The 57,671-nt window shown below is 59.2% G+C and carries 44 protein-coding genes (1 of these 44 running past the window's edge); 21 read left to right on the forward strand and 23 right to left on the reverse strand.

Annotation, left to right across the window (positions count from 1 at the left end; all coding sequences use genetic code 11):
* From ACWUI2_RS12645 to ACWUI2_RS12675, 7 genes are all read left to right on the forward strand, one after another.
* On the forward strand, positions 1–6,292 hold the 3' portion of the coding sequence (locus tag ACWUI2_RS12645) for a LamG-like jellyroll fold domain-containing protein (protein ID WP_486983211.1). It extends 5,252 nt beyond the left edge of the window; the window shows 6,292 of its 11,544 coding nt (coding positions 5,253–11,544); its start codon lies off the left edge, out of view; it ends in the stop codon at positions 6,290–6,292.
* A gap of 105 nt (positions 6,293–6,397) precedes the next feature.
* The gene (locus ACWUI2_RS12650) at positions 6,398–7,840 is read left to right on the forward strand and encodes an oligosaccharide flippase family protein (RefSeq protein ID WP_486983212.1); all 1,443 of its coding nucleotides are present in this window, start codon (positions 6,398–6,400) and stop codon (positions 7,838–7,840) included.
* On the forward strand, positions 7,837–8,922 hold the full coding sequence (locus ACWUI2_RS12655) for a glycosyltransferase family 4 protein (RefSeq protein ID WP_486983213.1): 1,086 nt from the start codon (positions 7,837–7,839) through the stop codon (positions 8,920–8,922). The genes ACWUI2_RS12650 and ACWUI2_RS12655 overlap by 4 nt, the downstream gene beginning before the upstream one ends.
* 86 nt (positions 8,923–9,008) lie before the next feature.
* Positions 9,009–10,925, forward strand: a complete 1,917-nt coding sequence (locus tag ACWUI2_RS12660; RefSeq protein WP_486983214.1) for a hypothetical protein — start codon at positions 9,009–9,011, stop codon at positions 10,923–10,925.
* Positions 10,922–11,674: a class I SAM-dependent methyltransferase gene (locus tag ACWUI2_RS12665; RefSeq protein ID WP_486983215.1), complete on the forward strand. Its 753-nt coding sequence runs from the start codon at positions 10,922–10,924 to the stop codon at positions 11,672–11,674. The genes ACWUI2_RS12660 and ACWUI2_RS12665 overlap by 4 nt, the downstream gene beginning before the upstream one ends.
* Before the next feature lie 15 nt (positions 11,675–11,689).
* Positions 11,690–12,658: a glycosyltransferase family 2 protein gene (locus ACWUI2_RS12670; protein ID WP_486983216.1), complete on the forward strand. Its 969-nt coding sequence runs from the start codon at positions 11,690–11,692 to the stop codon at positions 12,656–12,658.
* A gap of 56 nt (positions 12,659–12,714) precedes the next feature.
* Positions 12,715–13,887, forward strand: coding sequence for a glycosyltransferase family 4 protein (locus ACWUI2_RS12675; protein WP_486983217.1), 1,173 nt, complete (start codon positions 12,715–12,717; stop codon positions 13,885–13,887).
* Positions 13,888–14,217: 330 nt separating this feature from the next.
* Here ACWUI2_RS12675 and ACWUI2_RS12680 read toward each other — a convergent pair whose 3' ends face one another.
* Positions 14,218–15,633, reverse strand: coding sequence for a right-handed parallel beta-helix repeat-containing protein (locus ACWUI2_RS12680; protein ID WP_486983218.1), 1,416 nt, complete (start codon positions 15,631–15,633; stop codon positions 14,218–14,220).
* Positions 15,634–15,947: 314 nt separating this feature from the next.
* Here ACWUI2_RS12680 and ACWUI2_RS12685 point away from each other — a divergent pair, with 314 nt between their 5' ends.
* The 3 genes from ACWUI2_RS12685 to ACWUI2_RS12695 all read left to right on the forward strand — a co-directional run bounded on the left by ACWUI2_RS12685 (position 15,948) and on the right by ACWUI2_RS12695 (position 19,551).
* Positions 15,948–17,537 (forward strand): ArnT family glycosyltransferase, encoded by a 1,590-nt coding sequence (locus tag ACWUI2_RS12685; RefSeq protein ID WP_486983219.1) that lies wholly within the window; start codon positions 15,948–15,950, stop codon positions 17,535–17,537.
* The gene (locus ACWUI2_RS12690; RefSeq protein WP_486983220.1) at positions 17,534–18,739 is read left to right on the forward strand and encodes a glycosyltransferase family 2 protein; all 1,206 of its coding nucleotides are present in this window, start codon (positions 17,534–17,536) and stop codon (positions 18,737–18,739) included. Before ACWUI2_RS12685 ends, ACWUI2_RS12690 begins: the two co-directional genes overlap by 4 nt.
* A 104-nt stretch (positions 18,740–18,843) precedes the next feature.
* Complete coding sequence (locus ACWUI2_RS12695; RefSeq protein WP_486983221.1) at positions 18,844–19,551, forward strand: class I SAM-dependent methyltransferase; 708 nt, start codon at positions 18,844–18,846, stop codon at positions 19,549–19,551.
* A gap of 205 nt (positions 19,552–19,756) precedes the next feature.
* Here the strand turns inward: ACWUI2_RS12695 and ACWUI2_RS12700 are convergent, their stop codons facing one another.
* Both ACWUI2_RS12700 and ACWUI2_RS12705 read right to left on the reverse strand, forming a co-directional pair.
* Complete coding sequence (locus tag ACWUI2_RS12700) at positions 19,757–20,182, reverse strand: GtrA family protein (RefSeq protein WP_486983222.1); 426 nt, start codon at positions 20,180–20,182, stop codon at positions 19,757–19,759.
* 40 nt (positions 20,183–20,222) lie between these two features.
* Complete coding sequence (locus ACWUI2_RS12705; protein ID WP_486983223.1) at positions 20,223–21,341, reverse strand: glycosyltransferase family 4 protein; 1,119 nt, start codon at positions 21,339–21,341, stop codon at positions 20,223–20,225.
* Positions 21,342–21,674: 333 nt separating this feature from the next.
* Here ACWUI2_RS12705 and ACWUI2_RS12710 point away from each other — a divergent pair, with 333 nt between their 5' ends.
* Positions 21,675–22,361: an FkbM family methyltransferase gene (locus tag ACWUI2_RS12710; RefSeq protein ID WP_486983224.1), complete on the forward strand. Its 687-nt coding sequence runs from the start codon at positions 21,675–21,677 to the stop codon at positions 22,359–22,361.
* Positions 22,362–22,396: 35 nt separating this feature from the next.
* Here the strand turns inward: ACWUI2_RS12710 and ACWUI2_RS12715 are convergent, their stop codons facing one another.
* The 5 genes from ACWUI2_RS12715 to ACWUI2_RS12735 form a co-directional block, all read right to left on the reverse strand.
* Positions 22,397–23,578, reverse strand: coding sequence for a glycosyltransferase family 4 protein (locus ACWUI2_RS12715; RefSeq protein ID WP_486983225.1), 1,182 nt, complete (start codon positions 23,576–23,578; stop codon positions 22,397–22,399).
* Positions 23,579–23,636: 58 nt separating this feature from the next.
* Positions 23,637–24,470, reverse strand: a complete 834-nt coding sequence (locus ACWUI2_RS12720) for a polysaccharide pyruvyl transferase family protein (RefSeq protein ID WP_486983226.1) — start codon at positions 24,468–24,470, stop codon at positions 23,637–23,639.
* Positions 24,471–24,489: 19 nt separating this feature from the next.
* Positions 24,490–26,343 (reverse strand): ABC transporter ATP-binding protein, encoded by a 1,854-nt coding sequence (locus tag ACWUI2_RS12725; protein ID WP_486983227.1) that lies wholly within the window; start codon positions 26,341–26,343, stop codon positions 24,490–24,492.
* 148 nt (positions 26,344–26,491) lie between these two features.
* Complete coding sequence (locus ACWUI2_RS12730) at positions 26,492–27,304, reverse strand: class I SAM-dependent methyltransferase (RefSeq protein ID WP_486983228.1); 813 nt, start codon at positions 27,302–27,304, stop codon at positions 26,492–26,494.
* Positions 27,305–27,400: 96 nt separating this feature from the next.
* A complete protein-coding gene (locus ACWUI2_RS12735) occupies positions 27,401–28,903 on the reverse strand; it encodes an exopolysaccharide biosynthesis polyprenyl glycosylphosphotransferase (RefSeq protein WP_486983229.1) in 1,503 nt (500 codons plus the stop codon).
* Between the two features lie 303 nt (positions 28,904–29,206).
* On the opposite strand from ACWUI2_RS12735, the gene ACWUI2_RS12740 reads away from it, so the two are divergent.
* From ACWUI2_RS12740 to ACWUI2_RS12785, 10 genes are all read left to right on the forward strand, one after another.
* The gene (locus tag ACWUI2_RS12740; protein ID WP_486983230.1) at positions 29,207–29,485 is read left to right on the forward strand and encodes a hypothetical protein; all 279 of its coding nucleotides are present in this window, start codon (positions 29,207–29,209) and stop codon (positions 29,483–29,485) included.
* Positions 29,486–29,488: 3 nt separating this feature from the next.
* Positions 29,489–31,108 (forward strand): hypothetical protein, encoded by a 1,620-nt coding sequence (locus tag ACWUI2_RS12745; protein WP_486983231.1) that lies wholly within the window; start codon positions 29,489–29,491, stop codon positions 31,106–31,108.
* Positions 31,109–31,199: 91 nt separating this feature from the next.
* Entirely contained in the window at positions 31,200–32,555 is a 1,356-nt protein-coding gene (locus tag ACWUI2_RS12750; RefSeq protein ID WP_486983232.1) for a polysaccharide biosynthesis/export family protein, read from the forward strand.
* Between the two features lie 14 nt (positions 32,556–32,569).
* A complete protein-coding gene (locus ACWUI2_RS12755) occupies positions 32,570–34,717 on the forward strand; it encodes a polysaccharide biosynthesis tyrosine autokinase (RefSeq protein ID WP_486983233.1) in 2,148 nt (715 codons plus the stop codon).
* Positions 34,717–35,754, forward strand: a complete 1,038-nt coding sequence (locus ACWUI2_RS12760) for a glycosyltransferase family 2 protein (protein WP_486983234.1) — start codon at positions 34,717–34,719, stop codon at positions 35,752–35,754. The genes ACWUI2_RS12755 and ACWUI2_RS12760 overlap by 1 nt, the downstream gene beginning before the upstream one ends.
* Before the next feature lie 73 nt (positions 35,755–35,827).
* Entirely contained in the window at positions 35,828–36,919 is a 1,092-nt protein-coding gene (locus tag ACWUI2_RS12765; RefSeq protein ID WP_486983235.1) for a glycosyltransferase, read from the forward strand.
* Entirely contained in the window at positions 36,919–38,355 is a 1,437-nt protein-coding gene (locus ACWUI2_RS12770) for an O-antigen ligase family protein (protein WP_486983236.1), read from the forward strand. The genes ACWUI2_RS12765 and ACWUI2_RS12770 overlap by 1 nt, the downstream gene beginning before the upstream one ends.
* A gap of 16 nt (positions 38,356–38,371) precedes the next feature.
* Positions 38,372–39,733 carry a glycosyltransferase family 2 protein gene (locus tag ACWUI2_RS12775; protein ID WP_486983237.1) on the forward strand — a complete coding sequence of 454 codons (1,362 nt, stop codon included), beginning with the start codon at positions 38,372–38,374 and terminating at the stop codon, positions 39,731–39,733.
* Positions 39,730–40,875 (forward strand): hypothetical protein, encoded by a 1,146-nt coding sequence (locus tag ACWUI2_RS12780; RefSeq protein WP_486983238.1) that lies wholly within the window; start codon positions 39,730–39,732, stop codon positions 40,873–40,875. Before ACWUI2_RS12775 ends, ACWUI2_RS12780 begins: the two co-directional genes overlap by 4 nt.
* Before the next feature lie 7 nt (positions 40,876–40,882).
* Positions 40,883–42,049 (forward strand): glycosyltransferase, encoded by a 1,167-nt coding sequence (locus tag ACWUI2_RS12785; protein ID WP_486983239.1) that lies wholly within the window; start codon positions 40,883–40,885, stop codon positions 42,047–42,049.
* A gap of 293 nt (positions 42,050–42,342) precedes the next feature.
* Here the strand turns inward: ACWUI2_RS12785 and ACWUI2_RS12790 are convergent, their stop codons facing one another.
* The 15 genes from ACWUI2_RS12790 to ACWUI2_RS12860 all read right to left on the reverse strand — a co-directional run bounded on the left by ACWUI2_RS12790 (position 42,343) and on the right by ACWUI2_RS12860 (position 57,652).
* Positions 42,343–42,807: a universal stress protein gene (locus ACWUI2_RS12790; protein ID WP_486983240.1), complete on the reverse strand. Its 465-nt coding sequence runs from the start codon at positions 42,805–42,807 to the stop codon at positions 42,343–42,345.
* Positions 42,808–42,925: 118 nt separating this feature from the next.
* Complete coding sequence (locus tag ACWUI2_RS12795; protein WP_486983241.1) at positions 42,926–43,444, reverse strand: plastocyanin/azurin family copper-binding protein; 519 nt, start codon at positions 43,442–43,444, stop codon at positions 42,926–42,928.
* A gap of 183 nt (positions 43,445–43,627) precedes the next feature.
* Entirely contained in the window at positions 43,628–46,075 is a 2,448-nt protein-coding gene (locus ACWUI2_RS12800; protein WP_486983242.1) for a heavy metal translocating P-type ATPase metal-binding domain-containing protein, read from the reverse strand.
* A gap of 48 nt (positions 46,076–46,123) precedes the next feature.
* A complete protein-coding gene (locus ACWUI2_RS12805) occupies positions 46,124–46,828 on the reverse strand; it encodes a sulfite exporter TauE/SafE family protein (RefSeq protein ID WP_486983243.1) in 705 nt (234 codons plus the stop codon).
* Positions 46,829–47,066: 238 nt separating this feature from the next.
* The gene (locus ACWUI2_RS12810) at positions 47,067–47,198 is read right to left on the reverse strand and encodes a hypothetical protein (protein ID WP_486983244.1); all 132 of its coding nucleotides are present in this window, start codon (positions 47,196–47,198) and stop codon (positions 47,067–47,069) included.
* 4 nt (positions 47,199–47,202) lie between these two features.
* Entirely contained in the window at positions 47,203–48,579 is a 1,377-nt protein-coding gene (ccoG, locus tag ACWUI2_RS12815) for a cytochrome c oxidase accessory protein CcoG (RefSeq protein ID WP_486983245.1), read from the reverse strand.
* Between the two features lies 1 nt (position 48,580).
* On the reverse strand, positions 48,581–49,180 hold the full coding sequence (locus ACWUI2_RS12820) for a cbb3-type cytochrome c oxidase N-terminal domain-containing protein (RefSeq protein ID WP_486983246.1): 600 nt from the start codon (positions 49,178–49,180) through the stop codon (positions 48,581–48,583).
* A complete protein-coding gene (locus tag ACWUI2_RS12825) occupies positions 49,170–49,364 on the reverse strand; it encodes a hypothetical protein (RefSeq protein WP_486983247.1) in 195 nt (64 codons plus the stop codon). Before ACWUI2_RS12825 ends, ACWUI2_RS12820 begins: the two co-directional genes overlap by 11 nt.
* Before the next feature lie 37 nt (positions 49,365–49,401).
* A complete protein-coding gene (gene ccoN, locus ACWUI2_RS12830; protein WP_486983248.1) occupies positions 49,402–51,837 on the reverse strand; it encodes a cytochrome-c oxidase, cbb3-type subunit I in 2,436 nt (811 codons plus the stop codon).
* Entirely contained in the window at positions 51,818–51,997 is a 180-nt protein-coding gene (locus ACWUI2_RS12835) for a cytochrome oxidase (protein WP_486983249.1), read from the reverse strand. Before ACWUI2_RS12835 ends, ccoN begins: the two co-directional genes overlap by 20 nt.
* A gap of 6 nt (positions 51,998–52,003) precedes the next feature.
* Positions 52,004–52,960: a universal stress protein gene (locus tag ACWUI2_RS12840; protein WP_486983250.1), complete on the reverse strand. Its 957-nt coding sequence runs from the start codon at positions 52,958–52,960 to the stop codon at positions 52,004–52,006.
* 560 nt (positions 52,961–53,520) lie between these two features.
* Positions 53,521–54,324: an ABC transporter ATP-binding protein gene (locus ACWUI2_RS12845; RefSeq protein WP_486983251.1), complete on the reverse strand. Its 804-nt coding sequence runs from the start codon at positions 54,322–54,324 to the stop codon at positions 53,521–53,523.
* 4 nt (positions 54,325–54,328) lie between these two features.
* Positions 54,329–55,345 carry a FecCD family ABC transporter permease gene (locus ACWUI2_RS12850; protein ID WP_486983252.1) on the reverse strand — a complete coding sequence of 339 codons (1,017 nt, stop codon included), beginning with the start codon at positions 55,343–55,345 and terminating at the stop codon, positions 54,329–54,331.
* A complete protein-coding gene (locus ACWUI2_RS12855) occupies positions 55,342–56,238 on the reverse strand; it encodes an ABC transporter substrate-binding protein (RefSeq protein WP_486983253.1) in 897 nt (298 codons plus the stop codon). The genes ACWUI2_RS12850 and ACWUI2_RS12855 overlap by 4 nt, the downstream gene beginning before the upstream one ends.
* 76 nt (positions 56,239–56,314) lie before the next feature.
* Positions 56,315–57,652 (reverse strand): DUF2254 domain-containing protein, encoded by a 1,338-nt coding sequence (locus ACWUI2_RS12860; protein WP_486983254.1) that lies wholly within the window; start codon positions 57,650–57,652, stop codon positions 56,315–56,317.
* Positions 57,653–57,671: the final 19 nt, after the last annotated feature.

Consider the following 57,671-nt stretch of genomic DNA (forward strand, 5'->3'; position numbering starts at 1 on the left):
CGCGGAAGTAACCAACGCCAATACCGTCGTATTCCGTGTGACCTTCAGCGAAGCGGTGACAGGAGTGACGACCGACAGTTTCGACCTTGTCGCGGCGGGGGGCGGAGGAACTCCGGTGATTTCATCCGTGACGGGCGTATTGGGAACCGAAGGGTCGGGAGGATCGTTCCTTCAATTCGATGTGACGGTCGATGGCCTGGCCGGATACGACGGGCCGCTGGCGATCGGGGTTGGCGAATCGCATGGCATTTTGGATACGGCGACCATTCCCAACCCCTTGGTCGATCGGATCCCGAACGAGACTGAAGGGTATCTGATCGACACCACTCCGCCGGTGGTCGACAGCGGCAGTGGGACGTTGAGCGGCAGCACCGTCAGTTTCGCGCTGATTGAAACCGGGTCCGGCCTTGCTTCCGATACCCCTTCTCCGGGAAGTTTCTGGGTGACCGTGACACCCGCGGATCCGGAAGCGGATCCATTCGTTCTCGCGGTCGCATCGGTTTCGGTAATACCGGGCACCAACACCGTGAGTCTCGCCCTGATTTCCAGTGTCGCCTATGACGATCAACTACAATTGACCTACGCTCCGCCGGGGACAAACGCGTTACGCGACGTCGCTGGAAATCTCGCGGATGGTTTCACGATCCCGCTGGCCAACCACACGCCGGTTCCGGACACCACGCCGCCGATGATCGATCTCGATCCCTCCTCCGGGGGGAGCGATTACGCCGCGACCAGCCCGGGCGGTGCCGCCGTATTGCTGAGCAATCCCGATCCCGCCAATCGAGCCACCCTGGTTGAGGATTCGGGTTGGGTCACCGATTTGTTCATCACCGTGGGCGGATTGCTTGACGGGGGCGACGAGCAGTTGCTATTCGACGGAGAACCGATGGCTGCCGATGGGAGCTCGACCTTTCTCTTCGATGTGTTGATCGGAGGAGTCCGGGTCAACGTCACCCACCAGGCGGGGGCTTTTGTCATCCAGAAATTCGATTTCTCGCCGATGACCGATTCCGAAGCCCAAGCCGTGCTCCGGACGATCGAATACCGGAACCTTGCGGGTCCGGCGACTCCGGGGCTCCGGACCTTCGTCTTCCAGGCCGAAGATCCCGCGGGCAACCGTTCCGCGGGCGCGGAAGCCGCCATTACGATTCCGAGTGCCTCCGCCGACGCGGCCGCCTCGACGCTACTGCCGCTCGCCTCGAGTATCGGCGTGGGTGGATACACCCAAGTCTTGATTGTCACCGCGAATGACGGAGGCGGTTCTCCGATGGGGACGGGTGGGGCAATTGTTACGATTACGCTTGCCTCCGGCAGCGGAAGCATCGGGACGGTTACGGATCATGGCGACGGAACCTACAGCGCGACCGTTACGTCTCCGGATCTTATCGGCAGCGGGGTTTTCGAGGCGACTCTCGATGGCCAACCGGTGCAGAACGGCGGTGCCAGTCAAACCGAAGCGGTGGTCACTTACGTGGCCGGACCGGCGGCTCAACTGGTTTTTATCAACGATCCGTTCAGCGGGGGCGACAGCATCGCCGCCGGAACAACCACACCCGGGAACCTGGTGCTGCAACTTCAGGACCAGTTTGGGAACCCGGTGATCGTGACGGATCCGGCGGGTCTGACCATTACGCTCGGAACCGGCAGTCCGTTGGGCGAATTCCGCGACGAATTCGGTCTTTCGATTTTTCCGGCGGAAGTGGTGATTATAGAAAACAGCAGCACAGTTACCTTCCGTTATTACGACGAGCGGGCGGGGACCCACACCCTGACCGCGAGCAGCGCGGGATTGACCGACGGAACCCAGCCGGTGGAAGTGACCCCGGCGGCTTTGGCCGGGTTGGTGCTGACGCTCCCGGGAGAAACCTTCGGGGTGGGGACCGGTAATTCCGGGAACCCGACGGCGCGGACGGCGGGCGAAGCCTTTGACCTCGAAATCCGCGCGGTCGATGCGTTCGGCAACATCGTGACCAGTTACGACGGGGAAAAGACGCTTCAATTTTCCGGAGCTTCGGCCAGCCCGAATGGCGGCCAACCGCAATACCCAGCAACGGTCACTTTCACCAACGGCGTAGCTGCCGGTCCCGCCAGTGCGGAAACCATCTTGTATCTCGCGGAAACGCTGCAACTGACCGCCACCGAGTTTGACGGTCCCGATCCGGTCGTCTCCGGAACCTCCTCGGAATTCGATGTCGTTCACGGAACGGTCGCCGGTTTCCTGGTGGAAGCCGACGGCGGCGGGCCGATCGGCACGCAAACTTCCGGGGAGGGGTTTGCGCTGCAAATCACCGCCAGGGATGCGTATGGCAATACAGTCACCGACTTCACCGGGACCGTCGATCTGACGCTGAACCAAGGCGGGTTCGTCAGTGGCGGAGGGACGACGCCCACGTTTGTGAACGGAGTGTTGACTGGCCATGCCGTGGCGATCGAGCCTCCGGATACGGGATATGTCATCACGGTCACTCGGACTGGACAAAGCGAAACCGGCGATTCCAATGCGTTCGACGTTGTCACGGTCGGCGACCCGATCGCCAGTTTGTCGGGCAGCTCGGTCCGTTTCGATCCGACGGGTAACGGAACCGGCATGGTCCCCTTCAACGCGGGCCTCAATCCGGAACGATTCACTCTCGAGGCCTGGGTGAAGGTGCGCGACGGGGCCGGAACCCGCCGGGATATTGTCGGGTCGCTCGGTTCGAACCGTGGGTTTATGTTGGTTGCCGGCGCGAATGACCAGTGGCAGTTTTGGATCGGCAACGGATTCGGTTACGCGGTGGTCGACAGCGGAGTTCCGATTGTCATGGATTCTTGGACACACTTGGCCGGGACGTTCGAAGGCATGACCGCGCGCCTTTACGTCGATGGCGAATTGGCGGCGTCGGTGGTCACCGCCCTGTGGGCAAATACGAGCGAACCGTTCGCGGCCGCTCCTGGTGCCGGATTCGACGGCGATATCAATGACGTCCGTTTTTGGAACGTAGCGCGGACCGCCGAACAAGTGGATCTGCTCCATCGGACCCGTTTGAACGGCCATGAGTTCGGATTGGTTGGTCACTGGCGTTTTGACGAAGGTTCGGGGACAACGGTGGTCAATTCCGCCGTCGCCGCTCCGGCCAACACCGGGATGACCTTGACCGGGACGATCGAATGGCTTCGTCCGTTGGATATACCGCTGGTTCGGGTCTTGGCGCTGGACGGCTTGGAAACGGAGATCGTTTTGACGGGATATGATCCGGCGGGGAATCAGGTCGATGCTTACATCACGGCGCCTCCCGCGGCGGAGAAGGGAAAACTTTTCCGGATGTTGGCCAATGGCGACCGGGGCGAAGAGATCGAATTGGTCGGCGGGACTCCGGTGTTGATCCCGGAAGGCCGGGTCCTTTACCTCCCGCTGGTTGGACCGAATCCGGATCCCGGCGAGGACATCCAGGAAGGGTTTGATGCCTTTGAGTATTACGTGGAAAGTCTCGGAATCCAGTCGAACGTCGAAACGGTGACGGTCGATCTTTTGGCACGAAGCATCCTGGGAGGGACCGCGTTGCATATCAATTCGTCCCCGGGTTCGAACCAGTATGTGCGCACTCCGAATGTGAGCGGTCTTTTTCAAGGTAACACGGCGGTGACGATCGAAATCTGGTTCCGCGCGGACGGTCCGGGAGTTTTGGTGACGGAGCTCGGACAGGAAACGATCGACCGAGGCTGGCAGAACAGTCAGTTGGAGGTGGTCGACATCGGAGGCGGGCAGGCGGAAGTTCGCGCTCGAGTTTGGAATCTTCCCGAAGCCGATGCCAACACCCTGGTCAATGGGATCACTCTCGGGTCGATCACCTATGGCGAGTGGAATCATGCCGCCGTCCGCTACAATCCGTTGGCCCGCCGGGTGGACGGATCCTTGAACGGCGTGATTTCAGGGAGTGTCTCGGGCGATCGATTGGCCCCATGGGAAGTGATCATCGTCGACAACTTCAACCAGGCGCACCGGCCCGGTTTATTCTATGCGTTCGGCGCGGAAGACCGGCAACATCTTGGCAGCGGCCAGGCAAACGTCGGTCAGTTTCCCGCGGACAATTTTTTCCAGGGAGTGATCGACGAGGTGCGGATTTGGCACAAGGCGGTGGCCGATGACCGGCTCCAGCAGGGACGGTTCCTCTACTTGAACGGCACCGAAGAAAAGTTGGCTCTCCTTTATCGTTTCGACGAGGCATCGGGAGCGACGGTCCGGAATTCCGCGGTCGCCAATCCCGAAACTCCCACGGACGCGACGATCTTTCATGGCGGGGAGCGGGTCGAGTCGTTCGCCGACCTGAACATGGCCGACACCATCCGGTCGGCGCCGGTCGTGGTGGAGTTGCCGGGGTTCCATGAAGGAGCTTCGCTCAGCAACGCATTCATCACGGAACTCCCGCTCTTTGGCGCATTGTATCAGTATGGTCATGACGGAGCGACCGGGGCTCGGATTGCCACGGTACCGGCTGAGGTGACGGATAGCCGTCGCCGGGTGATCTTCGTTCCGGCCGGAGGCGGGTATTTTGACCGTCTTGGTTACGAGACCCGGTTTTCGGGTGAAGTCTTCGGTCCGCGGCACCTTCGGTTCCGGGTGAAGCGGGTTAATGAGCGCCCCAACGTAGTCGATGGCCTCCTCGATATCGCCGCGGTGGAAGGGACTCCGTTGGAGATCCGGCACGCCGATCTCCTGGCCGCGGTCGGGGAACCGGGGAGCCCGCTCACGTTCCGGATCGAGCGGATTTTGCTTGGAGAACTCACCAAGGACGGCACCCCTGTGGTATCGTCGGTCACCATGGTCGGTCCCGGCGAATCGGTTTTCTTCACGCCGCCGCCTTATGTGAACAATAGCAACAACGGCGAGAACGGGGGCGAACCGCTTGCCGCGTTTCGGGTGGTGGCTTTCGACGGGCGCGATTACTCGGAAAACAGCGCGGTTGTCCGAGTGAACGTCGATCCGGCGCCGAGCGATCCGGTGGCAACCTTCCCCGGAACCGTGTTGCGTTTGAACGGAAACAATCAGTTTGTCTTCACTCGAAATGTCCGACCGCTTTTCCGGCAGGACGACCTGACGATCGAGGTATGGTTCCGGGTGGAAGCTGGCGGGGGCGGTGTGTTGATCAGCGAGCGGACCGCGGCCAACCTGTCGGGCTGGAGCAACAGTCAGTTGGAGGTTGCCGCCAACGGCCAGGTGCGGGCGCGCATCCCCGGTCTATATTCGATGACTCCGGTGGTCCTGGGGACGGTCGAATTTGGAACGTGGAATCATGCGGTGGTGCGTTACGATCGAGCCAACGAAATATTCGATGGTTTCCTGAATGGGGTGCGCGCTCAGGAGATTCGTGCGGGAAAACGTCTGACACCATGGAGTTCCGGGAATTTCACCGGTCTCTTTTACGGAATCGGGTTGCGCGATTCTTCCCATCTCGGGAACGGCGAAGCGTTCCAAGGTGAGATCCGCGAGGTGCGGATGTGGAACATCGCCCGGAACACCGGTTCGATCCGGACATCGTATCCGGGAAGTCTGACAGGAAATGAAATCGGACTGGCCGGATGGTTCCGTTTCGATGAAGGCGAAGGGATTGAGGTGGTCGATCATGGTCCCTTCGAATTGAATGCGTCGCTCGTCAACGGGCCGGAGTGGATGACGGGCGTTCGGGTGGATCCGAATTACCTCAAGGAGATCCGTCTCGAAGGATTCCATCCGGATGGCCGGACGATCGAATTTGTCATCACCGAATTGCCGAAGAACGGGTTTCTTTACCAATCGGACGGCCAGTCGTTGATTCAGCAAGGCGGAGTGGTAAACGGCTCGACTTTGTATTATTCGCCGGACGTGGCGGCGGGGGCCGATTCCTTCGTTTACCGGGTCCACGATGTCGACGAAACCTCGCGCATGTCGGCCGAGGAAACGGTGCATCTCGTTATCCAAGCGGTGAACGGGCCGACCGGACTATCGATGATGACCGACGAGGAACGGGCCGATGTGGTCCGGGTCGGATCGGTCGGCGTGGTGAAATCGCAACGCGACCTGATGACCCGACAGATCGCCTACGGAGATTCGTTCAGCATGTGGCAGGAACCGGTCGAGGCTTTGCAGATCGAGTTTTCGGTCGAAGCCGGCCGCCGTTTCGTGGTGGAGTATTCGGAAGACCTGGTGCATTGGCGCCAGGTGGACGAGGTATATTCGGTGCGGTCGCGACTGGATCCAAAACGGATCGACGGTGTGGCGGAAATCGAGACGGGCGCCGTTCGCGGCTTCATGCGGATCCGGGTGACGGAATAAACGCGCGATCCACGAGGCTGCGGGCGTTTCGGACGGAAAAATTTCATCGGCAGGCCCCGGGTTTTCTTTTCTGCTGGGTGTTTCCGTCAGCGACGTCGCACCACAATGAGAACATCCACCGAACGGCCGGAATTGTCATCCGGATTGCCCCGCAAGCTTCTTTTCGGGGGAGCGGCGGCGGGGATCGCCGGGTTCGCGCGGTTTGCGGCCCTCTTTTTGTTGGCCCGGGAATTGGGGCCGACGGCCTTCGGGGAATTCGTGTGGTTTTTGTGGGTAGCGGAATTGGCGGCGGTGATTGTTACGGCCGGGTGGAGTCAAGCCGTGACCCGTTACGTGGCGGAATACCGGGCCGGCGGCCGGCAGGAAGAGGCGGAGGCGATGGCGAGCCATCTGATTCGACGGGGCGTTCTCTGGGGGATGACCGGTCTGCCGGTGTTCGCGGGAGTCTTGTTCTGGGCGCCCGCTACCGGGGCGGCGACGTTTTTTTTGGCGGGCGGTTTGTATTTGGCGGGGGTTGTCGGAGCGTTTGCCCCGGCGTGGTTGCAAGGGAACCAATGGTTCGGACGGCACGCCGGGTTAAGTGTGGCGATGGGGTTTTTGGTGGTGGCCGGTGGTTGGGCGGGAGTGCGATACGCCGGGGTGGCGGGTGGATTGGCCGGTTTCCTGGTTGCGGCGGTTCCGGCGGTGGCGATCGTCGTCGCGGTGGGAAGCCGGAGGTCCAGGGGAGAACCGGCCGAGGAGGAACTCCGGCGGGTGAAGCGGTTCGTGGCGGCGACCTGGGGGGCGTCGGCGGTTTCGGCGATTGTTTGGATGCGGACGGAGATCGTCTTTCTCGAACGATTGGCGGGGGCGGAGGCGGCTGGGTTGTATGCGTCGGCGCTGGTTTTTGCGACGGCTTTGACGCAAGTGGTGCTGTTGTTTCGCGGGATTTTTCTGCCGCATTTTTCCGGATTGATCGGGAGGAAAGAACCAGCCGGGGAAGGGCGGTTGAAGTCTGCCTACGAGCGGTCGACTCTGCTGTTCGCGGTTGTTCTGTTTCCGGTTTGCTTCTTCGGGGCGGCGGTAGCTCCCGTGGTTGCGCGGGCGTTCGGCGAGGGATTTGCGGGAGCCTGGCCGTTGTTCGCGGTGTTGGCGGCGGGCGGGGCGGTTCATCTGTTCGCGGCGGGCGGGGCGTTGGCGTCGAGTTTGGAACGGAACCGGTTTGTGTTCGGATGCGCCTGCGCCGGGGCGGTCGGGTTTGCCCTTTTGTGCATTGGATTGATTCCGGTTTGGGGAATCTGGGGAGCGGCGACCGCCCGGTTGTGCGGGCAATGGGGGATGGGGATCGCCGGTGCGATCTACTTGAGCAGGCGGGCGGGGGTGCGGCTGCCGATCGGGGCGTTGGTCTGGACGGCGGGCGCGGCGGCGGCGGGGGCCGGAATCTGCGGCTGGCGGGTCGGAGCCGGTGAAAGTTGGCTCGACGTGGCAGTTGGATTGGCGGCGGGGAGCATTCTTTACGTGACCCTGATGTTGCTCCAACCAGTGGTTCGGGAGAGCCTTCGCCGGTGAGATTCGCGTTCATCAGTCCGGATTATTTGCAACCGGCTCCGTCGAGCATCGGGCTGGCGACTTCGCAACTCGGCCGGGAGTTGGTCCGGTTGGGGCATGACGTGGTGGTAGTGGCGTTGGCGGAGGAAGGTCGAGCGGCCGAGCGGATCGTCGGACAGGATGGAGTAGTGGTGTTGACGGTTCCGTGCGGGAAAGGAGGGCGGTGGAGCGAGATCGTGACGCGGTGGCGGATTCGTCGTCGATTGATCGAGGAAGATCGGGCGATGGGACTGGATCTGGTCGAGGTGCCCGATTTCCAGGGTTGGTTGCCTTGGGGAGCGGGGAAAATCCCGGTTCGGGTCCGGTTGCACAATAGCGTCGCTTCGCTCTGTCGATTCCGGGGAGCGAGGGAAGGGCTCATGATGCGGTGGTTCGAACGAAGCACCCTCGGGCGGGCCCGGGAATGGGCCGGAGCGAGCCGGTTCGCTTTTTCCCGGACGGAAGAAGTCTTTGGGTTTGTGCCGCCGCGCCGGGTGTTGGTCCCGTGTCCGGTGGATCTGGGCTCGCCGGATGGAGAGCGACCGGCGGGGCTGGGTGAGGGAAACCGGTTCGTATTTTGCGGTCCGTTGACCTGGTTGAAAGGAGGGGACCTATTCGGTCGAATTGCCAGGTTAGCCGGGGAAAGAGGCATCGATGGGAAGTTTGTGGCGATCGGAGAGGACCCGGACGGGAGGTCGGAAAAGGAATGCGGATCCATCGAGTGCCTGGGGCATCTCGCCCACCCTCGGGCGCTCGACGTGATCGGCGCGGCCACCGCGGTGTTGGTCCCGTCGCGCTTGGAGTTCCAGGGAATCGCGGTGGCCGAGGCGATGGCTCGAGGAGTACCGGTGTTGGTTCCCCGGAGGGCTCCATTCGACGAGTTTTTCACCAACGAGGAGGTCTTTTTTGTCGATGGGGATGAGGCGGAGGATTGGGTCGGTCAACTGGAGTTATTGCTAGCCAATGAGTTGGGAGCACGACGCGTTGCGGATTCCGGGCAGGCGAAAGTCCAGAAAAAGTTTTCAGCCCGGACCGTCGCACAATTGTGGTTGCAAGATGTCTGACCGGAGGGTGGGGCGGATGGCTTCGGATTTTCACCATTGGCGATTGCGTCAGGCGTCGTCCCCCATCAAATAGAAGGACTTAAAAAATGAGATGCGCTTTCTTGAGTATCCTGGCTTGGGGAATTCAGGCGGTTTTCGCGGTGGCGGCGATTGAGCCGATCGGGGAGGCGCGCGTGTTTCGCTACAACGGGCCCGGAAACGGATTGGATCAAGGGGCGGCGATCGCCGCGATGCCCGACGGTGGCGCGGTGGTCGTTGGGGCTTCCCGGGGCGCGACCAATGTTTCCGACATCGTGGTGGTGCGGATGGGGCCGAACGGGGCTCCATCGTCGGCCTGGCCCGACGTCGGATTCGGAACGGGAGTCCGGCGCTACGACGGGGGAATCAACCGGGATGACCGGGCCACTTCGGTCGCCGTGGGGCCGGACGGCTCGGTGTATGTCGCCGGGTATTCGGAAGGACTGAACACGTTCGACGATTACATAGTCTTGAAATTTGATTCGTCGGGAGCGTTATGCTCCACCTGGCCGAATACCGGGGCCGGAGTGGGGATCCGTCGTTACAACCGCTTGAGTGGCTACGACCAGGCCTTGGCGGTCGCGGTGGGATCCGATGGGAGTGTCTTCGTGACCGGTCGGTCGACCGGGGTGCAACAGCCCGCGATGATAGTCACGGTCAAGTATTCGCCGACCGGGGTGCAGCAATGGGCCGCCGTTTACAATGGCACGGGAAACGCCGAGGACCGCGGAATGGCCCTTCTGCCCACCTCCGACGGCGGCGTGATCGTCGGGGGGAACACCACCCGGCAGAACGGCCGGTTTGCGTATGTGCTCTTGCGATACAATAGCAACGGGACCCTTTCCAGTGCCTGGCCGACGCAGAGTCCGAATCCTGCCGGAGTCCGGGTGTTCACCGGTGTGAACGGAGAAACGGCGGAACTGGCCGGAATCGCTTGGTTGCCTGGGGGAGGAATCGTGGCCACCGGTCGGACTGATGTGGGAAGCGGCGATTCCGCGGTCTCCACCGTCGCCTGGTCGGCGGCGGGCCAGCAACTCTGGCACCAGCGCCGCCGGGCGGCGACCGTCGCCAGCGACCAAGGGATGGCCTTGGTGACCAATGCCGACGGCGACATCTTCGTGGCCAGTCGGTCGGAGCGAAAAGGAACCCCCGCCGAAATCGAAGTGTTGCGCTATCGCTCCGATGGCAGCTTCGACACGGAGTGGCCCGACACCGGCGAGGGCGCCGGAATCCGCCGTTGGAAGGGGGCCGGGGATTGGATCGCTTTTCCCACCCACCTCGGGTTGGATCGCCTGGGGAATTTGTTCGTGGCCGGGCGCGCGGTGACCGGCGGCGGTATCAGCGAAATTGTGACACTTAAATTTTCGTCCGATGGACGCTTGATCTGGAAAGACCGTTACAACGGGCCGGGGAACGACCTGGATGAACCGACGCGTCTCGCGATCGGGGGCGACGACACGGTCTGGGTGACCGGGCGATCCGACGGCGCCGGAACGAACGGCGACCTGGTCGCGCTCTCCTGGCCGCAGGTGTTGCCCTGGATCGACTCGGCTCCGGAAGTCGTTTTGGCGACCGTCGGGGGCTCATTGATCTTCCAGGCTGAAGGGGGAGGAAGGCCCGGAGCCGAGTTCACGTATCAATGGATCCAGGACGGAACGCCGGTCGGCACCGGTGCGACGTTTTCGCCCGGAGTTTTCCATCCTTCCCGGGCCGGCTTCTGGGAGTTGGAAATCACCGACGGCTTCAATCTCTTGCGGACTCGTTTCGCCGTGGCGGGAATGACGATCGGCAAGCAAAACGGAAACGTCGCCTTGAGTCTTTACGGACCGCCCGGGATACCCTTGGTGGTGCAATCCTCGACCAATCTCCAGGCTTGGGCTCCCTGGCAAACGTTGACCCATCCGGGAGGGGAAGTGCAATTGACCGTTCCGGGGGCGGAACGGATGTTTTTCCGCCTGGCGTTCCCGGGCTTCGACGGGCCGTGAAGGTGGACAATGAGTTGCCGGAGAGGACCGGAAGCGACGATTACGTCCGGCATTACGCCGCGATGGGGAACGCGATTCCGGATTGGGCGCGGGCGGAGCCGTTCGATGGAAGGGACGCCTGGCTGCCGAAGGATCGCGCGGGACTGGTGCTTGATTTGGGCTGCGGATTCGGCTGGCATCTGAGCCGACTTCACGCCGCGGGATTCCGGGATATCGAAGGAGTGGATACATGTGGAGAGTCGGTGGAGATCGCCTCCGCCGCCGCGGGAGGAAGGGCGCGGATCTTCGAACGGGACGGACGGGAGTGGTTGCGGGAAAACCGGGGACGATATCGCCTAATCCTCCTGTTTGACATCGTGGAGCATTTCCCCGCGGAGGAAGCGGTCGGGCTGTTGCGGGAGGCGCGCGAGGCGTTGGCTGTTGGAGGACGGTTGGTGGTGCGGACGCCGAACATGCAGGCATTGACGGCGGCCTTCAGTCGGTATGTCGATTTGACCCACCGCTGCGGATTTACCGAAACCAGTCTGCGGCAGGCGATGGTGTCGGCCGGTTTCGCGGGTCCGGTTATCCTGCCGGATCGGTCGGAGTGGGCTCCGGGAAAATGGCGGCCGTGGGCGCCTTGGCGAGGTTTGGCTCTGCGAGCAGGATTGAATCGCCTCTTGCACCGGGGAGTATACTTTTTGCGCGGACGGGGTGAAATTCCGAGCCGCTTTGCCATGAACCTTGAAGCGTTCGCGGACAACGACTAAGGATAGAACGAAAGAATGGGTAAGAATGAGAAGAACAGGCACAACGGAGTGGACGATGCGGGAATCCCCTTCACGGTCGCCGTGCCGACTTACCGTCGGGGCGCCTGTCTTCTGCGGACGTTGGAAGATGTCTTCGAGCAGCGGCCTCGTCCGAAAACCGTTCTTCTCTTGGATCAGACCGAAGTCCACGAGTCCGAAGTGGAGGAACAGCTCCGGGAATGGGAGGGCGAAGGGAAGTTGACCCGCTTGCGGTTGGCCGAGCCGAATCTTCCGGCGGCCCGCAACGAGGCGATCCGCCAAACTCAAACGCCGGTGCTTCTCTTTCTCGATGACGACGTGCGCCTGGTCGCCGGTTTTTTCGCGGCTCATTTGCGCCATCATGCCAACGGCGTCAAAGCGGTCACCGGGCGGGTCCGTCAACGCGACCATTGGGAGCCATATCGGCGGAAAGCTTCTCCCGGAACCCCTGAGTCGTATTTGGATTTCGACTACCAGGCGAAGGAGTTCCGGAGCGGCGTGGCCCGGATCTCCGGGTGCAATCATTCGATCAACGTCGAGTTTCTTCGGAAGATCGGTGGATACGACGCCCGTTTTTCCGGGTGTGCGATCTTCGAAGATGTCGATGCCGGATTGCGGATCTGGAAGGCCGGCGGCGAGATCGTGTTCGAGCCGGAGGCCTGCCTCGATCACCTGATCGAGCGGAGCGGCGGTTGCCGTGCGGAGACGAGTGGGAAAGGGACCCGACTCGATGAGGAAGTTTACCTCGCGAATTACTTTTTGTTTAAGCACTTCTTTCCGCGTTCTCATTTTTGGCAGCAGTATTTCGGACGCAATCTGCGGCGTTTTCTTTTCAATGCCCGCTACGTGAAACGCCCTTGGCTGTTGCCTCGCGGGGTTGCTGTGTTGGCGGCGTCAACCTGGAGGGCATGGCGCAACCGGAACGATCCGCGGTATCTCGGGCAGGGAAGGGGCGAGACGGAATGACGAGCGCTGAGTCAGAAAGGGTTGGATCCGAGCCGGCGTCGCAAGGTGATCGGACGGTGGCGCGGACGGGGGACGAGATATTGTTTCACTTCCGGACCCAGGGGACCGGGGCCGAGGCGGTCCATATCGCCGGGATGGCCCGGGCATTTGAAACGTTGGGACACCCCGTGGTGTTCTCCAGTCCGTCGGGGAACGATCCGAGGGAAACCGCCGGGTCCAGTCCGTTTCGGGCAGGGCGCTTTGCCAAGTTGCTGCGGTATTGTCCGGCGGTGGCGTTCGAGTTCCTGGAGTTGGCTTACAACGGAGCGGCGTATTTTCGCAATCGTCGCCTTCTGGCAGGGCGAAAGGTGGCCTTCATTTACGAGCGACATGCGTTCTTTCTTTTTTCGACCGCTCTTTTGGCCCGCAAGCTGAATATTCCTCTGGTGGTGGAGGTGAACGAGTTGGCCGGTGACGAACGGATTCGTCCTCAGCCCTGGCTTTCCCTTCTGGCGAGGTGGTCGGATCGATTTGTATTTTCCCGGGCGACTTTGGTGGCAGTGGTGTCGCCGCATTTGAAGCGGCGGGTGACGCAAATGGGAATCGCGCCGGACAAAGTTCTGGTTTTGCCGAATGCGGTTCACCGGGAGGATGTCCGGGAATTGGCGGATGGAAGTGAGGTCCGTCGGAAGTATGGTTTGGAGGGAAAAACGGTAATCGGATTCGTCGGGTGGTTCGTCTCCTGGCACCGATTGGGGAATCTGATGGCGACCTTCGCGTTTTTGTCGCGGCGGAACCCGGAGTTGCGTTTGGTGTTGGTTGGGGAAGGGCCAGAGGAAGCTGAGCTTCGGGAACGGGCCCGGCGGTTGGGAGTGGGTGATCAAGTTGTCTTCACCGGCGCGGTGCCGCATGTCGACGTGAGGCGTCACATCGCGGCGTTCGATGTGGCGGTGGTTCCGCACAGCAACGAGTTTCGGTCACCGATCAAGCTTTTTGAATACATGGCCCAGGCGAAAGCCACCGTGGCCCCGGCGACCGAGCCGGTCGCGACGGTGGTGACCCACGGTGAGGACGGCCTCCTTTTCGATCCGGATTCGACGGAGGCCCTGCGGGACGCCCTGCGCTCGGCGTTGACCGACCCGGTTGGCCGGACCCGGCTGGGCGAAAAAGCGCGGCAGACGGTTCTTTGCCATCACACCTGGGAGCGGAATGCTGAATCTATTCTGGAGCGGATGAATCGTCGGACGTAGCGTCGGGCTTTCGCCCGATGACCGGTGTTTTCGACGTCTCTGGGCCAGATGGGGGCCGGCGAAAGCCGGGATGCTACGGGAGGGATCGCGTGTAGCGTCGAGGGACTGTGTGTAGCGTCGGGCTTTCGCCCGATGACCGGTGTTTTCGACGTCTCTGGGCCAGATGGGGGGACATCCGGCGAAAGCCGGGATGCTACGGGAGGGATCGCGTGTATCGTAGAAGGATCGCGTGTAGCGTCGGGCTTTCGCCCGATGACCGGTGTTTTCGACGTCCCTGGGCCGGACGGGGGGACATCCGGCGAAAGCCGGGATGCTACGGGAGCCGGGATGTTACGGTCTTTGCCTGTCGATGCCGAAGGCGCCGGGGGCGAGGGGGCAGTCGAGGCGGCGGGTTGATTGCTGCGGGTGGATGTATTCGTATTCGACGGGATGGGTGACGGCCAAGGGAGGTGGGAGAGGTTTCGCGGCCGGGAGCGCGAAAGAGTCGGGGCGAAGACGGAAATCGTCGTCGGCGGGTGAGGCGAACCGGGGGTCGGGAATGGGGCGGATCGGTCCGCTACGGTGAAAGCCGTTGCCCGCGCCGTGACGGGGAGTCCAGTTTTCGAATACAGTCGAATGACCGAACAAGAGGGAACCGGGACCGGTGGTCAAGGCCAAGCGGGAGTGCCGGGGATCACCCGCGATGTGGATGATGTTGTTGAAGGCGTCGACCAGGCCGTTGGGGGAGGTGAGGCGGAAGAGGAGGGTGGTGCCCCGTTGCCGCGATAGGACGGTGTTGTGGTAGAAATAGAGGACGCCGGACCGGTAGCGTTCCAGTTGACCGCTGTCGCCTCCGAAATGAACCACGTGATAAAACGGCTGTCCGGAGGCGATGAGCAGATTTCCGTAGACGAAGGTGGATTGGTATTCGGGAGCGTCGCGGAGGGAGGCATGGGGACTGTCGACCAAGTCGAGTTGGCGGCCGCCTCCTTCGATGCGGTTGTAACGAATGACGGTTCCGGCGGAACGATCCTTGAGATTGACGCCGCGGGAGCCTTCGCGGGGAGGGCCAAACCAATTGAACTGGAATGTGACGCGGCGGGACATCGTGTAGGCGTTGTGCTCGTATTGCCCCCCTTCGGTCCCGTTGTCGGCGATGTGGCAATGTTCGATCAACAGATCGGAGGCTTGATGGGACGAAAGAATGCCGTGGCCCGATTGAATAAGAATGCAGTTGCGGATGGTGATGAACGAGCCGGCCTCGACGTGGATGGCGGCGGCCATGGGGCGGTAGGTTTGTTTGGCGCCGTTGGAGTCGGTAAAGGTGAACGGAGGGCGTCCGTTTCGGATTTCGAGGTTTTCGACGAGAATGTGGGCGGGGGCGGTGTCGGCGGGGATGTTGGAACCGCCGATTTTGAGGACGCCTCGGTCCTGGTTCCAGAAATCGAGTTCGCGGCGGGTGACGGCCTGATCGCCGTCAATCACCGGAAGTTGCCCGTCCGGGCCGGGAACTCCGCGGACGGTGATCGGCGCGTCGGCCGTGCCGGAGCGGGCGATCACCCACTTCTCCCGGTAAGGCTCCGGTCGCCAGTCGATCAACACGGTGTCGCCGGGACGGAGGGATTCCCAGGGAACGTCGCCGATGGCCACGAAAGGGGCGTCGGGCCCGACATGGTAGGTCGACTCTTCGCCCGCCGAGGAGATGGCGACGGCCTTGCTCAGGAAGATCAAAGCAAGCGCCAGCAGTTCCGGGAGCGATCGAATCATGCGAAGGTTCTGAAACGGGCGAACGACGACGGCAATGTTCGATTTCTCTGGGGACTCGCCACAGGAACCCGGACATTCCTGTCCGGGGATGAACGGAGAATGAACGGACAGGAATGTCCGTTCTCCTTTGGTGCATTGTCGTGGGTCGATTCCGGACTAGACAGGGGAATAGGGAGGGCCTATTAAGGACGGAAAATGAAGATCGGTTTCCCCATGGGCCCGGGCCCAAAGGAGCCCGGACATTCCTGTCCGGGTCTGAACGGACAGGAATGTCCGTTCTCCTTTGCCGTGTGCTCGATTCCGGAGGTCGGAAAATGAAGAGCGGTTTCCCCATGGGCCCGGGCTGGAGCGCGGGGCTTGTTTGCTTTCTGTTCCTTCTGGTGTTGGCTTTGACCGGGCAATATCGGGCGGGGGCGTTTGTGAGCGAATTCGGGTCGCATCCGGACGAAGCGGCCCATTACGTGACCGGATTGATGGTCCGGGATTACTTGGCGGGGGGATTTCCGGAGCATCCGTTGCGGTTTGCGGAACGGTATTACGAGCACTATCCCAAGGTGGCGATCGGCCATTGGCCGCCGGGGTTTTACGTGATGCAGTCGGCATGGACCCTTCCGTTCACTCCCCATCGGATTTCGGTGATGGGATTGATGGCGGTGATCTCGGCGGCGACGGCTTGGCTGGTTTTCTGGATATTGCGGCGGGAGTTTCATCCGGCGAAGGCGGTCTGGGGCGCGGTGATTTTCCTTTGTTTACCGCTGATCCAGCAGTCGACCTCCAGTCTGATGGCGGAAATGCCGGTCGCTTTTCTCATATTGGCGGCCGCGCTTTGCTTCGCCCGGTTCGCGGAACGGGAGCGGGCGGTTTGGGCGATCGGCTTCGGAGTGATGGCGGCGGCGGCGATCTTGACCAAAATGAACGCGATTTTGTTGGCCTTGGTGCCGTTGGCGGTGCTCGGTTGGACGGGGCGGTTCGAGTGGCTGAGGCGGGGTGCGTTTTGGGCGCCGGCGGTGATTGTGGTGGCGGTCGCCGGACCGTGGGCGGCGATGACCTATTCGATCACCAGCGGCGGATTCGTGGAGGACGGCTGGGGGTGGGGATATTCGGGGCGGGCGATTCCGTATTATTTGGGAAGGCTTTATGAGGCGGTCGGTTTCGGGTTGTTGGCGGCCGGAGTGGTCGGGATCGGGGTGACGTTGGTCGGACGTTGGCGGACGGGTGGGGCGATCTGGCCGGCCGTTGGCGCGGTGATGCTTGGGGTGTTGGCGCTGCATTTCGTGGTGCCGTCGAGTTACGAACCGCGGTATCTGGTTCCGGCGTTGCCGGCGGTGGTGTTGTTCGCGGTGGCCGGGGCGGATTGGCTGGCGGGGTGGTTGGAACGATACGGACTGAAGCGGAGGCTGGCGGAAATCGGGATTTATGGCGCGTTGACGGCGGCGTTTTTGGGTCAGACCTTTTTCGTGCCCGCGAAGGATTTCGGGGGATTCGGGGCGGCGGCGGAACTGTTGTTGACGGAAGATCCGGGCGGCGCGGGGGAGTTTTTGATCGTTTCGGACGCCCGGGGGGAAGGGATGTTTATCGCGGAAGTCGCCATGCGGGAGAGACGGCCGGGGTCGACGATTCGTCGGGGAAGCAAGGAACTGGCGACCAGCGGGTGGACCGGGAGCGGTTACGAGGCGAAATTCGCCGACGAGGCGGGCTTGACGAATTATCTCCTTTCGAGTGGGATCAGCCGCGTGTTGCTCGACCGCTCGGTGCCGGAGCGGTTGCGGCAAGCCCATCATGAACTTTTTGCTCGGGCGGTGGAAGCGGGGGAACCGTTGACCGTGACGGATGTCCTTCCCATCCGGCGAGATGGAATCGAATACCCGGAAGCGCTTCAACTCATCATAATTAACCGCCAATGACTACAGCCGTGCAGGATCAACCCGAAGTTCAACACAACGAAGAACCGATCGAGATTTCGATCGTGATGCCGTGTCTCAACGAGGCGGATACGTTGGAGGTCTGCGTGCGAAAAGCGCTCCGCAGTTTGGCCAAGGCCGACATTCGGGGCGAGGTGATCGTCGCGGACAACGGCAGCACCGACGGATCGCAGGAAATCGCCCGGCGACTGGGCGCCCGGGTCGTTCCCGTGGCCGCACGCGGTTACGGCAACGCCCTGAAAGGGGGCATCGCGGCGGCCCGGGGGAAGTGGATCATCATGGGAGACGCCGACGACAGTTACGATTTTTCGGAAATCAGCGGATTTTTGGAGAAGTTGCGGGAAGGATACGACTTGGTCGCTGGATGCCGATTGCCGGCGGGCGGCGGGAAAGTCAGTCCGGGGGCGATGCCATGGAGTCATCGGTGGCTGGGGAATCCGGCATTCTCGTTCATGGCCAAGCGAATGTTCGGGGCTCCGATCAACGACATCTATTGCGGGCTGCGCGGCTTCACCAAGGAATGGTACGAACGGCTCGAACTCCGTTGCGAAGGAATGGAGTTCGCGACGGAAATGATCATCAAGTCGAGTTTGCACGGGGCGAAGATCGCCGAATGTCCGATCATTTTGCACCCGGATGGACGGAAGTCCCACGCCCCGCATCTCCGGACCGTGCGGGACGGTTGGCGGACGCTCCGCTTCTTTTTGGCCTTCAGTCCCCGATGGTTGTTCCTGGTGCCGGGGATCGCGCTGATGTTGTTGGGACTGCTCGGATATGCCATCGCGTTGCCGGGAGTGACCTTGGGGCCGTTCACCTTCGACGCCCACACGCTCTTGTTCGCGAGTTTGGGGATTTTGCTCGGGTATCAGGCGGTGCAGTTCGCGGTCTTCGCCAAGACGTTCGCGATCAACGAACGGTTGCTGCCGCCTGATCCGGGACTGGCGCGGTTTCTGGAGATCTTCAGCCTCGAGCGTGGACTGGCGATCGGCGGGGCAATGTTCGTCCTCGGGGTGACGATGCTTTTGACGGCGGTGGTGCAATGGTGGGCGGTCGGATTCGGGGAACTCGATTACGCCCGGACCATGCGTTGGGCGATTCCCGGGACGACCTTGACCGCCCTTGGGGTGCAGACGGTGTTGTCGGTCTTCTTTGTGAGCGTGCTGGGATTGAAGCGCGGCCGATGAACGCTGAATGCGGAGGATGGGGACCACGGAATACTCGGAATACACGGAAAGAATGACTGGAGTTTTTTTGGCGTCTTTGCTGGAGCTTTAATGACTTTTTCCGGATGAAACCAAAGGTTCAACGATCCTCGGAGTTCGACCACTACGCAGCGGATTATGACGCGGCGTTGGAGGAAGGCATTTCGGTATCCGGGGAAGGGAAGGATTATTTCGCCCGGAACCGGGTCGAATGGCTGGAGCGACGGCTGGCCGAACTCGGGATCGCTCCGAAGAAGATCATGGACTACGGCTGCGGCACCGGCAGCGGAACACCCTTTTTGCGCGACGCTTTTTCACCGGAGGACTTCGTGGGGATCGATCCCTCTGACGCGTCGCTGGAGGTCGCCCGGCAGAACCACGGAGCGGATAACGTGCGGTTCTCGACCTTACGCGAATACACGCCGGACGGTCGCTTCGATCTGGTCTTTTGCAACGGAGTCTTCCATCACATTCCCCCCGGCGGTCGTCCGGCGGCGGTCGATTACGTGCGGCGGTCGCTTCGGCCTGGCGGTGTCTTCGCCTTTTGGGAAAACAATCCGTGGAATCCCGGCACCCGGATCGTAATGAAACGGATCCCCTTCGACCGCGACGCGATCACGCTCAGTGTCGTGGAAGCCCGCGGCTTGTTGAAAGAGGGTGGTTTCCGGACGGTGACGACCGACTTTCACTTCATTTTCCCCCGTCCCTTGGCTTGGCTCCGTTGGCTTGAGCCCCCGCTCTGTCGTTTACCGCTGGGGGCTCAATACCTTGTGCTGTCTGTAAAACCCGAATAGGTCCTGGTTCTCCGTTTTTCATTTTCGGTGATCTTCACAGACAAGAATGTCCGTGTCACAGAGAGGACGTTCTACTTAACCCAAGAGCCAAGCACCAAGAGCCAAGCACCAAGAACCAAGCACCAAGAACCAAGCACCAAGAACCAAGCACCAAGAACCAAGCACCAAGCACCAAGAACCAAGAACCAAAAACAGCTGAAGGCTTTCACGCGAACACGTACCACCGGTACCAGCAGAAATTCCAGACCAACGAAGCGCCGATGGCGACCGCTTTAATAATGTTTCGTTCGAGGAAATCTATCACGTTTCCCGTCATCCTCCGGGCGATTGATTTCGGGAATCTCCAGTGTTTGGACAGAGAGTGAACCACTAGGGATTGAATGCAATAGGCTGAAACAAGAGTGATGATAAGAAACTCCACCACCGGCCATTTTCCGCCGTTCGCTTCGGCGAACACCCAATTCCGGTTCAAGGCGAAGCTCACACCCAGCGCGAGGGTCACGGAGAAAAGGCTGGCCGCCAATCGCGTCCCCCTGGCGTGCCGCAGGAATCCGTTATACCCCGCAAGATCCACCGCCGCGACGACACTGCCGGCGATCAGGAAGCGAAGAAACTGGTCCGCTAGAGTCATTTAGAAGGGAATAGTTAAAAAGTAGGTTGTCGTAGGGACATCAATTATCCGGCCAAAAAACCGTTTCCAGCTTTTCCAGCTGAGCCCGTTTGTCAAAATTTTCTAAAGCATAAGCTCTTCCCGCTTCACCTAAGCGTTTTCGCAGAGTGTAGTCGGAAAGCAATTGTCGCATTTGACCTTCCAGGGAATCGATATCGTTTGGCGTTGCCAATAACCCATTAACTTCGTGGCGAACGTAGTCGTTCATCGGGCGGATATCGGCACAAATGACAGGGATACCGTGCGTCATGGCCTCGGCCCAGACTGTTCCAAAGCCTTCGAGCACCGAGGGAAACACGAAAGCGTCGAATAAGGGATAAAATTTATGGGGATTCAATTGTTCCCCGACGAAAAAAACCTTTTCTGAAAGATTTTCGGCGGTCACGGACTCAACTAGACGTTCCCGGAGGGGCCCGTCACCGACGAAAAACAATTTGGATTCAGGGTTGGTGGCGACAATGCGAATGAACGCCCCTAGAATGAGGTCCGGGCGCTTCCGTTGTTCGAGCAGCCCAACGAATCCGAAAACGAAACTGTCCTTCAGGAGGCGATAATATGAGGGTTCGGGAGTCGAGTCGTTATCCAAGCTAACTCCGTTGTTAACCACCAAGACTTTATGAGGCGAAACCGAGCAGTTTTGAATTAGCTGATCTCGCATCAATGATCCGACGCAAATGATCCGGGTCGTCCAGTTCTGAAGGAGTCGGTCGGCGGTGCGAAATCGGCGGCCGCGTTGCTCCAAACTCAGTCTTTCCATAGCAAAGAGCCTTCGGTTCAAGGGCGGGAATCCCGCCAATCTGGCAAAATAATGGGATGGCGGTTGGATCCCAACGATCACGCCGTAGCGACGTCGGAGGAAAAAAACTGCCAAACGGAGAAGTTTGAGTGGGGAGAAAACGATACGATCCGTGTAGCGATAGACCGGAATAAAATGAACGGAAAAGCCGGCTTCCCGATAAAGATCCGCCACCTTTCCTGTCGTTCGAAGTGCCACAATTTCGACTTCTCGCCCGCGGTCCCTAAGATGGTAGGCCAATTCCAATGTGCGTCGTTCAACCCCGGCGTAGGCTTCGAGGGAATTGCAGACGAGTGCGACTCGGTTCTCTTTGAAAAGACGCATTGGAATTCGAGCAAAGTTTCCGCCTTAACAGGATGCAATCCTTTCTTTGCCTACTCTTTTCAACTTGATGGCCGCACCTCTCGGAAAATCAGAATCAATCGTAGGGAAAATCATAAGACTTGTCTCCGTCGGGGCAGTCGCGATGATGACGGAGAATTGATGAGGAGTCTCATTGGGGAGAGAGAATCGTTGGCGTGAGCCGCAGTGCGTGGGTCTATGAGTTTTTGCAGAGAATTTAAGGATCGAATTCGAAATAGGGTGGAGCACAGCCCTGTTCTCTTTCCGTTATACTATAAATATCGCTGTCGGCCCCGCACGTCGATCGAACGGGAATTGCAGGCATTCTCGCGACGTAAACGGCATAATGTCTTTTTTGTCCAAGTCGGAGCCAATGACGGATTTCGAGACGATCCCTTTAGTCTTGTCATTCGGGGCCTCCGCTGGCGTGGGGTGTTGGTTGAACCGCAGGCAGAGGCCTTTAAGAAACTCAGGAAGAACTTGACCGGTTTTACTGGTATCACCTTTGAGAATGCCGCTATCGATGCCGTTTGTGGGACCCGGGCGCTGTACAAAGTTGCATTTTCCGACGCCCGTTGGGCTTCAGGTCTAGCCTCATTTGATAGGAGTTGCATCGAGGCGCATTTTCAAAGCGGATACATTGCGGAGCAGGCCCGGAGCGCCGGGATAACCATGCCATCTGACCCGAGTGGTTGGATTGCTGTCGAGGAGGTTCAGACGATATCATTCGGAGGCCTCTTGAAGAAGCACTTATGTGAAAGCGTTGATGCCTTGTTTGTTGATACTGAGGGGTTTGACTATCAAGTTCTCCAGTTGTTTGATTTTAAGCGATATCATCCAGGTCTTGTGGTTTTCGAGCATAAGCATCTTTCGGAGAGCGAAAAATCTGAGGCACAAGAGCTGCTGCGTTCGAATGGATATGATATCCAATTGTTTAAGCACGATGCTCTTGCGGTGCGGCATCCTTATGCATGCTCTCGGCAAAGTCGAAATTTCCCTTGAAAGGGACCAATGGTATTAGGGCTGGGAGACCGATTTCACTGGCTTGAATCGTTTCGATTTTTTGGGTAGTTCGTAATGCACTTACGATAAAATTCAATATTTTGTTCAATCCACTTGTTTTTATCAAATCTATCCAGTGCTCGGATGCGGGCTTGCCGTCCAAGTTCTCTTCCCACTTTGGGGTGGTTGAGAAGATACGTGATCTTAGCTGAAATGTCTCTGGCGTCAAAAGGGTTTGCGAGTAACCCCGATTTATGATCTTCGATTAATTCCGGACCAGGACCGGTTGTCGAATATATTACTGGTTTTCCGACGGACATGGCTTCCAAGGGAGCGATTCCAAAAGTTTCAATATGGGACGGGAAGCAGCAGATTTGAGCCTTACGAAGCCATGGGAGGACACCGCTGATCCGGTCTTGGTGACCTGCGAAGACTATTCGTGAGCGGAGGGTCTCTTTGACGCCTTCGAGGCATTTGATGTGATAGGGTTTCCCGTCTACCGGAGGGGACGTATGACTTCCAATCAGAAGCAACCGAGTGTAAGGGTGGGTTACACCCCAATCATTAAAAGATTCCAGTAATTCCCTTACTCCCTTTCTCGGCTCAATTCCATTGGCAAAGACTACCAATCCTTTTTCTGTCAAGTCCTCGCTGCACGGAGAAAATGTAGTGGTGTCAACTGCATTATGGATGATTTCACATTCTCGATCGATTCCAAACAGATCCTTAGTGCCTTGTGCCGCATGGTAGGATGGTGCGGCCCAAAAAGGGTTTCGCAAGAGATGCGCTTTTTCGAGGCGTCTGATAAATTCATCCGTGGACTTGCCGAGGCAATGATCATAGTAGGTTCGTGTAGCGTCCAATCGGACAGCAACGGGGACCTGTGAGGGACCGCCGAGGGGTAACCATCCATAGCCGTCGGTCGTGTCAATAAGATCAAATGGATCATTCGAATGTTCTTGTTTGATTCTTCGATAGAGGCGAACTCGATCCCATGCCATTCCAGGTCTCCATCGCCACATTGGCGAGGCTGGTGGAAGTCGAATGACTTTGGCTAAGTTGACTTGCTCGACAGTTTCCTTTGTGATACCTCGTTCCTTTGGTGGTATTCCTATAACCGTCACTCGATGGCCGGTCTGAATGATACCTGATGCCAAGTCCGCGATTCTTACGTCCACTCCTCCCGCCGGGAATGGCGGGAAGTTGTGGGAAATCATGCATATATGGAGTGATCTCATACCGGAAGATCAGTGATGGTCCATTGTCTCTAATGTTTTAAGTTAATGTTTGAACGTATTTGTTGAACTTCACCAAGGCTTCTTTGAGTTGATCTTTGCGAATGGACAAGTGTGACTCTGAGCCTAAAATAAACGGACCTCGACGAAAGATTTTATGGAGTTGATAGGAAAATAAGCCTTCCTTAACAAACGCAGCCAATTTTCCCTTGGCACCTTTTCCGACGGCGGGCCATATGCTGGGGACTTTGTGTAGGTCTGCCTTAATATTCATGGAGAGAAACCAATCTTGCCATTTTGATTTAAGGATTTCATGAGATGTGGCTATAGGGTACCAGGGGATCCGCAAGGCTTCCGCTAAAATAGCACCATGCATGGCAGAGCAAATGAGTTTTTCGCAGAGATTTACTTGATGAATCACCCGTAGTGGGTCATCACAAGGAGATATATAAAGAAAACCGGTTTGTTCAACAACTGTACGCAATCGGGGTGAATCAACACTGATATGTGGCATGAATCCGCATGGAAATTTCCGGTCATTGTTAACCGAAATCAGTTCATTTAAGAGGATTGCAGGGTCAGCAATTGCGGTGGTTTCGGAAAGCCCGAGGGCCTTTGCGGTTATAGGACCCCGCACAAAATGCACCTTCCAGTTTTCGCGCAATTCAGGCACAAATTTTCCGTAACCTGCTCCAGATCCTACTATATGGACTTTCCGGTATGATTCAGGCAGGCAGTTGTTAATGAGGGTCCCGATCCCCACCATTAGTTGATCGGAGTTTTTTGTGAATTCGAAATTGATGTAGTGCGGCCAAAACCAGGGGTTAATGGCATCCCCGAAGTTAGTCTTCTTGCAGTAATAGAAAAGTTCCATTTATGGATAGAATGATTGGTTAATCAGTAGTCGAAGTTTGTTTACTATGTGATTCTCCAGACATTCTTTTGAACTGATGATTTTCCTCGATTAAGTGGCCGTATGTGCCGCGGGCGACAATTGTTCCGTTCTCCATTAGGAAAATCTGATCGCAGTCGCGTACTGTAGTTAGGCGATGAGCAATTATAACAACGGTTTTTGTTTCGGCGACGTTATGGACGGCCTCCATCACAGCTCCTTCAGTAAGTCCATCCAGGGCGCTGGTAGCCTCGTCAAGGACTAGGAGTTCCGGGTTATTGTAAAGTGCTCGGGCAATACCGATTCGCTGCCGTTGGCCGCCGCTTAGCCGCACTCCGCGTTCGCCTACGATAGTGTCGTATCGATTCGGTAGTTCGTTTTCTATGAATTCCGCGATGTTGGCGATCTCAGCCGCTTGTGTAATCCGCTCCCGGTCAATTTCCCCTTTCGGAAGGCCGAATGCAATGTTTTCGGCGATGGTGCTGTCGGCCAGATAAATGGTTTGAGGAACATACCCGATGTTTCTTTGCCATGAACGCCTGTTTTGTGGGCCAATCATTGAGCCATCGACGACGAGTGTTCCACTCTGGGCCTCCAGCAGTCCAAGTAGGATGTCCGCAACCGTGCTTTTTCCTGCGCCGGTGGCACCGCAGAAGGCCACTTTTGAGTGGTACGGAATTTGCAAAGAAATGTCTCTCAGCGCAGGCCGTACGGCACCGGGGTAGCGAAAAGAAATGTTTCTAAGTTCGATTGCCTTTTGGAATGGCAATTTTTCCGGGGCTTTCGGTCGGGGAGAGGTTTCAACCGTTAAGGTTGGGAAATCTTCCGGAGCCAATGATTCGTCGCCTTTCGCTTCCCTATGAATCAAATCGACGATCGCTTGGTTAAAGCGGAGTTTAGAAAAGGCGACGAAGGCCGCCTGCAGAGCGGGCATCATTCGGTATCCGGCCAGAGCGTAAAGACCTAGAACAGGCAAGAACTGATCGATTCCTCCTCGCGTCATTAGGAGGTAAAGAACGAGAATGACGACACCGCCGAAGGCCAACGCGTCCAAGACGAATCGAGGCATTTCGGAAATTAACTCTTCGGTGACCGTCAATCGACTGACCTGCTTGGTGGGGATTTCATAACCCATGACGAAATGGTTCTCGCGTTGGAGGATCTTAACTTCTTTTACTGTGCCGAATGCTTCTTGGACCGATTTAAATCGGGATCGGTTTGCGACTACTCGTTCCTTCCCGATAACGAACATCTTGCTGCGCAAAAAAATATAGATTGTGGAGTAGAGACTTCCGAAAAAAATTGTAGCTGTGATCGCTACTTTTGGATCCACTACGATCATCAGGATAAATAAAAAGACAACCGTAACGCTTTTGGTCAGGAACTCTAGCAGCGGAAGAATGAATCCGTTCGTGAGTTTGTTGGTTTCGGATAGTATCGTGTTCGCGAATTCGGAACTATTTCGATTTAGGAAAAAGAGGTAGGGGCGGGAGAGATATCGGGCGAGAAGGTGTCGGGACAAGTAGACATTCAGCGACCACGCATATTTCATTCGTAGCCAGATACCCAGAGCGGAAAATCCATTTACAATAATAACGCCCGAGAGTACGATGAATCCGAGCGCAATCAAAAAGTAGTTTGAAGAGGAGAAGCCAAGGGTCTCATACGCGCGATTAAGCCAGAGGTTCGTTTCAATCACTTCGGGATTAGCCAAGACTACCAAAAACGGTAGGATCGAAACCACCGAAGTTACCTGCATGGCCCCTATCGCTATCATCAGGGCGAGAAGTGCAAAGGCTTGCCACCGCTGACGTGGGGTGAGTAGCGAGTTGATTTTCCGTAAATTGCTTAGCAAGAAAACTCTTCCTTATAGTGGTGACAGGCTTTGAGCCGTTTGGTTTTTACTGCGGTAAAGACGGGATGGGAAAAATGGAAGTTGATTGGAAATGAGTGAATCGAGTTTCTCTGTTTCAAAGGAAAATGGACTTAAAGCTTGGCACCACTTATTTCCACGCGGCCATTGCTACGCCGTTGAAGGGCTTTCGGGCAAGTTTACGTTTGGCCTGGGCGGGCAACCTTCCAAGGATGCTTTCGCTGAGAAGGGTAAAGGTGTTGGCCCAAATGGATTCTCGGAGTTTTCCCATACGGAAGGAACTCCACCGGGAAAAACCAGTTTTTAAGGCGACGGTGGCCAGTTCGTGGTAGGTCCATTCTTTCAGGTGGAAGCCTTGGGGTTCATCGGAGAAGTGGCGGGAGATGTCGTGCGGTCCGGAGAAGCGGTGGGGGGTGGAAAAAATATATTTTCCGCCCGGTTTGAGGAGGCGGTGGACGAGTTGGAAATGGAGAGGGACGTCCTCGGGGTGAAGGTGTTCGATGAATTGGTAGCTGAAGGCGAGGTCGACTGAGGCGTCGGGGAGGTCGAGGTTGTAGCCGTCGTAGATGAGGAGCCGGAAATTGGCGGGGGCGGGCGCGTCGCCGGTTTGATCGGAAATATCGCCGGCGATCACGTGGGGTACTTGTTCACAGACTTTCCAAGCCAGCCGGCAGTCGCCGGGAGCGAATTCGAAGAATGTTTCAACGCCGGCTAAATGCGGTTCGATCAGCCGGTATTGGGCGGCGACCGCGCGGGCCGAGGCTTCGGGTGTGGCGCGGCGGCGCAAGCGGGCGTGATGGGGGACTCGGGCGAAGAGTTCGTCGTAGAGGGTCGCGAAGAGGGCCGGGCGTTCGGCTCGGGAGGAGCGGCGGAGGCGGTCGGCCAACTCTTTTTCCACTTCGAAATGTTGGCGGATTTCTTCCATGGTCGGTTCTTGGCTCATGGGAGGATGGATCCGGGAAGGCGACTTGGAAGGGGGAGACAGACAGGAATGTCTGTTTCACTTGAGGAGATCCGACGGTTCATCAGGGGAACGGCCTTAGCGGACAAACGCCGATGCGGCTCCGGCGGGGGAGGCGGAGATCGGCGGTCGGTTTGCGACCGGGACCGACTGGACGCTGGATGCGACATTCGATGCGATGGTGAAGCGGAGGGGGGGAGGCAATTCTCGCGCTCCGCCGAAAAGAACAGTGCGAACGGTGTCGAGGAGGATGAACAGGTCAAGGAAAAGACTCATGTATTTGAGGTAATAAAGGTCGTATTCCAATTTGCGGCGGGCGTCTTCGACCGAGGCGCCGTAGGGGTAATTGACTTGCGCCCAACCGGTTAGTCCCGGGTGGATCATCAGCCGCTGTTCGAAGTAGGGGACTTTTTCATTCAATTCGGCGGTGAATTCAGGCCGTTCGGGCCGGGGGCCGACGAATGACATTTCGCCCTTGAGAATGTTCAAAAATTGGGGGATTTCGTCGATCCGGTATTTCCGAAGGAATCCGCCGACGGCGGTTTGGCGGATGTCGCGGGGGCCACCGGCCCAAGCGGGGCCGTTCGATTCGGCATCGGTCCGCATGGTCCGGAGTTTGATCACCCGGAAGGGGCGACCGAACCTGCCGAGTCGGGTTTGGGTGTAAAATATCGATCCGCGAGAGGTGAGACGAATGGCGGCCATGCTGGCCAGCAGGAGCGGAGAGGCGAGGACCAGGAGGAGAGAGGAGACGGTGATGTCGAAGGCTCGTTTGAGTTTGGAAATGTAAAATAGATGGGGGTGGCTGCTGGCCTGGAGAAGCCATTCCGGGCGGACCAGTTCGAGGGGGACGCATTGATAGATCTCCTCACAGAGAGAGACCAGCGGGGTGACGGCGATTCCCGAATAGCGGGCCGAAGAGAGCTGGCGGTAAAGGTCGGGGTTGTTAATGGCGCGGTCGGTGCAGAGGAGGCGGTCGATGTTTTCCCGCTTAACAATGTCGACCAGACGGTCGATTCGTCCAAGGCGGCGGATTCCGGAAAACGAAGGAAGGGAAGAGTCGTCGATGACGCCGAGGAAGCGGACGTGTCGTCCCCAAAGGGTCGCCAGTTCCTGGGCCTGGACCTCATCTTCGGGGCCGCTGACCAGGAGGGCGACCCGTTCGCGCACGGCTCGTTTCCGGCGGAGAATCGCGAAATGATGGAGGAGGCTTCCCGTATAAGCTAGCGGAATGCTGATGAAGAGGATGCCTCGTCCGACCGGCGTGAGGACGGAGACATAGAGGACGCCGACCATGATGATCACCGCGACTGTTAGGCAGGCGGCGAGGCGGAGGGCGTGTTTTACTCGTTGTTCGTTGTGTCGTTCCGAGTAGATGCCGGCGATGTAGGTGGAGCAGGAAAAGAGGAGGGCTCCGGCGAGGATGCCCGGTAGGTAAAACCAAAACGTGGCGCCCCAATCCTCGGGACCGAAGCGAAGCAGCGCGCCGATGAAGAACGCCGCGACGAAGATCACCGAATCCACGCAAAAATGAATGGCGGTCTGCACCCGGTTTCTATCTAGGACGCCGTTGTATTTCATCGGTGTGGCGGGAATTCAGTCTTCGAGTCATTGGGAAACAAGCATCCCATTGGCTGAACGTGTGGGCATTCGGGGGAGGGCTGTCAATGGGAAATGTAAAAACAATATAAATTCAATGATTTTAACCTTGCTATTTGATTCGGAATTGTCAGAAACGCCGTCGATTTATTTTTCAGCGAAGGTCTACGGGAGCAAAATTTGCATAGTGAAAGCCGAGGAGGGCAATTTGTTTCCGGAATTTTGCGGCACCTAAGAATTTTTGGGAGGTCGGAGCTCTTTCTGTAGGTAATCCTTTTTACAATAATGTCGGAAATTCTTTCCAGATTCGATTTTCGGGGAGCCGAGTTCACGCCGGTGATGTATTTGGCGGCGGCCATCATCTGGTTGATGGTGCTTGGCTGCGCCGTCGCGAGTATTCTTTCCCGTCCCATTTCCTGGAAGGCACGAATCGCTTGGTCCCTCGTGGTAATTGGCCTTCCGGGAGTCGGTTTGCTTGTCTATCTTCCTTTTTCCTGCCGGAAAGAGGAGTATGCGGCGGTGGTGGCCGTTATTTCGGGGTGTATCCCGAAGATGGGCAAATAATCGATGGGGAAAGAGGAGGAGAGGTCGACGGTCGAGGCACGGGGTGCCAGGCAATGTGAAAGCGGCTGGCAGCCGCTTTTGCGGTTGGGGACCTTCGGCGGCTGCCGTTGGGTCGCGACGGTCGGTCTAATATGGGGATTGACCGGGAGTTCCGCTCTGGCGGTGGTGCCTTCGGTTGCGGGAGGGGAGGCGCCTGAGGCGTTTCGGACGTCCGAGAACTGGAGCGAGGACGAAGGGTTTTTTCGGGATATCGGGGTGCAGCCGCGGCGGGGCACTTTGGGTGGGGGGAGTGTGCGGCTAGAGAGTCCGGCGCTCTCGGACCCGGTCTTGTTCATGCCCGGGATCAGCCGGAGACTTCGCCCGGAGGACGCGGACGTGAAGATCGGCAATCTTTACTTCGACCTCCTGTCGGTATCGGGATCGGTTTTATATACCGACAACGTGAATCTCACTCCGACGGACACGGAAGGGCGGACGATTTCGATTTTCCGGATGAGCGCCGCCCTTTTTTATCAATTCAACGAGCAGTTGCAACTGGGCTTGGCCGGGCGTTTGGTGTATTTACCCCGGCAAGGGGAGATCGGTCTCGCTGGTTTCGGGATCAACGATCCCCTGCACGCGTTCACCTATCATCCGCTTTTCCTGGCTGAGATCCGGTATGACGCCCGCTTGGACGAGTGGGATTTGGAAGTTTATAACCGGTTCCGGGTCTTTGCCTATCCGGACACGATGGCTGGACTTGGGTTCGAGTTCGAAGAAGAGGATCGGGCGGGTCGTCACGTTTTCCGGGATCCCTTTCGCAGACGAGGGGCCGCGGAAACGACGGTGACCCGGTCGAACACGACCGGGGCTTTGGCGAGTCGGATGTTGCCGACTGAAACCCGGTTGAATCTTGGGCTCAGCCGGACTTACTGGTGGTATGATTATGGCCCGCGGGAACGGTTTTCGCCCCGGACACGGGACCGTGGCACGGCCTCGTTGGTGTCGGAGCGGGAGAACATGCGCTTCAAGCCTTTCGTTTCGTATGAGGCGAATCGGTATAACTCCGGGCCTTGGGGACACCAGGCCCGGGGGGGAGCCGAAGGTCCGATCTCGGATTATCTGACGGTGCGGGGGGAGTTGGGGTATTTCTGGGCGGAAGATTTCGACCGCCGGGGTCGATTGTGGCTGGTCCGCCTGAGGCATACGCCTACTCCCCTTACTTATCATCAGGTCAGTTATAGCCAATCGCTCCGGGAACCATTTCGGGATCTGGAGGAGACCTGGGCGTATCTGATTCAGCACGAATTGAATTCCACCATTTCCGCGCGGGCTGGCGTCCGGGAGACCCGGTTTGAACTGCTCGACCTACCCGGCGCCGAAGGCCGGGAATGGGGCGCCTACGCGGGACTCTCCGCGGCGGTAATCGTCGACGGAGGCATCAGCGTGACCGGCGGGTATGAAAATCGACGCTACGACGACCGGACTTTGGGGGAACGGGATTCCTGGATCGCGCGCCTGGGGGTAAGGCACCGGACGCTCCAGGCCGACCTTCATTACCGTTACATCGACCGAACCGTCGAGCGGGCGAACATCGATTATGAAGAACAAGTTGTGATGTTCACTTTGACTAAATTCTTTTGAAACCCGCTGGGTTTCGTTCAAGTCGACACTTTTTTTACTTCTAATTGAAACAAAATTCACTAACGCTTCCGTCTAATTCACCCACCAGTTCATGAAATTAATACTGTGCTCGCTTTTTTTGATGTTTGCGGTTCTGACGATACGCGCCGCCGACAACGGTGCGAACGGCGCCTTTTTAAATGATGAGGTGGAGGTTCCTGGCTTGGTGGATGACGACGATGTCGAGGGCTTCATGTATGAATTGAACGATGCCTTGCCGATCCCGGCCCCTCGTCAACGGGCGAGTCGCCAGGAATTGTGGGATTCCGAAATGACGGTGAAAGGCCGGCGGAATTTGATCGAGGATGCGCGCCAGGAAGTCGACGATTTGGTCGCGGAACGAGCCCGCTGGAACCGCGAGCTCCATTATTCCCAGACGAAACTGGTCAACGCGCGGACTCAGCTGGGGCATTATAATACCGACGGGATCGATCTTAATTATACCCGGATTCAGTTTGAGGAAATGAACCGAAATGGGGACATGAGTCCGCAGGTCGAGCGCTGGTACCGCGAAGTGTTGGCCTGGCGGGCGCGGGAAAGAAACGCCCAAGCCGAGTTGGAGGCGATCGAGTCGCAGTTGCGGTCCGCCCGCGAACGGCTCCAATTGATGCAACTCGGTCAGATGCCGGACGATCTCCTCACGGTCGGCGACGCATTGGACGTGGTCGTGCTCGAAGACGAAACGCTCAACGGCGTGTTCCCGATCCGTCGCGGCGGATACATCGTCATGCCGCGGGTCGGGCGGATTTCGGTCGCCGGCAAGGAAGTCGCCGATGCGGAAGCCGCGATCAAAGCGGCTTTGGAAGAGAGCCAAATTCGCCGGGCCAGTGTCGTGGTCGAGCGCTCGCGGATGAGCACGTTGGGTAGTGAACCGGTGGTGTTCCTGACCGGCGAGTTTAAGAAGCCAGGGCCGATGCGGATCGCGGACGGAGCGCGGCCGACGTTGGTGACGACTCTTCTTCAATCGGGGGGCATCACGGAGATCGGCGATCTTTCCCGTGTTCGTTTGCTCCGCCTGGTCAACGGCCAACAATTGGTGGAGGAATTCAACGTGCAGGGGATGTTGGAAGGGCTCGATCTCGCCACCGACGTCCCGGTGCATCCGGGGGACATCGTCGTGGTGCCGATCGCGCCGAACCTGATTTACGTCACCGGAAACGTCGCCAATCCCGGTCCGTTGAAACTCTCTCCCAACGAGGAGTTGAAAGCCTATTCGGCGATCTTGCGCAGCGGCGGCTTCGCGCGGTTCGCGAACCGGAAGCGTGTTTACATTTTGCGCGACATTGGTGACGAAGCGAAGGAACGAATCGACGTGAATATTGTCGAGATTCAGCGCGGCAACGAACCGGACGTCATTCTAGAGAACAACGATATCATCGTGGTTCCCGAACGGTTCTTCAGTTTCTAAGATAAGTATTTTCCATGCTTCCATCCCTCAAGTCCGGCTTCAGCGCCGATATTTTGGTCGCTTATGTGGCGATCGGCCTGAAGCACCTTCGTTTGATGGTGCTGCTGGTGGCGCTGTCGCTCCAGTTGGGCTTGGCTTATTACACCTTTGCGAAGCCCGTCTACCATGCCAAGTCGGTGGTCCGGGTCGAGCGACTCGACCGGCCGATGGATCGCAATGTCGGGTCCGAAGCCCTTTTTCTCGATCACACGGACCGCGCGCTGCTCCGGCAGTTCACATCCGATCATCTGGTGGAGAGAACCGCCAAGCGTTTAGGGGTGAATGCGTCCCGCGCCGGGATTACCGCGAACCATCTGCGCAAAATCACCGCCCAATACGACCCTCAGGGAAACATCGTCGTGGAAATCTGGCCGATGTCCCAGGAATGGGCGCAGGACTGGACGGAGACCATGGTCGACGAGTATCTCCGGTTCCGGGCGGAAAAGCGGTTTGAAAACCGGGAGCTGATCATCCAGTCCTTCTCGGAGGAGTTGGAGCAGATCAGCGCGAAAATTGACAAGGCGTTCGCCCAGAAATTCGATTTCAAGGAAGCGAGCGAAATGGACAAGTTGCTCATCGAGTTCGAGCAACTCAGGGAGATTCCCCGGGACTTGTTGGCGGTCAACCGCCGTCTGGCTTCGATGGAACAGGCGAGGGAGGCGATGGCGAACGCCGAGCCCGATCCGGTGACACAACTGGCCCTGCTCTCAATCGCCGACGAACGTTTTTCCCATCGGAACCTCCACTTGGCGATCGGTCAGGTGTTGCCGGAGACCGGAAACGGAGTTGGCAATGTTCCGCAGGTCGTCCTCCCTTCGATGGTGAGTCCGCAAATGTTACCCTGGCAGGAATTGGAGCGGGAGCAGCGGAGATTGCACCGGGAGATCCGGCAGCATGAATCGACCTACCTCCATGGGCATCCGAAGATGGTCGAGTTGCGCCGCCAACTCGATAGGGTCAACCAAGCGCTGGAACTGGAGCTCGAAGCGGTGATGGAGCGGTTCCAGCTGGAATACGTCAACTTGCGGGAACGCCGGACGGAACTCGAGGGACGTCTCGCAGAAGTGCAGGAAGTGACCCGGCGCCACCAGCGCCACCTCCACGATCTTGCCCGCTTCGACGCCGGGGAAATCGCGTGGACCAGTATCCATGATCAAATGACGAAGCACATCAGTGCACTCGATTTTTGGTCCGACAAGGAACGGGTGCAACTCCAGTTTATGGGACACCTCCAGCACCGGGATTTTCCGGTTTCGCCCAACCGCCTGAAGTTGGTGGTGATGTCGCTTGCCTTGGGGCTCGGTTTGGCGATCAGCGTTCCGTTCTTTTTGGAGTTCATCAACTCCCGGGTATCGGATCCGCAGCAACTGGAGGATTCGCTTAAGTTGGCCTCCCTCGGTTTGGTTCCATATATTGAAGGAGGACCGGAGGGATCCGCTCGGGAATCGGAATATCAAGAGCATTTTCGGATAATCCGGACCAATCTTTCGCTGACTCCACAGAATGAAAACGGGTCGCAAGTGATGTTGATTTCGAGCTCCTTGCCGAATGAAGGAAAAACCACGGTTTCCTTGCAAATGGCCCGGTCGCTTGCCCAGCGGGGCGAAAAGACCTTGTTGCTCGACGCGGACCTCCATCGCGGCCGATTGCATCGAGCGACCGGTGTCTCTTCGAGGCCGGGTTTGCGAGGGGTGATTGAAGACGGACTTTCGGTCAACAACGCCTGCGTTGCGGTCGAGCCGAACCTCGATTTACTTCCATGCGGAGGCAATACCGGCAAGGCCGCCGAGTTGATTGATTCCGATCGCTTCGGCGAAATGATGGCCGAGTTGCGGACCAAATACCAGAGAATCATTATCGACAGTCCGCCGGTGTTGGGTTTATCGGAAGCGGCGATTTTGCAGAAGCACGTCGATGGTGTCCTGCTGGTGGTTTGGAGCGAGTCAACACCGATGCATGCCATCCGGGATGCGGTCCGCCACCTTCAGGCGAACGGTGCCAATATCACTGGATTCGTGCTGAACCGGGTCGATTTCTCCTCCATTTACAGCCAATACCGGTATTACTATTATTCGCCGGACTATTACAGCAAATACGCCCGGCCCGAACAATCCACCGCCTGATGTCCTCTGACGCGGTCGTCACAATCGGCCCCGGACCGTTTCGCGGGGACGTTCGGGTGACGGTGATCATACCGGCTTTTAACTATGCCGCGTTCCTGCCGAGGGCGGTGGAGTCCGTTCTCCGGCAAACGTTCGCCCAATTCGAATTGATTATCGTGGACGATGGTTCGACCGACGACACGGCGGCGGTGGCCGGTCGGTTTGTCGAATCCGATCAGCGGGTGCGCTATGTTTTCCAACCTAACGCCGGACTTTCGGCCGCGCGGAACACCGGCATTCGTTCCGCCCGCGGAGATCTGGTGGCGTTCCTCGATGCTGATGACGAGTGGGATCCCCGCTTCCTGACCCGTTGCATCGAGGAGATGGAACGGCTGCCGTCCGAATTTGGGGTTATCGCCTGTAATACCGTTTTGATCGACATCGATGGCCGTTTGATTCCGACGCGACGCCGGGGAAAGGAAATCGATGGTCGCGAAGTCACCCGAAAGGACCTTATCATGCGCACCCGATTTTCGGCGGACGCCGTGGTGGCGAGAAGAGAGGTCTTTGAAACATGCGGGTGTTTCGACGAATTCCTCCGGAGTTCTGAGGACCGGGATATGTGGATTCGGATAGCCGCTCGATTTCGAATCTATTTGATCGCGGACTCACTCGTACGCGTCCGGCGTCACGGACGGAACATGAGTTGTCACAGTGATCGGATGCGGGCGAATATGAAACGGGTTTTGCTGAAGGCCTACCGCCAGGAGTCCGGCATGCCATGGAATCTTTTTTTCTGGCTGCGGGTAGCTTCGTTTTGGTGTTTTCAAACATCTTGGATGTATCATGACGAACGGAGAGCCAGCGCCGCTCTGAGGGATATTGTGTTCTCATTGGTTTTTTGGCCCTTCGTTTTCGTCCGAGATGAAGTCGGCGAACCGCCGTTCTTTCGTCTCCGGGCGTTAATCCGTTTCTTCAGGAACGCATTGCCGCAAACGAAGACGCGGTTCATCTCCCGGAAAGACCCTCTGGAACCGGCCGAAAATGACGCCCGTTGAAAATAAAACGGCCGTAAATGGCCATCGAAGTTTGGCGCCGAAAGATAAGACTGCTGCTGGTTCTCTTCGCGTGATGCACGTGGTTTTTTCCCTGGATGTCGGGGGCATGGAGAATGGTTTGATCAATGTCGCGAACCGGCTGGTGGGAGAGTTCGACATCCACGTCGTTTGTTTGGAGAAACGCGGACGAATGGCGGCGAGGCTGGACCCGCGGGCGAACGTTCACGTGCTGGCCAAACAACCTGGTTTTTCCGTCGGAACGGTTCGACGCCTGCGAAATTGCGTTCATTTGGTTCGTCCGGATGTTGTCCACACCCACAATCTCGGCCCACTGATCTACGGTGCTTTGGCGACGAGGCTGGGGCGCTCGGTGCCGGTCCTTCACGGTGAACACAGTCAGCTGCCCCCCGAAGATTTGCGTGGGAAACGACTCTGGGAGCGCCGCCTTTTCTACCGGGCGGCGGCCCGCATCCACACAGTGTCCAGGCATTTGGCGATCGAGCTTTTTGAGCAGGGGTTCGACCGGGCCAAGATCGTGCCAATTGTCAATGGGGTGGATGCGACGCGATTCCACCCAGGCGATATCGCGCTTGCCCGGCAGCGGCTCGGGGTCCGGGAGAAGATGGTCATTGGAATGGTCGGCAGGTTCGGGCCGTTCAAGCGGCACGATTTGCTCATCTCGGCGTTCGAAGACCTGCGGAGGGCGGGTTATCCGCTCGACCTGGTGATGATCGGGAGCGGGGGTCCGGAGGAAACCAAAATCCGGGAGATGGTCCGAATGAGTCCCGCATCCAGGCATATTCATCTTCCGGGGCACTCGGAGAATCTCGAAACCCTTTATCCTGCGATGGATCTTTTGGTGGTCCCTTCGGTCAATGAAGGGTTGGCCAATGTCGTCCTGGAAGCGATGGCGTGTGGAGTTCCGGTGCTTTCGCACGGGTCGTGCGGCAGCGCCGAAGCGATTGAATCGGGGATAGACGGAGTGGTGGGAGATTTGTCGACGGCGGAGAGATTGGCCAGCGAGCTGGAGCGGCTTCTGAAGGATCCGGATAGATTGAAACGTATGGGAAGGTTGGCTCGGGAGAAAGCCGAAAGCCGCTTCTCCCTTGACAGAATGGTGCGTGAATACGCCGATCTTTACCGGATGTTAGTCAAATCGGGTTGATGGATTTCATATCGGTCATTCTTTTTTTGTTTCTCTACTACATTCGTCCCCAGGAGTGGATTCCCGGGGTGGCGATGTTGCGTCCGGTCACTTTGGTGATGGCTTTTGCCCTGATCGCCATGGTCGCTCGCGAGCGGGGGTTCAAGTTGAAGGAGGTTTTTAAGACGCCCCACGACTATCTGATGCTCGCCTATTTCCTCTGGATTGTGCTCACGGCCACCGATCGAAGTGGGACATTCAGCAGCGTTTACAATTTGTTCGCTTTTTATGTGGTCACTGCTTTGGCGCTGTCGACCTTCGCACGGATCCGGACTTACCTGTTTTTTTGGGCGGGGTTGATCATGGCTATCGCTTTATTCGCATTGGGAAGTGAATACGGAATCGATCTCATGGATAGCAACAGCCTGACCCATGACAAAATGAAGGGAAGGCTTTCCCTGAATCTGTCGATTTTCGAGAATCCGAACGTCCTCGGCCACAGTGTCGGCCCGTTACTCCTGATGCTCTATTTTCTGATGATTTGGAAGCAGCCGATCTTCGTTCGGGTCGCGGCGATTCCCTTGTTCTTTTTTCCGGCTTATTGCATTTATCTGACCTACTCGAAGGGAGCCTTTCTGGCTTGTTTTGCCACTGGTGTCGCGGCAATGGCCTACCGCCGTCCAAAGATTGTGCAGATGTGGGTTTTAATTGGTGCGGTGACGGTCGGTTGGGCGGCGGTCACCCAACTTCCCCGGATGGCGGAATTGAGTTCGGCTCGAAGTGATCCGGCGATTTATGGTCGAATTCTGGCATTCGACTATGGCTTGAAAGCGATGGAGGCGAATACCACCGGAATCGGATACGGCAACTTTCGAGCCGGGTTTTATCGGGAGCATCGGTTTGCGATGACTCCCCATTCGTCGTATGTCCACATCGGATCTCAACTCGGGTATTTGGGCTTATTTTTGTTCTGCGGGATCATTTATTGTTGTATTCGGACTTTGATGACCGCTCGCGATTTAACTCCAGAGGAAGAACGGGTGCGGAGGATTTTGTTCGTTCTTCTGGTCTCCTTTGTGATTTCGTCGTGGATGATCGATTGGGCGTTCCGGGCTTATTTCTTCCTGATCGTCGCGGCCATCGCCGCCTTCCATCGGCATCTGCTGGAGCGGGAGAAGGAAAGCGCAGCCGAAGCGCTGGGGAAGTCCGGAGCGGGTGCAACTTCGGTGGTTGATGAGAGGCCGGTCATGGCGTTGGCCTCCGACGGGTCGGCAGCCGCGCGCTTGCGATTCGCGGGCGATGGCGTGGCCATTGAAGGTTCCGACGGCGAAGAGGGGGAGGAGGAACGACCGGCAAAAGGGACCTGGAATCGGATTGGTCCTGTCGACATCGGTTTGATGGTGGCGCTGACCTGGGCGACCGTCTACTTCTGGCGTTATGTGATGCTCAATATCTGAGCAAGGAGGCGATGCCATGATACCCTCCGTTCTCGAACTCGTATTCTGGACCAGCTTGGTAGTGGTGGCGTATGTATTCGCCGGATACCCGATGCTCGTCGGAGGCCTGGCTTCCTGGAAACGGCGGAAAAGGGCGGAGACGGGTGGAGTGACTGCGGAAGAAAGCCTGCCTTCGGTCTCGGTGGTCTTGGTGGCGTTCAACGAAGAGAAGCGGATGGGAGAGCGACTTCGTAATCTAATGGCCTCGGATTATCCTCCCGGGAAACTGGAGATCGTGGTGGTTTCCGACGGGTCGACCGATGGAACGCAGGACGTAGTTCGGGCATTCGAAGATTCCCGGGTTCGGCTGGTCGCGGAACCGGTCCGGCGTGGAAAGGCCCATGGTCTCAACCGGGGAGTGGAGGAGGCCGGAGGTGAAATCGTGGTGTTTGCCGATGCCAGGCAACGGTTTGAGGCGAACGCCATCAGGAAGCTGGTCGCCCGTTTTGCGGAGCCGCGGGTGGGAGCCGTCAGCGGACTGCTGAAAATCGAGCGGGCCGCGAGCGGAACGGGAGACGGGATCGGTTTTTATTGGAAGATGGAAACGTTTATTCGACGGGCCGAAGGAGCTTTAGGCTCGACCATCGGCTGCACCGGAGCGATCTACGCGATTCGGCGGAGTTTGTATTGTCCCATTCCGATGGATACGTTGTTGGACGACGTGGTTGTTCCAATGCGGATGTTGACGGAAGGCCATAGGGTGGTTTTCGAGCCGGAGGCGGTGGCTTGGGATCCGCAGGCACCGGACACGCGGCATGAACGGGTTCGCAAGCGGCGGACGATGGCGGGAAACTACCAGATGTTGTTCCGTTATCCGACGTGGTTGTTGCCATGGCAAAACCGCGCCTGGTGGCAACTGATCTCGCATAAATACCTCCGGTTGGCCGCGCCGTGGTTTCTGCTTTTGATGTGGGGGAGCGGAGCGGCTTTGGGGTTGTCGCCTTCCTATTTGGAGGGGAACCCAAGGGGCGTTGAACGAGGACACACCCCACCATACTCGCGCATGGTCCCCCCCTCTCAAGAGGGGATCAGCGTACAGGAAGTTCCCCTCTTGAGAGGGGGGGACCGCTCGCCAGGGCGGTGGGGTGTGTCTCTTCCGGACAAGTTCTATCTCGCCTGTTTCGTGGCTCAAACCCTCTTGTTCGCTCTTGGCATTTTCGGGATCGCGCGCCCGACGATTCGAACGAAGGGGGTGGCGGTGCCGGCCGGGTTTTTATTTCTCAATGCGATGGCGGTGTCCGGTTTGTTCGCGTGGCTGTCGGGGACGTCGAGTGGCGCTTGGGGCAGGGCTTCGGAGTCGGGGCAAGTGTCGGAAATCAGGCGGGAGGGGAACGGATGAGTCGTTCTTCAATTCTCGAGCGGATTCCCGGTTTGCGGGCGGCCGATTTGTGGTTGCCGGGATATCTGCGCCGTCCGCGACGGAAGGGGATTTCTGGCGAAGTCACGGATGTGGTTTTGGCGATTTGCGATCATTTCGAGCCGTTGCACGACACTGATCGACGGGGGGCTCTGGAGCGGGTCGCGCGATGGCAGCGCGATTACCCGAAGCGGATTCGGCAGTTCGAAGACGCCGACGGGTGCGGGCCGCGTCAGACTTTTTTTTATCCGATCGAGCAATACGACGAAGAGATTTTGGATCGTCTAAGCGAACTTTGCCGGGAGACGGGGGCGGAGATCGAGGTGCATCTGCATCATGACCGGGACACGTCCGCCGGTTTGCGGGAAAAACTGGAACGCGGAAAGGCGGATCTGCTTCGTCATGGAGCGTTGTCCCGGGATTCCAAAGGAAACGTGAGGTTCGGTTTCGTTCATGGCAATTGGGCATTGGCTCATTCGCATCCGGACGGACGGCATTGCGGGGTTCTGGACGAACTCGCCGTGTTGGAGGGAGCCGGATGTTACGCCGACTTCACGATGCCCTCGGCGCCGGATCGAACCCAAACCAAGATCGTGAACCAGATTTACTACGCCGCGAGCAGCGGTAGCCCGAAGCCGCATGACCGGGGAACACGCGCGCAGGTCGGGCGGCGGCCGGCGGCGGGAGAATTGCTGTTGGTGCAAGGACCGTTGGGTTTGAATTGGCGGCGGAGGAAAGCCGCGGTTTTTCCTCGGCTCGAAAACGGCGAGATTTCCCGGATGAATCCGCCCACCGTGGAACGTCTTCGGCTCTGGATCGATCTCGACATTCATGTTGCCGGACAGCCGGACTGGGTGTTCATCAAGCTCCATACCCACGGGGGCATCCCTCCGAATATGGAAGTTTTTCTTGGCGATCCAATGGAGCGTTTTTGTCATCAAATTCTGGATGCGTTTCGCCAAGAAAACGGTTTCCGAATCCATTTCGTCACCGCTCGCGAAATGACCAACATCATCCATGCGGCCGAAGAAGGCCACCGGGGCGACGCCGGCCGTTTCCGTGATTTTCGGTATGTCCGGGAGCTTAAACAAAGTGGCGGGGGCGTCCCGCCTCCGTGCGGTTGAGAAGCCCATGCGCCTCCTTTTCATCTCCAATCTTTTTCCGGACCGTTCCGAGCCCTATCGCGGACTCGACAATGCCATCGTGCTGCGACACCTCTCGCAGGCTTTCGACATCCGGGTGATTTCCCCCCGACCGACCCTTCCGTTGCCGGGAGCGGCGAAAACGAGGGTACCGCGGCTGGAGGACGAGTCCTTTCGACCGACGTATCCGCCGGTTCGTTACATTCCCAAGGTCGGCAGCCGGGTGAACCACCGGCTCTTTGCCCGAGGCTTGGGGCCTGCGGTGGAGGCGGTTCGCCGGGAGTTTCCTTTCGAAGTCATTCTTTGCTCTTGGGCCTATCCCGATACGTGGGCGGTGGCGCGCATCGCCCGGCGCATGGTAACCCCTTTTGTGTCGATCGTCCAAGGGACCGACGTGCATTCCTATCTTGAGATGCCGGTCCGCCGACGGTTGATCGTCGAAGGGTTGAGTCGGGCGGAGGCGGTCATTGCCCGCAGCGGGGACCTTGGGCGACGGTTGGAAAGGGCGGGCGTCCCAAGCGAACGGTTGCACACGGTTTATAACGGGGTCGATGGTGCCGTTTTCAAACCGGGCGACCGGACGGCGGCCCGGGAGGAACTTGGGTTGCCCCCCGACGCGGAAATCGTGTTGTTCGTCGGCAATTTCTATGCGGTGAAGAATCCGCTGTTGACGGTCGCCGCCCATGCGGAGTGGACGAAAAAGGCTCCCCGCAAGTCCCGGTTTCTGGTGATGGTCGGAGGCGGGCCGATGGAGCGGGAAGTCCGGGCAACCGTTCGCCATTGGGAGACGGAGGACCGGGTTGTTCTCGCCGGACGGCAAACTTCGGCCCGGGTGGCGCGTTACATGCAGGCTGCCGATTGTCTGTTGTTGACCAGTCACAATGAAGGTTTGCCCAACGTGGTTTTGGAAGCTCTCTCCTGCGGCCTTCCGGTGGTGGCGACCGATGTCGGAGGAATATCCGAAGTGATTGATCGTGAGGAACGCGGGCGTTTGGTCGGGAGCCGCGAACCGCACGAAATCGCGGCGGCGGTGGAGAGCGTCCTCAATCGGAAACCGAAACGGAGCGGGATATCCCCCGTCACCTTTTCGTGGACCCGGACGGCGACGCGCTACGAGGAATTGATTCGGTTGGCGGTCGCCCGCCGCGGGTTCTGAATCCGCACTGCGACACACCCCACCGCTCTCAAGAGGGGAAGTTCCTGTATGCCGATCCCCTATTGGGAGGGGGACCATGTGCGAGCAAGGTGGGGTGTGTGAGTAGTGGGGTTGGCTCTGCCGCCCCATTTTCCACGAAGTTCGAAAACCCGGATCGACAACCCCGCCGTCGACGCGGAAGATCGTCGCCGTTCGGGTCGTCCATGGCCGCTGCGTGCGGTCGGGCGGCGGAGCCAACCCGACTACGGTGGCGCTCCGCCGTGCGCTCGTGAGAGGGGGGACCATGCGCCAGCCTACGAGGCGGCCCGTTGCTCGCGTTGGGCCGAGCGGCAGGGGACGACGACGACGGGGCCGGGGAATTCCCGGAGGACGCCCCGGGCGGTGCTTCCGACGATGAACTCGTAGAAGGCGCCGTGGCCGTGGGAGCCGATGATCAAAAGGTCGGCCTCTCGCTCCCGGGCGATCAGCAGGATCGATTCGACGGGGGGGCCTTGCACCGTGAGGGCGGTGGCGTGGATGCCTTCGGCTTTCAATTCGTCGCAGCACGCCGTAAGTCGGCGTTTGGCCTCCTCTTGTTCCCGGAGCAAATGATCGGGGATGTGGTCGGCGGATAGATCGTAACCCGCCAGGACGATCGGCGGAGGCACGACGTAGAGGAGGAAAACCTTCGCGGCCAAGTCCTTGGCAAAGCTCAAGGTGGTCTTCATCACCCGGGCGGTGACGTCGGAAAAATCAATGGGGACTAAAATCGCTTTCATGACTCACCGCTCCCTTCGTTTGTTAAAAAAAGGCCTTCACCCACTATATTCGATCAGGGCGAAAAGTCCTGCCGAATGTTGGGTGAAGGCCCGGTTTTTAAACGAAATCGGATTTTTCTTATTCCACTCGCATGATCCCGGTCATTCCCGCAGGGGTGTGTCCGGGAAACGAGCAAACGAACATATAATCGCCCGGTTCCTCCGGAGCGGTGAACGTCAACGTTTCTTCTTCGCCCGGTCCGAGAACCGCGGTGTAGGCGATGACGCGGTCTTCCCAATCGGGGGCGACGTATTCGTTGTCGCGGTGGGGCATCGACGCCATCGCGAATTGGGTGTGGTTTGCTCCTTTGGCGAGGAAAACGAGGTTGTGTCCCATGGTTTCCTTCGGCATCCGACCGATGTTGCGGAAAAGGATTTCCACTTCGGCACCGGCTTGCACCGTGAACAGAGTCGGGCTGAAACGCATTTGGTCGTTACCGGTGATGACGATCGGCTCGCCCTCGGTGGCTGCCGGGACCGTTTCCTGGTCCGCCGCTCGTTGTTGGACCTCTGTTTGAGTGTCTCCGCCGCATGCGGCGAAAAACATTATGGCGGCCGTCATCGCGAGTGTATTGGAAATGAGATTTCGGATTTTCATGTCAGTTTAGTTAGGTCGTTCGTTATTTTTGGAACAAAAGCCAAAAATATATTCGGGTGGAGCCGTCCTGCAAACGGAAACGGTCGGCTCGATCAGCTATAACCAAATCTTGTCCGGGCAAGGACAAGATTTGATGAGGGAGACGATCCGATAGCTACCATCCATGTGAGCCGCGGTTTTTGCTCAACTTCGTTCGATCGCGAGCCTCGGGGGTGCGGCGAGCGGGGGACGGATGGCGCGCACGGGGGCGGAACGTCGTTCGCGGATCTTGGTTTGTACGATCACGGAGCTGATCGAGACCACCGAACTCATCGGCATGATGATCGCCGCCACCAGCGGGTTCATCAATCCGACGAGACAGAGACTGATCGCGGCCAGGTTGTAAGTGATGGTGAACGAAAACACTCGGCGGAGCGTTTTGCCGCGGTTTTGCGTCGTTTCGAACAGGTTGCGAATTCCGCTCAAACCCCGTCCGAGGAAATAAAAATCGGCTTTTTGCTCCAAAATCCCCCGGTTCACTGCCGGGGTGCCGCGGCACCAGGAGAGGTCGAAGGCCAAGCTGTCGTTGGCGCCGTCGCCGATCATCAACGTGTCCTCCCGGTCGATTTCCCGAACCCAATCGGCCTTGCCGGCCGGGGACATTTCCCCGAGGCAATGGTTCGCCGGAAGACCGAGTCGGCGCCCCATCCGATCGACCTTCTCCTGGCGGTCGCCGCTGAGGATGTAAACCTCAAATCCCCGGGCCTGCCAAGCGGCGATCTCCTCCACGGCGTCGGCGCGGACCTCTTCCCCGATGGAAAATGAGGCGACCGGGCGGCCGTTCAAGGTGAGCTCGCAATCGTGTCCTTCCCCGTCGATCGAAGGGGAATCCGCCGGACCGGGACTCCGGCTCCAACCCGAGCGTCCGAGACGCCAGACGCCGGCTTCGGTTTCCGCTTCCAAGCCGCAACCGACGACTTCCCGGACCGGAATCGCGGCGATTTCCGGCGATTTGCGGTCCATGCCTTCCGCCAGCAAATATTCGCGGATGCATCGGCTGACCGGATGCAGATTGCTTTCTACCAGATGCAGAAGCATCTCCCCGGTGGCCGGATCGAGCGTCCGGAGAACTTCCGGATTGTTCAACGCGAGGTTTTCCAAGGTGAGCGTGCCGGTCTTGTCGAAGATGATCTTCCGGACCCGGGCGAGACGGTGCCAGATGCCGTTGTCGCGGACGAAAACGCCGCGTTGCCGCAGGGAGGAGACCGCCATCTCGTCGGCCAACGGCCAGGCGACCCCGATCGCGCAGGGGCAGGAAACCACCAGCACCGAGATCAACACCTGGAGGGCCATCAACGGATTGCCGGTGACGAGAGACCACGTGCTCCAGCCGGCGATCGCGATGGCGATGACGACGGCGAGGTAAATTTTGATGATTCGTTCGAGAAGAAAATAGCGCGGACTCTCCTTCGGTTGATGGGAGAGCAGGGAGGCGAGCAAGGAGTCCCTCCAATGCTGGCGGGCCACCAGCTCGATCGGCGCGCCGCCGAGGTTGATCGCTCCGGCCAACACGGAATTCCCCCGGCGCGATTCGTGGGCGTCGCTTTCGCCGTTGATCCATTCGAGCCCGAAGGTGGCCTCGCTGGAGTCAAGCTCGGACCGGACCGGGACGTATTGGCCGGATTTGACGCTGTAGCGCATCCCGGGACAGATCTCGGTGATCGGAAGTTTCTTTTCTTCGATCGGATTGCCCGGCTTGGAGACGATCACATTCACCTCCTGTTGTTGGTCGCGCAGCCCGAGGAGGTAATTGCGGTTTTTCTCGATGGCGAGCTGTTGCGTCCACCGTCCGACCAACATCAGGAAGGTGAACATCGAGACGAAATCGAAGTAGAGGAAGCTGTGGTCGCCCTGCCGCCAGGCGTAGATGGAACCTGCGTAGGCGAGCACGATGCCCAAGGCGATTGGGAGATCGATATGGATGATCCCCCTCCGGAGGGCCAAAATGCTGCGCCGGATGAAATAGGAACCGCCCACCACCACGCTGGCGGTGGCGAAGAAGAAGATCATGAAAGCGAACTGGGCGGCGTATTCAAAAGTTGAATCCATTCCGAAATAAAACGGAACGGTGAACAACATGCAGTTCATCGCCAGGGCGGCGGTGATTCCCATTTTCAGCACCAGCGACTGGCTCTCCTTGTTGGCCCGTTTCGCCGCCGGAGCGACCAGGTAGCCGAACGACTGGACCTCCCGGGCGAAGGCGACCGCGTCGAACTGGCCCTTGACCCAACGGATGCACATCTGGCCAAGGGCCGAGTTGATCTGGATGGCGAGGGCGCCGTCGTGGCGGTCGAAAAGTTGTTCGATCAGCCAGACGCAACCGATGCAGGAAATGCCTTGGAGGTCGAGGGCGAGGCTCGGGCTGTCGGAACGTTCCTCGGCCTCCGCGCAGGCCCGGCGGAGCCATTCGTAGTCGCGCGGCTGGAAGACGGTCGGTTTGACCGGCTGGGCCTGGCCCTCCTGCAATTCGTAGTATTTGTCCAAGCCGTTTTCGTTGATCAAACGAAACACGAATTGGCAACCGGAACAGCAGAACTCCGGACGCTGGGGGGTCGGCTGGAACGGAAGGTGGCAATGGCGGCACTCGGACATGGGAAGAGAAATTATGAATTAGGAATTATGAATGATGAAGGGGGACGGTCACGGGAGGCAGCAGGCCGGGAGGGGGAGTTCGGCGGAGGAGGGAGCCTCGCCGACGCTGAGGGCGCGCCAGCTGATCAGAAGAATGGATACGACGGCTAAGGTTTGTTGCATGCGGCGGATGCCGACGGGACCGAAGCGGGCTTGCCAGCGGAGGAATTGGCTCTGGAGGAGCCACATCGGGGCGGCGGTGCCGATCGCGAAGGCGGCCATCATCTGTCCGCCGGCGACGGCGGATCCGGAGAGGAGGGCGACTCCAAAGAGCAAATACAATGGGGCGCATGGCAGAAAGGGAGTGAAGGTGCCGAGCAGCATGGCGAGGACCGGGCGCTTCATTTGGGCAGCGCGCATCCGGAGTCGGAAGAAGAGGGCGGAAAAGTAAGGGATTCGCGGAATCCGCTTCTCCCATCCGAAGATGAAGACGAGGAAGAGGGCGACGAAGGCCCAGGGAAGGGCCTTGGTCAGGCCGAGGGAGAAGAGCCCCGCTACCGTGGCTCCGATCGCCCCGGCCAGCAAACCGATCGCGCTGTAGGAGAGGACGCGGGAGCCGTGGTAGAGGGCGATGGAGGTCTGGGCCGACCCGCCGTTTTCCTTCCGGGGCAACATCGCGCACGCCAACGGCCCGCACATCCCGATGCAGTGGATGCTGGTCACGAGTCCGGCTACGAAGCCGGCGAGTGGAGTGTTGACGGCGGAAAGGTCCATGGGGGAATAGGCGATAGACGATAGACGATAGCTGATAGACGATTATTGGAGTCTGGATTTCGCGATGGAAAGGGGGACACACCCCACCATGCTTGCGCATGGTCCCCCCCCTCTCCAGAGGGGAACTTCCGTGGATCCCCTCTGGAGAGGGGGTCTCCAGAGGGGAACTTCCGTGGATCCCCCTCTAGAGAGGGGGGGACCGCTCGCCAGAGCGGTGGGGTGTGTTCCGTGAGCCCGTTCACAAGAGGCGGATCGGCTGGTTGTGGGCGGCGAGGGTGAAGAAAACGGTCCAGACGCTGATGAGCAGGCAGAAGCCGGCGATGATCAGGATCCACGGTTTGTTGGCGATGTGTTCGATGATGGCTTTCATATAATCAGGTATTGGGACCGAGGAACGAGACCGGTCGGGTGATCTGGCGTTCGCGGGTCGATTCTTCGATGACGATGTTGAGTTTCATTTGACCACCGCCGTGTTGGTCGCGCGGGAGGGTGATGAAAAGGGGGACGACCCGTTCCGCCAGCGGATCGAGTTCGATGGCGTCGCTGGCGGGTGACCACTCGATGCCGTCGGCGCCGTTGTGCACGGTGATCCGGAAGGTGGTGGTTTCGTTTCGTTTGTTCGCGATGCGCACTTGAAAGTGGTTGCGGAGCAAGCCTTCTTCCTGGTAATACGGTGCGCCCGGAAAGCGGATGACCGAGGCGGTGAACGGCTCCAGGCGGGAGAGAGACAAGAAGAAAACCGAGGCACCGATCAACATCAGCAGGCTGTAAACCAGCGTGCGCGGCCGGATGAAACGGGTCTTTCCCCCGGCGAGGGCGTTCATCGAGGCGTGGCGGATCAGGCCGGTCGGACGCTTGATCCGGGTCATCACATCATTGCATTCGTCGATGCAGGCGGTGCAGCCGATACACTCCATTTGCAGCCCTTGCCGGATGTCGATGCCGGTCGGGCAGACGTTCACGCAGCGGAGGCAGTCGACGCAGTCCCCGGCTCCGGCGGTATTGACCTTCCCCCGCGGTTCGCCCCGGTTGGCGTCGTATCCGACGACGATCGAGTCGTCGTCGATCAGCGACGATTGCAATCTGCCGTAGGGGCAGATCACGATGCAAAGCTGTTCGCGAAACCAGGCGAAGTTGAAATAGAGGATCCCGGACATCACGAACACCCAGAGGAAAACGGTCCAGTTCTCGACCGGGGCCGCCTGCACCATGGCGTAGAGTCCGGGAATCGAGACGAAGTAGGAAATGAAGATGTGCGAGATCAATAACGAGACCGCGATGTAGAGCCCGTGTTTCACCGAGCGGCGGAAGATCTTCTCGCGGGTCCACAGTGCGGCGTCGAGTTTGCGGCGACGGTTGGGGTCGCCCTCGACCCAGCGTTCGATCCGGCGGTAGATGCCGTCGAGCCAGACCGTCTGGGGACAGGCCCATCCGCACCAGACTCGTCCGAACAGGGCCGCGACGTAGAAGAGGCCGAAGCCGAGTCCGGTGATGAGGAAGAAGATCAGCCAGACATCTTCCGCGACGAAGGTCAGTCCGAAGAGATGGAACTGGCGCTCCGCCACATTCAGGAAAATGGCGGGAGCGCCGTTGATCGGTATCCATGGCGGCAGGACGTAGACGAGGATCAACAATCCGAATACGACCGTCCGCCACCGGTTGAGCCGTCCGCGGGGCGCCGTCGGGTGGAGGAACTGCCTCGACCCGTCCGCGGAGATGGTCGTGACTGATTCCAGCGAAGGCGCGCTCATCTCAAAGGGATTCTTCGGCGGTTTCCGCGGCGGGGGCCGCTCCGTTCCCGGGCGACGGATTTAGACTGAGCAGGAAGGCGGTCAGTTCGGCGGTGCCGGTCGAGCCGAGGGAGGAGCTCCAGCCCGGCATTCCTCGGGCGGGAATGCCGTCGCGGATCGAAGCGAGCACTTCCATCGGCATGCCGCCATGGAGCCATTCGCCATCGTTGAGGCTCGGTCCGATCCCGCCTTCGGCGTTGATTCCGTGGCAGGCGGCGCAATTGGTGGCGTAGCTTCTTTTGGCCCGTTCGAGGACCTCGTCCTCGAGACTCATCGCGATCAACCGTTCGGCGGAGAACCCGCCGCCTCCGGCGTTGGCGGCGTAGGCGGCGGCCCGCGCTTGGGAAATCGCGAGCCGTTGTTCGGGAGTCCGTCCGACCTCGGCAATGTGGAAGTAGAACCAGTAGCCGATGGAAAACACGATGGCCCCGTAGAAGGTCATCAACCACCAGTTCGGCAGTTTCTTGTCGTATTCCTGGATGCCGTCGTAGACATGCTCGCGCATGATTTCGTCGGAATCCTCGTCGTGGGACTTTTCCGGTTTTTCGTCGTTACGATTCATGGCGGTTCGGTTTGGCGCTTTGGAATTGGTCATCCTCCAACGGCAGTGAGGAGAGATGGTTCACGTTATTCTTTTTCATCAGGGCCACCCGGATCACCGCGCCGGTGAACACCGCCGCGAAGATGAAGAAGCCGATGACCGGAAAAAGAAGCTGGAATTCCGTATAACTGATGCGGGACCACATGGCGTTCTAGTGTTTGTCGGTTGTCAGGTGTCGGGTGTCAGGGAGTGGTGGTCTCCTCGTCGACGACCTGGGATTTGCCGAGTTTTTGCAGGTAGGCGATCAACGCGATGATCTCGGTGTCGGCGTGGGCGGTTTCGCCGGAGCGGGCGAGATTCGCCACGATTTCCTCGGCTTGCCGTTCGGCGAGCGCGACCGCGTTGTCGATCATTTCCTGACTGTAGGGGACCCCGAGAATCCGCATCACCCGGAGTTTCGACGGGAGCGAGGCAAAGTCGGTTTGCCGTTCGAAGAGCCACGGATAGTTGGGCATGTTGGAGCCGGGCGAAGTCGAGCGGGCGTCCATCATGTGGTGGAAGTGCCAGACGTCCGGATACTTTCCGCCGACCCGGTGAAGGTCGGGACCGGTCCGCTTGGAACCCCATTGGAACGGATAATCGTAGATGAAGTCCCCCATTCGAGAGAAGTCGCCGTAACGAAGCACCTCGGCATGGAAGGGGCGGACCGACTGCGAGTGGCAGTTGTAGCAACCCTCGCGGACGTAGATGTCGCGGCCGGCCAATTCGAGCGGCGAGTAGAGTTCCTGTTGCACCCCTTCGATCGGGCCGGAGCGTTTCATGGTGACCATCGGAACGATTTCAACGATGCCGCCGATCAGGACCGCGACCAGGGTCAGGACGGTGAACGGCAGGCTGTTGGCGTGCAGGCGGTCGTACCATTTGCCCCATTCCTTGCCCTTGGACTGGAAGTGGATGATCAGTCCGATCGAGACAATGATCAGCAGGACCAGAGAGACGATCATGGTGATGTCGCCGCCGAAGGCCCAGCCGGCGGCGAGCATGAGGAGGAGGAAGGTGTAGAGGACCGGGGCGTTCCAGAAGGCTCGGGCGACGCTCAGGTCCTGGGTGGCGTCTTTTTCGATCTTGGCGACCTCGACGACTCCGTTGACGGCGCGGCCGCTTCGGATGGTTTTGTAGAGGTTGTAGGCGAAGAGGAAGAAGCCGGTCAGGTAGAGGGCGCCACCGATGATCCGCAGGTAATACATCGGTATAATTGCCGCGAGGGATTCGACGAAATTCGGATAGGCGAGGGAGTTGCCGCCGTCGGTGGTGGCCAGCAGCATCATCCCCTGGGTGATGCCGGAGACCCACATGGCGGCGGTGTAGAAGAGAATCCCGACCAAGCCGAGCCAGAAGTGCCAGTTGGCCATTGGCGTCGAGTGGAGTTTGGTGTTCCAGAGACGGGGGGCCAACCAGTAGAACATGCCGGCCGCCATGAAACCGTTCCAGCCGAGGGCCGCGCTATGGACGTGGCCGATGGTCCAATCGGTGTAGTGCGACAAGGCGTTAATGGTTTTGATCGAAAGGAGCGGTCCCTCGAAGGTGGCCATTCCGTAGAACGTGACCGCCGCCACCATGAACTTGAGCACCGGATCGGTCCGGACCTTGTGCCAGGCGCCGCGCAAGGTGAGGAGACCGTTGAGCATACCGCCCCAGGAGGGAGCCCAGAGCATCACGCTGAAGAGCATCCCGAGTGATTGGAGCCAGCCCGGCAGAGAAGTGTAAAGCAAGTGGTGGGGGCCGGCCCAGATGTAGATGAAGACCAGCGACCAGAAGTGGATGATCGACAACCGGTAGGAATAGACCGGACGGTTGGCCGCCTTCGGCAGGTAGTAATACATGATCCCGAGGATCGGGGTGGTGAGGAAGAAGGCCACGGCGTTGTGACCGTACCACCATTGGATCAAGGCGTCCTGGACTCCGCCGAAGACCGGGTAGGCGTGGAGCAGCCCGGTTGGGATCTGGAGGTTGTTGACCACGTAAAGGACGGCCACCGTGATGATGGTGGCGATGTAGAACCAGATAGCCACGTAGAGCGACCGCTCGTTGCGGCGGGCCAGGGTGAGGAAAAAATTGAAGGCGAAAGCGAGCCAGACCAGGACGACCATGATGTCGATCGGCCAGATCAGTTCCGCGTATTCCTTGCTCCGGCTGTAGCCGAGCGGCAGGGTGACGACGGCGGCGACGATGATCGATTGCCAACCCCAAAAGTGGAACCACGTGAGGAAATTGGAGGCGAGCCGGGCTTTGACCAACCGTTGGGTGGAGTGATAGACCCCGGCGAAAATCATGTTGCCGACGAAAGCGAAGATCACCGCGTTGGTGTGCAACGGACGCAGGCGGCCGAACGACAGCCACGAAGTTTCGAAATTGGCCGGCCAGAACGCCAGTTGGATGGCGATCAGGACCCCGACCGCCATCCCGACGAGCGCCCAGAAGACCGAGGCGATCATGAAGTAGCGGACGACCGTGTCGTTGAACTCGATGGTGATCCGTCCCGGGCGCGGCGCCTGGGGCGGATGGGCGCGATCGACCTTCGTTTCTTCGACGAGCGGAAGATTCTTCGGCGGCTCCTGGACCGGTGTTTCGAACGCCATTGGATTGGCGAGGGAAGGATTACTTTGCGTTGGATTCATGTTCGGAATTTGCGGGTCGGGATTGTTCGTCTTGGAGCGGCATCAAGGATTCCCGCTCATTGCTGCTGAACCTGCGGCTATCGACTTGGTAGAGGAAGAGCAGGACAAACAGGGTGGCGAGGACGAAGCCGACGAAGGCTGTCAGTAAAAGGACGTTCATGGAAAATCAGCTGGATGGGGCTTCGAGGTTTTGGGCGCCGATGGGTCGGGCCGCTGCGGTGATTGGGCGGGAAGCCGCCGGGAAGACGCAGGTGGCGGGCGGGATGATCAGGACCGGTACGCGCGCCCGGCGGGCGACCTCCCGACTGGTGCTGCCGAGCACCGATTCTTTGGACGAATCGTGGCCGCGGGCGCCGAGCACGACGAGGGAAATCGCGGCGGCCTCGGTGGTTTCGGTGATTCGATCGGCGACGTCGCCTTCGCCCAATTGAATGACGACCTCGCGGGCTCCGGCGTTTTCCAGGGCGGTTTTCATCGCGGAAAGTCGAACGGCGGCCTCCGGATCCGACGCCGACCGACCGTGTTCTCCGACATGGAGGATGGTGACGGCGCTGCCGCAGTAGCTCACGATCTGGAGCAGGAACTGGAAGGCGAAATCGGCTTGGGCCGAGAAATCGGCGCCATAAAGGAGCCACGTGGAAAAATCGCGGCAGACCAGATTGTATTGCGGCTCGCCGTCGGGGTCGGTTTTGACCAACCGCTTGAGCAAGACCGGCACATGGGAATGGTGAAGGATGTCGAGCGCGCTTTCGCCGAGGACGATGTTCCGGGCCAGGGAGGCACCCCGCGATCCGGCAATGACCAATGAAGCTCCGGTTTGACGGGCGAGGGCTTCGATCGCGGCCGACGGTTTGCCGTAAACGATCCGGGCGCTCGCTTCGAATCCCTGGGCGGCGACGGTATCGCGCAGTTTGGCCAACCGTGCCTCGGCCCGTCGGCTCAAATCGTTGCGCAAGGCTTCATTGTAATCGAAGCCGGGCGCGGAAATGTGCTGGGGAGGAAGGTCCATTGCATGGGCCAGGATGATTTCCCGCGTGCCGAGCGGAACGAGTCCTCCCAGATTGACCACGATTTGGTCGGAAGCCTCCGACAAATCGGTGGCGATGATGACGCGGGAAAACATGTTGGTTCAGGTCCTGGTTACGTGGAGCGGGGGCGCGGCGTTGACGGTCCGAATCGGTCGGCTCCGGCGATGGGATTTCTGGGGAACGGCTTTAGGGGCGGTTTCGCGGGCGCATTGCCCGCAACAACGGTAACGGGTCGCCGTCCTCCCGTCGGGTGAGACACTAGTATCGGTTAGTTTGTTTTGGCACATGGCGGCATTCTGCCACAGCTGAATTGGCGCCGCGCCGCATCAATTGCCCGGGAGTGGTCAAATTTTGTTTTAGGTCAAGATTCGGGTAAGCAAGATGATCGGGGAGGGGATGGAAATCGGGCGTTTGATTGGCGAGCGAGTGTGTCGCCGAGCGTTTTCGTAATTTGGGCTGCGCCCGGGGAACGACATGGAATGAAACTTCCTCTCCACTGGGAGGGATGGCATCCTGCCGTCCGCCGTCGGCGTCGTTTCAAAAGAAGGTCGGCTGGAAGCCAACCCTCCGATTTAGCACTGCGACCCGCATAAGAGGGGATTGGCGTGAAAAAGTTTTCCTCTTGAGAAGGCCGGGGGACCGCTCAGTTGCATGGTCACCTCCGCAACCGTCGCCAGGGGACGACGGCGCGGTCGCCGGCGATGTCGAGGATCTGCGCTTCCACTTGGTAGGCGCGGGCGAGGTTTTCGGGACGGAGCACCTGGGCGGGTTCGCCGACGGCGGCGACGCGGCCTTGGTCGAACAGAAGGAGGCGGTCGCAGAATCGGGAGGCGAGGGGGAGATTGTGCAAAACCACCACCACCGTCATGCCCCGGGAATGGACGTGTTCGCGGAACAATTCCATCATTTGCAGTTCGTGGAACGGATCGAGGCCGCTGGATGGTTCGTCGGCGAAGAGTAGTTCCGGGTCCCCGGCCAGGGCCCGGGCGAGCAAGACCCGGGAACGTTCGCCGCCCGAGAGTTCGGTGACCGGCCGGGCGGCCACTTCCGCGACATCGACGGAGGCAAGCGCTCGTTTGACCGCGGCCCGGTCTTCCGTGCCGGGGGCGCTCCAGGCGGAGAGAAACGGAAGGCGTCCGAGCATGACTACCCGTTCGGCGGTCATCGGCCAAAGGCAATCGGCGTTTTGCGGGAGATAAGCGATCCGTCGCGCCCGCTCCCGGATGGAGTGACTTTCGATCGGGGTTCCGTCGAAACGGATCGCCCCGGCGTCGCGCCGGATCAATTCCAACATCGCTCGCAGGCAGGTCGATTTGCCCGATCCGTTGGCTCCGATGATGCCGAATAATTCCCCGCGGCGGAACGAGACGTTTACGGAATCGAGCACTCGGCGCGACCCGAGCGTCACTTGAAGGCCGGTCGCCTCGAACAGTGGGTTCGTATTCGTGTCGGTAGTCATTGTTTCACGGATACATTCGTCGGAGACGGAAAATGAGCCAAAAGAAGAACGGAGCGCCGATGAGCGAAGTGACGACTCCGAGTTTGAGTTCCTGCTCGACCGGCAGCAGGCGGACGAAGATGTCGGCCCAGAGTAACAACAACGCTCCGCCGAGGGCCGAGGCGATCAACAACCGGGCCGGGTCGTGGCGCACCAGGGGACGCAACACGTGCGGAACGACCAAACCGACGAACCCGATCGCTCCGGCGGCCGCCGTGGCCGGTCCGACGATCAGGGCGCAACCGAGGATCAACATCCACCGGAGTCGGGTCAGCGAGACGCCGAGGCTGGCGGCGGTTTCGTCCCCGAGGGTCAACGCCTGGAGGCTTCGGCCGCAGGCGAGGATTAGTCCGGCTCCGACCAACATCAGCGGAGTGGCGAACGCCAGGTGATCCCAACTCCGGTCGGCCACCGATCCCATCAGCCAGAAGACGATCTCATGGGCGGCGAACGGATTGGGGGAAAAATTCAACACCAGGGAGGTGAGGGCGGCGGTCAACGCGGAAACCGCGACCCCCGCCAAAATCAAAGTTTGGATACTGCGGACCCGTCCGGCGAGCCAGGCGATCAGGAGGGTGGCGGCGGCGGCCCCCGCGAGTCCCCCGGCCGGAACCGCCAGGGCGAAACCGGTGACCGGGGCGATCCCGGAATAAAAAACCACGACGGCTCCGAGGGCGGCCCCGCCGTTAATGCCGAGCAGGCCGGAGTCGGCGAGGGGGTTGCGGGTGTAACCTTGGAGGGCGGCGCCGACGAGCCCGAGGCCGGCCCCGATCAACAGGGCCAGCAAGGTGCGGGGCAACCGGAGTTCGCGGACCGCGATTCCCATCGGTTCTTCGCCCGCGAACAGCCAGCGGAGGACTTCGGGCGGGGAGAGCCAGACGGTGCCGATCGTCAGGGAAAGGATCGCGGTGGCGACGACCGCCACGCCGAGGAGGAGCGGCAGCGTCAATTGGCGGCGGAAATCGGACGGGGCGTCGTTCACGGATGGCGTGGTGGGTGGGCGGGGGAGTCGGGGGCGAAGGCGAGCTCCCGTTGTTGCCAAAGGTGTTCGATTGTTTGGGCGATCAGGTTGTTGCCGGTGAGGGTCCAAGCGAGGGGAATTTGCAGGGTCCGGACCTGTTCCGGGAGGTGGCGGAGAGCCGGATGGCGGACCAGTTGGGCGCCGAGGGTCGGGTTGTCCGGATAATAAGAGAGCAAAATCAGGAAATCGGGCGGCGAAAGCAGGAGCGCTTCGAGGGGAACGACTCCTTCGGTTTGGATCCCGAACGAAGTGGCGTGGTTTTCGAACCCGGCCGCTTCGAGGATTTGGTGTCCGAGGGTTTCCGTCCCGCGGGTGTATCCGCCATGGCTATACAAAAGGGCGGTAGGCCGGGCCCTGTCCGGGGTGGTGGCGGACGAGATGCGTTGGAGAGTGTCGTCCATTTGGCGGATCAGCGATTCGCCCCGTTCCGGCACGCCGAGGATATCGGCGACCTGCCGGACCAGTTCGCGGCATTCGGCGAGGGTGGTCGCTTCCGGCAGGTGGACGACCCGGACCCCGGTCCGTTGCAGGAGGCGTGAGGTGATCGGGGCGGTGTATTGGCTGGCGAACACGATGTCGGGCCGGAGGCGGAGGATTTGTTCGGTCGATCCATCGGTGGCGGGGAAACGGGCGGCGCGACCTGCCAGGCGGGAGAGCTCGGGGTCGGACGCCAGTCGGGAAAGAGCGGCGATCTGGTCGGGGTCGGCCAATTGGAGGATCAGTTCGTCGGCGGAAAGATTGATCGATACGATCCGCCGGTAGGAAGAAGGCTCCCCGGCGACCGAGATGGCGACGGAGGAGATGAGAAGCAAAAGGCCGGCGAAGAGGCCGACGATGGTGGAGACGGTTTTCACTCGAAGCCGATTTGTAGACGGCGAGTTGGGGCGGGGCAAGACGCTTGTGGATTTCGGCCATGCCCGTCCAATTGGATCAGATCACTTGATTCTGGGCGATTTGGGCGCGGATGGATTTCGCCGTTTGGTCGTGATCGCGTAGGAGGCGGTTTTTGTCCGGGGGGAAGGCGACGTCGGCTTCGACTGTCTGGCGGAGAAGTTCGAGTTGGGTTAGCAGCGCTTCGAGGCGGGATTCGTTGAACGACAGGGGGGCGACGGTTCGAAGGGCGACGATCAGACGGTTCAGGATGGCGACGTTTCCGCGGGAATGTTCCCGGATCTGATTGAAGCAGGTGCCGAGGAGTTCCTCGAAACCGGGTCGAGGGACGATCAGACGGAGGCGGTGGTCTTTGATTCTGAAGGGAGATTCAATCTTTCGTTGAATAAGACGGGCCAGAAGGGTGGTTAATTGATCGACGCACATGATCGCGGTAGTGGTGTCGTTCATACTCGGCGAAAGGGCCTTCAGGGCGACGTCGACCAACTGACGAATCCCGAAGGTGGCATCTTGCTCGATGGTCCGGTGGCAGGAAATCGATAAGGCGTCGAGCACCTGTTCGATCTCCTTCTCGGACGGCGTTCGCCGGGAATGGATGCTGAAAAGGGGAGTGTCGGTGACGACGAATTCGCCGATCCGGTATTCCAGACGGAGGACGGTGTCGTGTTTTTCGGCGAAATCGAGCAGGGTGTCGGGGACGATGTGGTTGAGGTAACCGCTTTGCCGGGCCCGGATCGGGAGCCAGCCGGCTTCGTTCTCGAGTTCACGGGGAAGTTCGTAGGAAGTTTCGTCGCTCCCTTGGCCAAGTTCCTGGGGGTAAAGGGAGTCGAGTTCGTCCATCGTCTCGGCAGCGGCCCGTTCGAGGATGGTGCTCGCCTGGATCGAGTAGGCGATATGGTGGATAAAAAAGATCATCACCCCGATCCCGGCCAAGGCGAACACGACCGCACCAAGCACCGCGATGGAAGGAACGAATTTCTCGGCATCCAGGTCATGGATGGAGCGAAGGACGATCACGCAGTAAACGAAGATCGCGAGAAATGATCCGAGAACGACCTGGTTGCTTCGGTCGCGGACGAAATTGCGAAGGATACGCGGGGAATATTGGGTGGATGCTTCATTTAGAATCAGGATGGTGATGGAAAAAATGACCCCGGCTACCGTGATCATCGAGGTGGCGATCGCTTGCAGCATCCCTTGGGCTCCTTCGGCGCTGATGGCGAGCAACCGGGTGAACTTCGCCTCCAAATTGATCTCCAGCCGGTAATCGACTTCGACCAGGGCGAGGGCAATCAGCCCGCTGATGAAGACCATGCAGGTGGGAAGAAACCAGAAACTGTTGCGCAACTGGTCCCAGAATTCGTGTAGACGGTTCATCTTTGTTTGTTCCGCCCCG

Source organism: Verruconatronum alginivorum, assembly GCF_056590205.1.

Coding starts and splice junctions, on each gene's coding strand:
- ccoG (WP_486983245.1), bottom strand. CDS start 48,579: ATGAGCGCGCCTTCGCTGGAATCAGTCACGACCATCTCCGCGGACGGG.
- ACWUI2_RS12735 (WP_486983229.1), bottom strand. CDS start 28,903: ATGAAATACAACGGCGTCCTAGATAGAAACCGGGTGCAGACCGCCATT.
- ACWUI2_RS12720 (WP_486983226.1), bottom strand. CDS start 24,470: ATGGAACTTTTCTATTACTGCAAGAAGACTAACTTCGGGGATGCCATT.
- ACWUI2_RS12670 (WP_486983216.1), top strand. CDS start 11,690: ATGGGTAAGAATGAGAAGAACAGGCACAACGGAGTGGACGATGCGGGA.
- ACWUI2_RS12825 (WP_486983247.1), bottom strand. CDS start 49,364: ATGTGGTCCCGCATCAGTTATACGGAATTCCAGCTTCTTTTTCCGGTC.
- ACWUI2_RS12690 (WP_486983220.1), top strand. CDS start 17,534: ATGACTACAGCCGTGCAGGATCAACCCGAAGTTCAACACAACGAAGAA.
- ACWUI2_RS12795 (WP_486983241.1), bottom strand. CDS start 43,444: ATGAAAATCCGAAATCTCATTTCCAATACACTCGCGATGACGGCCGCC.
- ACWUI2_RS12835 (WP_486983249.1), bottom strand. CDS start 51,997: ATGAACGTCCTTTTACTGACAGCCTTCGTCGGCTTCGTCCTCGCCACC.
- ACWUI2_RS12730 (WP_486983228.1), bottom strand. CDS start 27,304: ATGAGCCAAGAACCGACCATGGAAGAAATCCGCCAACATTTCGAAGTG.
- ACWUI2_RS12740 (WP_486983230.1), top strand. CDS start 29,207: ATGTCGGAAATTCTTTCCAGATTCGATTTTCGGGGAGCCGAGTTCACG.
- ACWUI2_RS12845 (WP_486983251.1), bottom strand. CDS start 54,324: ATGACTACCGACACGAATACGAACCCACTGTTCGAGGCGACCGGCCTT.
- ACWUI2_RS12695 (WP_486983221.1), top strand. CDS start 18,844: ATGAAACCAAAGGTTCAACGATCCTCGGAGTTCGACCACTACGCAGCG.
- ACWUI2_RS12750 (WP_486983232.1), top strand. CDS start 31,200: ATGAAATTAATACTGTGCTCGCTTTTTTTGATGTTTGCGGTTCTGACG.
- ACWUI2_RS12780 (WP_486983238.1), top strand. CDS start 39,730: ATGAGTCGTTCTTCAATTCTCGAGCGGATTCCCGGTTTGCGGGCGGCC.
- ACWUI2_RS12790 (WP_486983240.1), bottom strand. CDS start 42,807: ATGAAAGCGATTTTAGTCCCCATTGATTTTTCCGACGTCACCGCCCGG.
- ACWUI2_RS12765 (WP_486983235.1), top strand. CDS start 35,828: ATGCACGTGGTTTTTTCCCTGGATGTCGGGGGCATGGAGAATGGTTTG.
- ACWUI2_RS12805 (WP_486983243.1), bottom strand. CDS start 46,828: ATGGACCTTTCCGCCGTCAACACTCCACTCGCCGGCTTCGTAGCCGGA.
- ACWUI2_RS12755 (WP_486983233.1), top strand. CDS start 32,570: ATGCTTCCATCCCTCAAGTCCGGCTTCAGCGCCGATATTTTGGTCGCT.
- ACWUI2_RS12820 (WP_486983246.1), bottom strand. CDS start 49,180: ATGAATCGTAACGACGAAAAACCGGAAAAGTCCCACGACGAGGATTCC.
- ACWUI2_RS12860 (WP_486983254.1), bottom strand. CDS start 57,652: ATGAACCGTCTACACGAATTCTGGGACCAGTTGCGCAACAGTTTCTGG.
- ACWUI2_RS12810 (WP_486983244.1), bottom strand. CDS start 47,198: ATGAAAGCCATCATCGAACACATCGCCAACAAACCGTGGATCCTGATC.
- ACWUI2_RS12800 (WP_486983242.1), bottom strand. CDS start 46,075: ATGTCCGAGTGCCGCCATTGCCACCTTCCGTTCCAGCCGACCCCCCAG.
- ACWUI2_RS12745 (WP_486983231.1), top strand. CDS start 29,489: ATGGGGAAAGAGGAGGAGAGGTCGACGGTCGAGGCACGGGGTGCCAGG.
- ACWUI2_RS12700 (WP_486983222.1), bottom strand. CDS start 20,182: ATGACTCTAGCGGACCAGTTTCTTCGCTTCCTGATCGCCGGCAGTGTC.
- ACWUI2_RS12650 (WP_486983212.1), top strand. CDS start 6,398: ATGAGAACATCCACCGAACGGCCGGAATTGTCATCCGGATTGCCCCGC.
- ACWUI2_RS12770 (WP_486983236.1), top strand. CDS start 36,919: ATGGATTTCATATCGGTCATTCTTTTTTTGTTTCTCTACTACATTCGT.
- ACWUI2_RS12785 (WP_486983239.1), top strand. CDS start 40,883: ATGCGCCTCCTTTTCATCTCCAATCTTTTTCCGGACCGTTCCGAGCCC.
- ACWUI2_RS12760 (WP_486983234.1), top strand. CDS start 34,717: ATGTCCTCTGACGCGGTCGTCACAATCGGCCCCGGACCGTTTCGCGGG.
- ACWUI2_RS12840 (WP_486983250.1), bottom strand. CDS start 52,960: ATGTTTTCCCGCGTCATCATCGCCACCGATTTGTCGGAGGCTTCCGAC.
- ACWUI2_RS12775 (WP_486983237.1), top strand. CDS start 38,372: ATGATACCCTCCGTTCTCGAACTCGTATTCTGGACCAGCTTGGTAGTG.
- ACWUI2_RS12660 (WP_486983214.1), top strand. CDS start 9,009: ATGAGATGCGCTTTCTTGAGTATCCTGGCTTGGGGAATTCAGGCGGTT.
- ACWUI2_RS12685 (WP_486983219.1), top strand. CDS start 15,948: ATGAAGAGCGGTTTCCCCATGGGCCCGGGCTGGAGCGCGGGGCTTGTT.
- ACWUI2_RS12715 (WP_486983225.1), bottom strand. CDS start 23,578: ATGATTTCCCACAACTTCCCGCCATTCCCGGCGGGAGGAGTGGACGTA.
- ccoN (WP_486983248.1), bottom strand. CDS start 51,837: ATGAATCCAACGCAAAGTAATCCTTCCCTCGCCAATCCAATGGCGTTC.
- ACWUI2_RS12680 (WP_486983218.1), bottom strand. CDS start 15,633: ATGATTCGATCGCTCCCGGAACTGCTGGCGCTTGCTTTGATCTTCCTG.
- ACWUI2_RS12705 (WP_486983223.1), bottom strand. CDS start 21,341: ATGCGTCTTTTCAAAGAGAACCGAGTCGCACTCGTCTGCAATTCCCTC.